The organism is Tahibacter aquaticus (assembly GCF_004363655.1).
GTDB lineage: Bacteria > Pseudomonadota > Gammaproteobacteria > Xanthomonadales > Rhodanobacteraceae > Tahibacter > Tahibacter aquaticus.
This window is the reverse complement of record NZ_SNZH01000021.1, coordinates 1-56658: the sequence shown is the minus strand read 5'-3', so window position 1 is coordinate 56658 and position 56658 is coordinate 1. Positions and strand designations below refer to the sequence as shown.

56 protein-coding genes and 1 pseudogene (1 of these 57 only partly in view) are annotated in these 56658 nt (G+C 62.8%); 31 read left to right on the top strand and 26 right to left on the bottom strand.

Features of this window, described 5'->3' with window-relative positions; translation table 11 throughout:
• Positions 1 to 589: the 3' end of a copper resistance system multicopper oxidase gene (locus tag DFR29_RS25570; protein WP_133821483.1), read on the top strand. Its footprint begins 1163 nt before the window's first position; only the last 589 of its 1752 coding nucleotides appear in the window; the start codon falls outside the window, past its left edge; it ends in the stop codon at positions 587 to 589.
• A gap of 201 nt (positions 590 to 790) precedes the next feature.
• Here the strand turns inward: DFR29_RS25570 and nadE are convergent, their stop codons facing one another.
• From nadE to DFR29_RS25555, 3 genes are all read right to left on the bottom strand, one after another.
• Positions 791 to 1645 (bottom strand): ammonia-dependent NAD(+) synthetase, encoded by an 855-nt coding sequence (gene nadE, locus DFR29_RS25565; protein ID WP_133821482.1) that lies wholly within the window; start codon positions 1643 to 1645, stop codon positions 791 to 793.
• A gap of 18 nt (positions 1646 to 1663) precedes the next feature.
• Entirely contained in the window at positions 1664 to 1885 is a 222-nt protein-coding gene (locus DFR29_RS25560; protein ID WP_208113728.1) for a hypothetical protein, read from the bottom strand.
• 90 nt (positions 1886 to 1975) lie between these two features.
• Positions 1976 to 3013 carry a DNA-binding protein gene (locus tag DFR29_RS25555; RefSeq protein WP_133821481.1) on the bottom strand — a complete coding sequence of 346 codons (1038 nt, stop codon included), beginning with the start codon at positions 3011 to 3013 and terminating at the stop codon, positions 1976 to 1978.
• 346 nt (positions 3014 to 3359) lie between these two features.
• Between DFR29_RS25555 and DFR29_RS25550 the strand changes: the two genes are divergently transcribed.
• The 3 genes from DFR29_RS25550 to DFR29_RS25540 are packed head-to-tail and all read left to right on the top strand — an operon-like array spanning position 3360 to position 5293.
• Positions 3360 to 3656, top strand: a complete 297-nt coding sequence (locus tag DFR29_RS25550) for a type II toxin-antitoxin system RelE/ParE family toxin (protein ID WP_133821480.1) — start codon at positions 3360 to 3362, stop codon at positions 3654 to 3656.
• A gap of 19 nt (positions 3657 to 3675) precedes the next feature.
• Complete coding sequence (locus DFR29_RS25545) at positions 3676 to 4788, top strand: HigA family addiction module antitoxin (protein ID WP_133821479.1); 1113 nt, start codon at positions 3676 to 3678, stop codon at positions 4786 to 4788.
• Positions 4789 to 4813: 25 nt separating this feature from the next.
• Positions 4814 to 5293 carry a hypothetical protein gene (locus tag DFR29_RS25540; RefSeq protein WP_133821478.1) on the top strand — a complete coding sequence of 160 codons (480 nt, stop codon included), beginning with the start codon at positions 4814 to 4816 and terminating at the stop codon, positions 5291 to 5293.
• 28 nt (positions 5294 to 5321) lie between these two features.
• Here the strand turns inward: DFR29_RS25540 and DFR29_RS29430 are convergent, their stop codons facing one another.
• A complete protein-coding gene (locus DFR29_RS29430) occupies positions 5322 to 5615 on the bottom strand; it encodes a hypothetical protein (RefSeq protein ID WP_166654334.1) in 294 nt (97 codons plus the stop codon).
• A 118-nt stretch (positions 5616 to 5733) separates the two neighbouring features.
• Here DFR29_RS29430 and DFR29_RS25530 point away from each other — a divergent pair.
• The 11 genes and pseudogenes from DFR29_RS25530 to DFR29_RS25480 all read left to right on the top strand — a co-directional run.
• Positions 5734 to 6666 (top strand): annotated as a pseudogene (locus tag DFR29_RS25530) (tyrosine-type recombinase/integrase); the annotation flags it as partial.
• A gap of 737 nt (positions 6667 to 7403) precedes the next feature.
• The gene (locus DFR29_RS25525; RefSeq protein WP_133821476.1) at positions 7404 to 7664 is read left to right on the top strand and encodes a DUF5676 family membrane protein; all 261 of its coding nucleotides are present in this window, start codon (positions 7404 to 7406) and stop codon (positions 7662 to 7664) included.
• 25 nt (positions 7665 to 7689) lie between these two features.
• A complete protein-coding gene (locus DFR29_RS25520) occupies positions 7690 to 7986 on the top strand; it encodes a DUF2933 domain-containing protein (protein WP_133821475.1) in 297 nt (98 codons plus the stop codon).
• Positions 7983 to 8633: a methyltransferase family protein gene (locus DFR29_RS25515; protein WP_133821474.1), complete on the top strand. Its 651-nt coding sequence runs from the start codon at positions 7983 to 7985 to the stop codon at positions 8631 to 8633. Before DFR29_RS25520 ends, DFR29_RS25515 begins: the two co-directional genes overlap by 4 nt.
• Positions 8634 to 8771: 138 nt before the next feature.
• Positions 8772 to 11246 carry a heavy metal translocating P-type ATPase gene (locus DFR29_RS25510; RefSeq protein WP_133821473.1) on the top strand — a complete coding sequence of 825 codons (2475 nt, stop codon included), beginning with the start codon at positions 8772 to 8774 and terminating at the stop codon, positions 11244 to 11246.
• Positions 11247 to 11272: 26 nt separating this feature from the next.
• Positions 11273 to 11725: a hypothetical protein gene (locus tag DFR29_RS25505; RefSeq protein WP_208113727.1), complete on the top strand. Its 453-nt coding sequence runs from the start codon at positions 11273 to 11275 to the stop codon at positions 11723 to 11725.
• Positions 11726 to 11815: 90 nt separating this feature from the next.
• Positions 11816 to 13201, top strand: coding sequence for an MBL fold metallo-hydrolase RNA specificity domain-containing protein (locus DFR29_RS25500; protein ID WP_133821472.1), 1386 nt, complete (start codon positions 11816 to 11818; stop codon positions 13199 to 13201).
• Positions 13198 to 14712, top strand: a complete 1515-nt coding sequence (locus DFR29_RS25495; RefSeq protein WP_133821471.1) for a thymidine phosphorylase family protein — start codon at positions 13198 to 13200, stop codon at positions 14710 to 14712. Before DFR29_RS25500 ends, DFR29_RS25495 begins: the two co-directional genes overlap by 4 nt.
• Positions 14709 to 15725, top strand: a complete 1017-nt coding sequence (locus DFR29_RS25490) for a ribose-phosphate pyrophosphokinase (protein ID WP_133821470.1) — start codon at positions 14709 to 14711, stop codon at positions 15723 to 15725. Before DFR29_RS25495 ends, DFR29_RS25490 begins: the two co-directional genes overlap by 4 nt.
• Positions 15722 to 16627, top strand: a complete 906-nt coding sequence (gnd, locus tag DFR29_RS25485; protein WP_133821469.1) for a phosphogluconate dehydrogenase (NAD(+)-dependent, decarboxylating) — start codon at positions 15722 to 15724, stop codon at positions 16625 to 16627. The genes DFR29_RS25490 and gnd overlap by 4 nt, the downstream gene beginning before the upstream one ends.
• A gap of 387 nt (positions 16628 to 17014) precedes the next feature.
• Positions 17015 to 17245, top strand: coding sequence for a hypothetical protein (locus DFR29_RS25480; RefSeq protein ID WP_133821468.1), 231 nt, complete (start codon positions 17015 to 17017; stop codon positions 17243 to 17245).
• Here the strand turns inward: DFR29_RS25480 and DFR29_RS25475 are convergent.
• Both DFR29_RS25475 and DFR29_RS25470 read right to left on the bottom strand, forming a co-directional pair.
• On the bottom strand, positions 17212 to 18330 hold the full coding sequence (locus DFR29_RS25475) for an IS3 family transposase (protein WP_133821467.1): 1119 nt from the start codon (positions 18328 to 18330) through the stop codon (positions 17212 to 17214). The genes DFR29_RS25480 and DFR29_RS25475 overlap by 34 nt on opposite strands.
• Positions 18318 to 18737 (bottom strand): transposase, encoded by a 420-nt coding sequence (locus tag DFR29_RS25470; protein WP_133821466.1) that lies wholly within the window; start codon positions 18735 to 18737, stop codon positions 18318 to 18320. Before DFR29_RS25470 ends, DFR29_RS25475 begins: the two co-directional genes overlap by 13 nt.
• 117 nt (positions 18738 to 18854) lie before the next feature.
• On the opposite strand from DFR29_RS25470, the gene DFR29_RS25465 reads away from it, so the two are divergent.
• A complete protein-coding gene (locus tag DFR29_RS25465; protein WP_208113726.1) occupies positions 18855 to 19838 on the top strand; it encodes a glucoamylase family protein in 984 nt (327 codons plus the stop codon).
• Here DFR29_RS25465 and tnpC read toward each other — a convergent pair.
• The 3 genes from tnpC to tnpA are packed head-to-tail and all read right to left on the bottom strand — an operon-like array spanning position 19787 to position 22050.
• The gene (gene tnpC, locus DFR29_RS25460; protein ID WP_133821464.1) at positions 19787 to 21394 is read right to left on the bottom strand and encodes an IS66 family transposase; all 1608 of its coding nucleotides are present in this window, start codon (positions 21392 to 21394) and stop codon (positions 19787 to 19789) included. The two genes, DFR29_RS25465 and tnpC, sit on opposite strands and share 52 nt — an antisense overlap.
• A 15-nt stretch (positions 21395 to 21409) precedes the next feature.
• Complete coding sequence (gene tnpB, locus DFR29_RS25455; protein WP_133821463.1) at positions 21410 to 21748, bottom strand: IS66 family insertion sequence element accessory protein TnpB; 339 nt, start codon at positions 21746 to 21748, stop codon at positions 21410 to 21412.
• Complete coding sequence (gene tnpA / locus DFR29_RS29795; RefSeq protein ID WP_208113725.1) at positions 21742 to 22050, bottom strand: IS66 family insertion sequence element accessory protein TnpA; 309 nt, start codon at positions 22048 to 22050, stop codon at positions 21742 to 21744. The genes tnpB and tnpA overlap by 7 nt, the downstream gene beginning before the upstream one ends.
• Before the next feature lie 81 nt (positions 22051 to 22131).
• Here tnpA and DFR29_RS29790 point away from each other — a divergent pair, with 81 nt between their 5' ends.
• Positions 22132 to 22365, top strand: coding sequence for a glucoamylase family protein (locus DFR29_RS29790; protein ID WP_208113724.1), 234 nt, complete (start codon positions 22132 to 22134; stop codon positions 22363 to 22365).
• Positions 22366 to 22448: 83 nt separating this feature from the next.
• Here DFR29_RS29790 and tal read toward each other — a convergent pair whose 3' ends face one another.
• From tal to DFR29_RS25400, 10 genes are all read right to left on the bottom strand, one after another.
• The gene (tal, locus tag DFR29_RS25445) at positions 22449 to 23594 is read right to left on the bottom strand and encodes a transaldolase (RefSeq protein WP_133821461.1); all 1146 of its coding nucleotides are present in this window, start codon (positions 23592 to 23594) and stop codon (positions 22449 to 22451) included.
• Positions 23591 to 24328 carry an HAD family hydrolase gene (locus tag DFR29_RS25440; RefSeq protein ID WP_243746179.1) on the bottom strand — a complete coding sequence of 246 codons (738 nt, stop codon included), beginning with the start codon at positions 24326 to 24328 and terminating at the stop codon, positions 23591 to 23593. Before DFR29_RS25440 ends, tal begins: the two co-directional genes overlap by 4 nt.
• 191 nt (positions 24329 to 24519) lie before the next feature.
• A complete protein-coding gene (locus DFR29_RS25435; protein ID WP_133821460.1) occupies positions 24520 to 25644 on the bottom strand; it encodes a copper resistance protein B in 1125 nt (374 codons plus the stop codon).
• Complete coding sequence (locus DFR29_RS25430) at positions 25641 to 27518, bottom strand: copper resistance system multicopper oxidase (RefSeq protein ID WP_133821459.1); 1878 nt, start codon at positions 27516 to 27518, stop codon at positions 25641 to 25643. Before DFR29_RS25430 ends, DFR29_RS25435 begins: the two co-directional genes overlap by 4 nt.
• A gap of 109 nt (positions 27519 to 27627) precedes the next feature.
• On the bottom strand, positions 27628 to 28557 hold the full coding sequence (locus DFR29_RS29785; protein ID WP_208113723.1) for a hypothetical protein: 930 nt from the start codon (positions 28555 to 28557) through the stop codon (positions 27628 to 27630).
• A gap of 303 nt (positions 28558 to 28860) precedes the next feature.
• Positions 28861 to 29679, bottom strand: a complete 819-nt coding sequence (locus tag DFR29_RS25420; RefSeq protein WP_133821458.1) for a cytochrome c3 family protein — start codon at positions 29677 to 29679, stop codon at positions 28861 to 28863.
• A gap of 10 nt (positions 29680 to 29689) precedes the next feature.
• A complete protein-coding gene (locus DFR29_RS25415) occupies positions 29690 to 30451 on the bottom strand; it encodes a hypothetical protein (RefSeq protein WP_133821457.1) in 762 nt (253 codons plus the stop codon).
• Between the two features lie 21 nt (positions 30452 to 30472).
• Positions 30473 to 32356, bottom strand: a complete 1884-nt coding sequence (locus DFR29_RS25410) for a 2Fe-2S iron-sulfur cluster-binding protein (protein ID WP_133821456.1) — start codon at positions 32354 to 32356, stop codon at positions 30473 to 30475.
• 319 nt (positions 32357 to 32675) lie between these two features.
• Positions 32676 to 33086, bottom strand: a complete 411-nt coding sequence (locus tag DFR29_RS25405; protein ID WP_133821455.1) for a hypothetical protein — start codon at positions 33084 to 33086, stop codon at positions 32676 to 32678.
• Positions 33087 to 33458: 372 nt separating this feature from the next.
• Complete coding sequence (locus DFR29_RS25400) at positions 33459 to 34694, bottom strand: catalase family protein (protein WP_133821454.1); 1236 nt, start codon at positions 34692 to 34694, stop codon at positions 33459 to 33461.
• Between the two features lie 1596 nt (positions 34695 to 36290).
• Here DFR29_RS25400 and DFR29_RS25395 point away from each other — a divergent pair.
• The 3 genes from DFR29_RS25395 (at position 36291) to DFR29_RS25385 (ending at position 39533) form a co-directional block, all read left to right on the top strand.
• Positions 36291 to 37697, top strand: coding sequence for a PepSY domain-containing protein (locus DFR29_RS25395; RefSeq protein WP_133821453.1), 1407 nt, complete (start codon positions 36291 to 36293; stop codon positions 37695 to 37697).
• Positions 37698 to 38136: 439 nt separating this feature from the next.
• Entirely contained in the window at positions 38137 to 38487 is a 351-nt protein-coding gene (locus DFR29_RS25390; RefSeq protein ID WP_133821452.1) for a hypothetical protein, read from the top strand.
• Positions 38488 to 38579: 92 nt separating this feature from the next.
• On the top strand, positions 38580 to 39533 hold the full coding sequence (locus tag DFR29_RS25385; protein WP_208113722.1) for a DUF2314 domain-containing protein: 954 nt from the start codon (positions 38580 to 38582) through the stop codon (positions 39531 to 39533).
• Between the two features lie 391 nt (positions 39534 to 39924).
• Here DFR29_RS25385 and DFR29_RS25380 read toward each other — a convergent pair whose 3' ends face one another.
• Entirely contained in the window at positions 39925 to 42171 is a 2247-nt protein-coding gene (locus tag DFR29_RS25380) for a heavy metal translocating P-type ATPase (protein ID WP_243746183.1), read from the bottom strand.
• Positions 42172 to 42350: 179 nt separating this feature from the next.
• Positions 42351 to 42755, bottom strand: a complete 405-nt coding sequence (locus DFR29_RS25375) for a heavy metal-responsive transcriptional regulator (RefSeq protein WP_133821449.1) — start codon at positions 42753 to 42755, stop codon at positions 42351 to 42353.
• A 238-nt stretch (positions 42756 to 42993) separates the two neighbouring features.
• On the opposite strand from DFR29_RS25375, the gene DFR29_RS25370 reads away from it, so the two are divergent.
• The 8 genes from DFR29_RS25370 to DFR29_RS25335 all read left to right on the top strand — a co-directional run bounded on the left by DFR29_RS25370 (position 42994) and on the right by DFR29_RS25335 (position 49693).
• Positions 42994 to 43392, top strand: a complete 399-nt coding sequence (locus tag DFR29_RS25370) for a CopL family metal-binding regulatory protein (RefSeq protein ID WP_133821448.1) — start codon at positions 42994 to 42996, stop codon at positions 43390 to 43392.
• A gap of 116 nt (positions 43393 to 43508) precedes the next feature.
• Positions 43509 to 45395, top strand: coding sequence for a TolC family protein (locus DFR29_RS25365; RefSeq protein ID WP_166654333.1), 1887 nt, complete (start codon positions 43509 to 43511; stop codon positions 45393 to 45395).
• On the top strand, positions 45392 to 45724 hold the full coding sequence (locus DFR29_RS25360) for a hypothetical protein (protein WP_133821446.1): 333 nt from the start codon (positions 45392 to 45394) through the stop codon (positions 45722 to 45724). The genes DFR29_RS25365 and DFR29_RS25360 overlap by 4 nt, the downstream gene beginning before the upstream one ends.
• On the top strand, positions 45724 to 47148 hold the full coding sequence (locus DFR29_RS25355) for a multicopper oxidase family protein (RefSeq protein WP_208113721.1): 1425 nt from the start codon (positions 45724 to 45726) through the stop codon (positions 47146 to 47148). The genes DFR29_RS25360 and DFR29_RS25355 overlap by 1 nt, the downstream gene beginning before the upstream one ends.
• Before the next feature lie 3 nt (positions 47149 to 47151).
• Positions 47152 to 48168 (top strand): c-type cytochrome, encoded by a 1017-nt coding sequence (locus tag DFR29_RS25350; protein ID WP_133821445.1) that lies wholly within the window; start codon positions 47152 to 47154, stop codon positions 48166 to 48168.
• 7 nt (positions 48169 to 48175) lie between these two features.
• Complete coding sequence (locus DFR29_RS25345; protein ID WP_243746182.1) at positions 48176 to 48658, top strand: DUF411 domain-containing protein; 483 nt, start codon at positions 48176 to 48178, stop codon at positions 48656 to 48658.
• Positions 48659 to 48740: 82 nt separating this feature from the next.
• Positions 48741 to 49358 carry a DUF411 domain-containing protein gene (locus DFR29_RS25340; RefSeq protein ID WP_243746178.1) on the top strand — a complete coding sequence of 206 codons (618 nt, stop codon included), beginning with the start codon at positions 48741 to 48743 and terminating at the stop codon, positions 49356 to 49358.
• On the top strand, positions 49343 to 49693 hold the full coding sequence (locus tag DFR29_RS25335) for a four-helix bundle copper-binding protein (protein ID WP_133821444.1): 351 nt from the start codon (positions 49343 to 49345) through the stop codon (positions 49691 to 49693). The genes DFR29_RS25340 and DFR29_RS25335 overlap by 16 nt, the downstream gene beginning before the upstream one ends.
• A gap of 114 nt (positions 49694 to 49807) precedes the next feature.
• Here DFR29_RS25335 and DFR29_RS30370 read toward each other — a convergent pair whose 3' ends face one another.
• From DFR29_RS30370 to DFR29_RS25320, 4 genes are all read right to left on the bottom strand, one after another.
• The gene (locus tag DFR29_RS30370; RefSeq protein WP_279571539.1) at positions 49808 to 49930 is read right to left on the bottom strand and encodes a hypothetical protein; all 123 of its coding nucleotides are present in this window, start codon (positions 49928 to 49930) and stop codon (positions 49808 to 49810) included.
• 211 nt (positions 49931 to 50141) lie between these two features.
• The gene (locus DFR29_RS25330) at positions 50142 to 50963 is read right to left on the bottom strand and encodes an NAD(P)/FAD-dependent oxidoreductase (protein ID WP_166654332.1); all 822 of its coding nucleotides are present in this window, start codon (positions 50961 to 50963) and stop codon (positions 50142 to 50144) included.
• A 22-nt stretch (positions 50964 to 50985) separates the two neighbouring features.
• On the bottom strand, positions 50986 to 52287 hold the full coding sequence (locus DFR29_RS25325; RefSeq protein WP_243746181.1) for a PQQ-dependent sugar dehydrogenase: 1302 nt from the start codon (positions 52285 to 52287) through the stop codon (positions 50986 to 50988).
• A gap of 77 nt (positions 52288 to 52364) precedes the next feature.
• Positions 52365 to 52892: a DUF305 domain-containing protein gene (locus tag DFR29_RS25320; protein ID WP_208113720.1), complete on the bottom strand. Its 528-nt coding sequence runs from the start codon at positions 52890 to 52892 to the stop codon at positions 52365 to 52367.
• A 526-nt stretch (positions 52893 to 53418) separates the two neighbouring features.
• Between DFR29_RS25320 and DFR29_RS25315 the strand changes: the two genes are divergently transcribed.
• The 3 genes from DFR29_RS25315 to DFR29_RS25305 all read left to right on the top strand — a co-directional run bounded on the left by DFR29_RS25315 (position 53419) and on the right by DFR29_RS25305 (position 56104).
• Positions 53419 to 53760: a DUF305 domain-containing protein gene (locus tag DFR29_RS25315; RefSeq protein WP_133821441.1), complete on the top strand. Its 342-nt coding sequence runs from the start codon at positions 53419 to 53421 to the stop codon at positions 53758 to 53760.
• A gap of 122 nt (positions 53761 to 53882) precedes the next feature.
• Positions 53883 to 55184, top strand: coding sequence for a type II restriction endonuclease (locus DFR29_RS25310; RefSeq protein WP_133821440.1), 1302 nt, complete (start codon positions 53883 to 53885; stop codon positions 55182 to 55184).
• A 26-nt stretch (positions 55185 to 55210) separates the two neighbouring features.
• Positions 55211 to 56104 (top strand): hypothetical protein, encoded by an 894-nt coding sequence (locus tag DFR29_RS25305; protein WP_133821439.1) that lies wholly within the window; start codon positions 55211 to 55213, stop codon positions 56102 to 56104.
• An 84-nt stretch (positions 56105 to 56188) separates the two neighbouring features.
• On the opposite strand, the gene DFR29_RS25300 is transcribed toward DFR29_RS25305, so the two are convergent.
• Entirely contained in the window at positions 56189 to 56542 is a 354-nt protein-coding gene (locus DFR29_RS25300) for a hypothetical protein (RefSeq protein ID WP_133821438.1), read from the bottom strand.
• Positions 56543 to 56658 lie beyond the last annotated feature (116 nt).

Below are 56658 nucleotides of genomic sequence, written 5' to 3'. Positions count from 1 at the left end.
GGGCAGCCTGCCCGACATGGCCGGCGGCGCCGGCCCGCATGCCGGGCATGGGATGGTCGAGCGGCCGGCACGGGCGCGCCATGCGCGCACAGAGTATGGCGCCACGACCGACATGCGGGTGGACTACCCCCGCGACAACCTCGATGACCCAGGCACGGGCCTGCGCGCCAACGGCCGCCGTGTGCTGACCTACGCCGACCTGCGCACGATCGGTGGTTCGCTCGACGCCCGCGAGCCACAGCGCGAGTTGGAGCTGCATTTGACCGGCAACATGGAACGCTTCATCTGGTCGCTCGACGGCGTCAAGCTCAACGACGCCAAACCAATCCACTTCCGCAAGGATGAGCGCCTGCGGGTCACCCTGGTCAACGATTCGACCATGGCGCATCCGATGCACCTGCACGGGATGTGGAGCGAGCTCGAATCGCCGCAGGGCGTGTTCCAGGTGCGCAAGCACACGGTCTCGGTACAACCCGCCCAGCGTGTGAGTTTCGCCGTGACGGCCGATGCGCCCGGACGCTGGGCCTTCCACTGCCACCTGCTCTACCACATGGCCGCGGGCATGTTCCGCGAGGTGGTGGTCGCATGACGCGCTCAATCACAGGTTGGCTATTTTTGCCCATCCCCCGATAGATTCCAATAAGGAATAAATTCCTTCTCTTACAGTAAGTTAGAAAATTGAAATGAGCCGATACTGGGGTTTTGGAGCAACGGAACAGAATGCGTACTTAAGGTGCGCAAGCAGGCTTTCCTCCTGAGCCGGATAGGTTCCGAACGGATGAAGCCGAGCTCAGTCCTCCCAGCTGACGCGACGGCTCGGCGGCGTTCGGGGGCCCGCCCGCTTATGTTCGGTGTTCCGGTATACCGACACGATGCGTTCGGCCACTTCTCGTCCCACCGGCCGTCCCTCAAGAAAGTCGTCGATGGCGTCGTAGCGGACACCCAGAGCCATTTCGTCCGGGTGCAACGGACGCAAGAGCTCGAGGTCCGCGGTCGGGATCTTCTGCACCAGGTTAAACGGCGCACCCAGGTGCTCGGCCAGCGCACGAACCCGACGTTTGGTAAGCCCGGTCAACGGCGCGAGATCACAGGCGCCATCACCGTGTTTAGTGAAGAACCCCATTACGGCTTCTGCCGCGTGATCGGTGCCGATGACCAAGCCGTGCAGCGCATTGGCGGCGGCATATTGGACGATCATGCGCTGACGGGCTCGCACGTTGCCGGCGATAAGGTCCGCGGCGTGCGCGTCGCCAAACGATGCGCCGGCGTCGATCATCGACTGCAGCGTCGCGTCGACGGCGGGTTGTATGTCGACGCGCAGGATCTGGTCGGGCTCGATGAAGGCGATCGCGGCTTCCGCGTCATGCGCGTCGCGCTGCTCGCCATAGGGCAAGCGCATGGCGACGAAGCGCGCGTCATACCCCTGGGTCCGAAGCCCGGCGACCACCAACTGGCACAGCCGTCCGGCGGTCAACGAATCCACGCCGCCGCTGATGCCCAGTACCAGGGATTTTCGACCGGCGCGTTGAAGTTCTTCGGCTAGGAACGCCACCCGACAGCGCCACTCGGTCTCGATATCAAAATGCTCAGCGACGTCGAGCGCCGCAGCAATTTCGCGCTGTGCAGCGAACGGGTCCGTGTCCACGGCGCTGGGCCTCGGCGTCTAGGATTTCTTTCCGGTGTTGCTCTGAATCAGGTCGTTCAGCGATTCATGACCGGTGCGCTCCAGTAGCGTCTTTAGGTGCATGTCACCACGCACGCCGAAGTCGCGCCCGTACTGTGCTTCGATTGTGCTGACGTTGGTGTCACCGCGTTTCTGGCGCAGAGGACCGCTGTCGTTTCGCGACCGCTGGCCGCGCATGCCGGGGGCATCTTTCTTTGCCATCGCGTTGCTCCAAGGATCTGAGGTGGGACCAGTGTAGACGGGCGAATTTCAGGCTGCAAAGAAACTCGGACTGGAGCGGTTGCGTCGAGTTTAGGAGCCGAGGGTCGACGTCGATGGCGTCTCATCGGTTGAGATCGGCGCGCGCCGGGCGAGCATGTCTTCGAAGGCCTGGGCGCGTGCGGTCGCGAGCGCTGCGGCCGTTTCAGCCGCTTGGCGCGATGCCTGTTCGTGCGCCAACGCTTCGCGGACGGCGGTCAGGTCGGCGCGTAGTGCTTCGCCGGCCAGTTGTTCGTTTGCCCAGCGGATCTGTAGTCCGTCGAGTTCCCGAGGGAGGGGGCGTAGTGCTTGGACTTCCTCGTCCAGCCGGCGTACTTGCGCGCGAAGCTCCCGCACGTCGCGGTCTTGCTGGCCGGCCTGCTCGGTGAGACGGACGTTATCGCGGTTGAGCTGCAGCAGTTCCTGGTTCTTGCTGGTGACGCTATCGCGAGCCTCGCGCAGATCGATCTGCAGCTGCTGCACCTGATGTTCATGCCGGCGCTGGTCCTGGTCGCGCTGTTCCCTCACCGAAGCTCGATAGTGCTCCAGCGCCTCGCGGGCATGCGTGTGCTTTTGTTCCAGCGACTGCGCGTGCGCTTCGTGCTCGCTCAAGCGCGCCGAGAGCCCAGCAATTCGTTCCTCGAGCTGACCAATGGTGTTCGTGGCGGCCGCCAGGCTGGCCTGGGCGGCTTTGTGCTCGGCCTGCTCGGCCTGCAGCATGTCCTCAGTGCGGCGCAACTGCGCCGTCAGCGTAGCGCTTTCCTGTCGGGCCTGTTCTACCGCGGCCGTGCAATCGCGCAGCTGGGCGTCGCATCGAGCTTGGGCGTCGGCGATGCGTTCGTCGGCTTCCGCATTCAACTGACCAGCCAGCCGACTGACCAGGTCCGCGAGCGCATCGCTCAGCGGGAATTTCCCGCCGACGCCTTGTGCATCTTCCGCTTCCAGCTCCTTCAGGTAGCGGTGGATCGTCGTCTTGGAACCGGTGTTGCCGAGTGCAACGCGTAGCGCGTCCACGGAAGGGTGCTTGCCCTGCGCCAGGAGCGCATTGCGCGCCTTCTCGACCTCGCTCTTGTAGACACCGCCGCGTGCCATCTGTTTGTCCTCGATGTATTTCGTACGGCATTACATACTATGTAATTACGTAATGTTCAATGTGCTGAATTGATCGAATTGAGGCAGATTTCCAACGCAGGATAATGGTGAATTATCCCGCCTTAGAACCGCTCCGTGACCGGAATCGTCGGAATTCGGTACGAAATGGCGATTGGCCAGCGACGCGACCAGATCGGGTCCTTTACCCCGCATTGCACTGCTTCAGCGGAAAAACCCGGCGCCTTAGAGCCACACCGATCGGCGCCCTTAATCATGATTGACTGCTATTACACTTAGTGTAATAGGGTCATTGACAAGTATCAGCGACGGATTTACGCTCGGTGACATGGACGTGGACTTCGAAGACGCCTCGCTCAAGAGGCTTGAGGCAGACCCGAGGTTCACGGCGGGTTACGAGGCTGCGATCGTGAAAGCCTTCCGAAAACGACTGCAGCTGATTCGTGCGGCACCTGATGAACGTGTTTTTTACGCCATGAAGTCCCTTCACTACGAAAAACTCAGAGGCGACCGGGACGGTCAATGTTCGATGCGGTTGAACGATCAGTGGCGGTTGCTCTTGCGTCTGCAGCAAACCGAGGACGGGAAGACAGTCGTGATCATTTCCATCATCGATTATCACTAACCTTTCCCAGGATGACCCCATGAACACTGTTGCTGAAATTTTCCCACCGGGCGAATTCTTGCGGGACGAGTTGGAAGCTCGCGGGTGGTCGCAGACCGAGCTGGCGGAGATTATTGGTCGCCCCGTCCGACTGATCAACGAGCTGATTGCCGGGAAGAAGGCGATTACGCCGGAGACGGCGGTTCAACTCGGTGACTCGCTCGGTACCGGGCCGGAGGTGTGGATGAACCTGGAGAGCCAATACCAGCTCTCCAAGGTTCGTTCGACCGATGGGCTGATTGCTCGTCGGGCAAAACTCTACGAACGGTTTCCCGTGCGCGAAATGATCCGCCGCGGCTGGATCGAAGCGACCAAAAGTATCGACGTGCTCGAACAGCAGTTCATGGCCTTCTTTGGCGTGGAGAGCGTGGATGCGGAAATCCCGTTCTGTCACGCGGCCAAGAAAACGAACACGCACGAGCAACCCAGCGTTCTGCAACTGGCCTGGCTGTGCCGGGCTCGCCGGATTGCGTCGGAACTCGTGCTAGGTCCGTACACGGAGGCGGCCCTGCGCCACGCATTGCCTCGCTTGTCGGCGCTGTTGACGGCACCGGAAGAAACCCGCCACGTGGCTCGCGTGCTCGGCGAGTGTGGGGTGCGCTTTGTCGTTGTCGAACCGATTCCCGGCGCGAAAATCGATGGTGCCTGTTTTTGGCTCACGGACGTGCAGCCCGTCATCGCGTTGACCCTGCGCTTGGATCGTATCGATAATTTTTGGTTCGTACTCCGGCATGAGCTGGAACACGTACTTCGTCGTCATGGTCAAGGCAGTTACATCCTGGATCAAGACATCGAAGGCACGGCAGCGGACCAGGTCAATGAGGAAGAAGTCATCGCGAATACCGAGGCGGCTGAATTTTGCGTCTCGCAGGCAGAAATACGAAATTTTGTTGCCCGAGTCGCTCCGTTTTTTGCGGAGGACCGTGTTCTGCTGTTTGCCCAGCGGCTTGGCATTCATCCAGGCTTGGTGGTTGGACAGCTGCAGCGTCGACTCGGGCGCTACGACCTGTTCCGAAAGCATCAAGTCAAAGTGCGCCAGGCAGTCACGTCATCGACGCTGACGGATGGCTGGGGTGTGGTTCACGCTGTGTAGAGGTAGAGAAGTAGAGGAGAAGGCGATGTCTGGCTATACGAACGCGGTCAAGGAATACGTCGAGCGCTACCAGGCCGAAATGGGTGGGGACGGCTTGCTCGATCCTCACGCGGTTGCGGAATGGGCATACCGTAACGGACTGCATAAGCCCAATATCAAGACCGTCATTGATGCGATCGCCAGTGACATTGCACAGGTATTTCGCGAGGAATATCGGGTCGATCGACACGGGCGACGGTATCGCGCCAAGCACGCGGCACCCCAGAAGCGCGGGAACCAAACATTGTCGCTTTGGGCGGATCTCGACGATCCGAACGCGCCCCACGCGCACTTCGTCAAATCATTCGGTCAGCGGCGCCTGCAAATTGTTGGCGACTGCGTGCAGCTAACGACGGACGTCAATGTCTACAATGAGAAACGGTGTCCCGCCGACCCCATTCAGATCCCGCTGGATTTCACGTTGGACGTAATGGAACTGCAGCAGGTTGTAAAGAAAGTCGCCTAGGCGAATAAATAATGCTTTTGTGCACGTGTTAGCGATGTTGCGTGTCGGTTTTTCGCGCATTCCCCCCATCTGATTGGAGAACGATCATGGCAAAGAATGAGAAGACCAGCTCACCGGTGACCAAGATCGCATCCTCGGTCCTGCGCGATTCGAGCGCCAGCAAGGCGGCGAAATCGTTGGCCGGTAGCGCGCTGTCGCAATTCCGCACCACCAAGCAATCATCAGCCACGACCGCACATACGGCGGCCAACGCGTTGAACGATGGGCGCACCAGTCCGGCACCGAAAACCTTGGCGGGCAGCGTGCTGACGCAGAAAAGCAAGAAGTCGCGTTAGACGCTTCGGCGAGAGATCTCTCATGGCGCAGGTCACGGGCAAGATGCTGACACTCTGCCACCGGATTCTTCCGGTAGCAGGACGACCGCGTCTGTGAACAGCTCCGTGTCCAAACTCGATCAGTACTTGGACGCGGCTACGCGGCCGAACACGCGCCGTAGCTATGAACAGGCCACACGCCATTTCGAAATCGAATGGGGTGGCCATCTGCCGGCGACGCCCGATAGCGTCGCTCGGTACCTCGCCCACTACGCGGGGGACCTCGCCATCAATACGCTCAAGCACCGTCTGGCGGCGTTGGCAAAATGGCATGCCGATCATGGCTTCGCGGATCCGACTCGCACTCCGATCGTTCGCAAGGTGCTAAAGGGAATCCAGGCTGTCCATGTCAACGTCGAGAAGCAGGCTCCACCGCTGCAGCTAACTCAGCTAGGCCTTGTTGCCGACTGGCTGGAGAACGCAGGCAATTCCGCCCAGACTCGTGGCGATCGCGCCAGCGAACTACGGTATCTGCGTGACCGTGCGCTGATGTTGCTCGGGTTCTGGCGCGGCTTTCGCGGTGACGAATTGTTGGCGCTGCGCGTTGAACATTTGCACGTGGTGCCGGGTCAAGGCATGACGTGCTTTCTCGCTCGAACCAAAGGCGATCGAGAAAACGCGGGCAGAACCTACAAGGTGCCCGCGCTATCGCGCTGGTGCCCAGTAGCGGCAGTCGCTGCGTGGGTGACGACAGCTTCCCTCACGCAGGGCCCCGTATTTGGCGGCATCGATCGTTGGGGTGGTCTGTCCGAGCATCCATTGCACGCCAACAGCCTCATTCCACTGTTTCGACGCATGCTTTCGCGCGCAGGCCTCGCCTCACCCGAAACCTATAGCAGCCATTCCTTGCGCCGTGGATTCGCGGGTTGGGCCGACGCCAACGGCTGGGATGTGAAAACGCTGATGCAGTACGTGGGTTGGAAAGACGTGCACTCGGCCATGCGCTACATCGACGGGAAAGATGCTTTTGCACAACAACTCATCGAATCACAGCTTCCAGTAATGCCGAAAGACGTAATCCTGTAGCGAAGCCTCGCGAGCTGCCGCAATCTGCCGCATCGAAAAAGCCCCGGCCACAAAACGCGAAGGCATCCTGCGTACCCGCCACCCGATGAGTGACGCGCGACCAGCGGAGCGCACAACGGATTCGCGATCCGAGTCAGAGTAGATACGCCACATTCAGTCCCACATCCGTGACTGCGCGGACGTCCGGCGCGTGATGCCTGCGGTGCACCTCGCCCCTTCCGAATGCGTATTTCGGACATTCAGAACGATGCGATCGGCTAAGCGAACACCCTGACTTTTGGTGGCACGATCCAGACAAACGTTGGGCGTATACGTATGGATTTCTCCGTGGAGCACAAGGGTCAAAATTTACGAGTGGCGGCTGTCGACTATCCATCGATGGGCGTGGGATTTTTCATCTCCCGAGATGGCGAAGGAGTTCGAATTGAAGCCACTGAACCTTGGATCCAAGTCTAGACTCGACTCCACTCTTTGCAGTTGATTTGGATCAATTGAAGCACCCTCGAAACGAGTAGTCTGGATTTGCTCGGCTGACTATCGCGTCGCACCCATCTTCCGGATTCGCGCGCTGGCTCATTTGCTTCAGGTTAATATGTGGATTATTGGTTGCGATCGCCGCATGAAAAGCCCGTTTGATGGCACACCCAGTTCGATAGAAACGTGGATCAGTGAAGAGCAAGACCATAGAGTGAAATAGCCGAGGAATCCCCATGTCACCCATTCGCACAGGCGTCACGCTAGCCATCACCGTCGGGCTGTTCTATGGCCTTTGCACCGTGGCCTGGGCTCTGGCGCCCGGCCCATTTCTGAGTTTCATGAACAACCTGTTCCACGGCATGGATTTCAGCAGCATGGTCCGAGCGCGGCCATTTGCTTGGCCGGGTTTCGTCGTGGCGCTGCTCGTGCTGAGCACCTGGGCACTGTTTGTCGGCATGTTCTATGCCTGGCTCGCCAACCGACTGACACGTTGATCATTTCTGTTTCTGGGAAACGCCAATGACTCACAACCATTCCCAACACGGCTCGGAACCCCGGTCCTTCTGGCGCTCGCGCTACTCGATAGGTCTGCTGGTTTTTGGAGCCATCGCCACGTATTTCCTATTGAGCGAGCACCGTGCTCACTTCCTTGGCGCCTTGCCGTACCTGCTGTTGCTCGCGTGTCCACTGATGCACGTATTTATGCATCACGGTCACACGGGTCATGGCGGCGAGCATGGTCACCCATCGGGTCGCGAATCAGGCTCGGATACGTTGGTAGCCCCGAAGCCCAGCAAGACGGGAGAACGGTCATGACCCATGATGGCCCCGCCTACGGATTGTGGATGCTGGTCATTTTCAACTCGGCGATCTTCATCCTGTTTGCGTTCAGCTTCTTCAAGCCGCAGACGGCGCGCGACTGGAGGAGCTTTGGCGCATTCTCGGCGTTCATCATCGCGCTCTTCGTCGAGATGTACGGCTTTCCGCTGACGATTTACCTGATGTCGGGCTGGCTGCAGAGCCACTACCCGGGCACTGATCTGTTGTCCCACGACGCCGGTCATCTGTGGTCCACGTTGCTGGGCGAAAAGGGCAATCCCCACTTCGGCCCGCTGCATATCGCGAGTTATGTATTCCTGGGTTTCGGGTTCTACCTGTTATCCCACGCCTGGAGCGTCCTGTTTCAGGCGCAACACCACAACGCACTAGCCAAGGCAGGCCCCTACGCGCGCATTCGTCACCCGCAGTACGCGGCTTTCGTCCTGATCCTGTTCGGCTTCCTGCTGCAGTGGCCGACATTGCTTACGTTGCTGATGTTCCCGATCCTGGTCGTCATGTACGTGCGACTCGCGATCACGGAAGAGGAAGAAATGCGCAAACGATTCGGCGCCGAATACGAGGTCTACGCGAAACACACTCCGCGCTTCTTGCCCTCGTTGCGAACGAAGGCAGAGGCTGCCTGAAAGCGCGCGATTCGTGGCAATGCAGACGCCATAGCCATCCGCGCGTACTGCGCACAGGTACCACGCGGAGACGTTTTCGCCGGGTAGCGTCGACGCCAAGCGCCGGGTGAATGGAATTGCATCCGCAGAGGTGACATTGTGAAAACAAGCACGATCGAAGTCGGCGAACTGGTCTCCAGCCTGAGCGCGGAAGGCGTCAGGTCGCAACTGTCGACGCTCGCCGGCGTCCATCATGTCGATGTGAACTACGTTGCCGGCAGCGCGACGGTTCACTATGACGAATCGCGAATCGCCCTTGTCGCTATCCAGCAGCGGGTGATCGACTGCGGCTATCACTGCCGCGGTGAGCTCGTTCCTATCCACGTCTGCCGGCAGCCAGAGCAAATCCCGTCCGGACCTGCCCACAAGGGGCATGCAACGCATGACATCGCAGGAAGCCAAGGCGAAGCGATCACTGCGAACGCAAAGGGGACCGCAACACGTGTGAACGACGTTCATACGGGTCATGGCGATCACGGCACGCGTGCTACGACACATGACTCAGGCGACCAAAAAGCCGACATGATGCATGACATGGGTCATGCACCAGGCATGTCGATGCAGGATATGGCGCGCGACATGCGCAACCGCTTCTTGGTGGCACTGGTGTTCGCCGTTCCCGTTTTCCTTTATTCGCCAATGGGAAAAATGTTCGGCGATTTCCCGAGCCCCTTTGGGCTGGACCGCAAGCTCTTCCTGTTCATCGTCGCCACCGGCGCCATCGCCTATCCCGTCTGGCCGTTCCTGGTTGCTGCATGGCGCGCCGCCCGCAACAAGGTCGCCAATATGGCGACACTGATCGTGCTATCGGTGGGTACCGGCTATCTCTTCAGTGTGGGCGCAACCTTCTTCTACGACGGCGATGTGTTTTACGAAGCCTCAGCCGTGCTCCTGGTGTTCATTCTGCTGGGACATTGGCTGGAAATGCGGGCGCGCGCCGGTGCTTCGGATGCGATACGCGCGCTGATGGATCTGGCCCCGCCGATGGCCACGATTGTCCGTGGCGGCAGTGAGACTAAGGTTCCGACCGCGGACGTTCTCGTCGGCGAAATCGTCGTCGTCAAGCCGGGTGACAAAATTCCGGTCGATGGCGAGATTACCGAAGGCAGCTCGCAAGTCGACGAATCCATGTTGACCGGCGAGTCGATGCCGGTGAAGAAGATCGTGGGTGATTCCGTTATTGGTGCCACGATCAACAAAAGCGGCAGCTTCCGCTACAAGGCAACAAAAGTCGGCACCGACACCGCGCTCGCACAAATCGTCAAGCTCGTGCAGGAAGCGCAGAACTCCAAGGCACCGGGCCAATTGCTCGCGGACCGAGCGTCGCAGTGGTTGGTTCTGGCGGCCATAGCCGTCGGCCTCCTCACGTTTGGTGTGTGGTTCTGGGTCGTCGGCCAGCCGCTGCTCTTCGCGTTGACCCTGACGATCACGGTGTTCGTGATCGCCTGCCCCGACGCGCTCGGGCTAGCCACTCCGATGGCCATCATGGTGGGGACCGGGCTGGGGGCGATGAACGGTATTCTGTTCAAGAATGCCGCTGCGCTGGAGAACGCCACCAAGCTGACAGTCATCGTTTTCGACAAGACCGGCACGCTGACCCTCGGGCAACCCGATGTGGTCGAGCTAGTGACTGCCTCCGGCGTCACCGAGACGCAGTTGCTCTCTATCGCGGCAGCGGTCGAGAAGTTCTCGGAACATCCCCTCGCGCTGGCGGTTCTTAAGCGTGCCGGCTCAGCCCCCACCGAAATTGCATCCGAGTTCACCAATATCGATGGGCAAGGCGCTCGCGCCAAGCTCGGTGCAGACGCCGTGTTGCTCGGGAACCGCCGGTTGATGCAGTCCGAAAATGTGAACCTCGATGCACTGGCGGCTGAGGCCGACCGGCTCGAAGGCGGTGGTCGTACGGTGGTGCATGTCGCGCGCGCCGGCACGCTCATCGGGCTGATCGCGATTGCCGACGCGGTGCGTCCCACGTCGAAGGCGACGATCGCCAAATTGCAAGAACGCGGTGTGAAAGTCGCGATGCTGACGGGCGACAATCAGGCGACCGCCGAACGCATCGGCAAGGAGCTGGGCATCGACATCGTACTGGCCGATGTCCTGCCTGGGCAGAAGGCGGCCGAGATCAAGGCGCTGCAGGACCAGGGCAACAAAGTGGGTATGGTTGGCGACGGGATCAACGACGCACCGGCCTTGACGCAGGCCGATGTGGGTTTCGCGATCGGCGCTGGCACCGACGTGGCGATGGAAAGCGCCCAGGTCGTTCTGATGAAGAGCGATCCATACGACATCGTCGGCGCCATTGAGTTGTCGCGCGCCACGCTGCGCAAGATGCACCAGAATTTGTGGTGGGCCGTCGGCTACAACGTGATCGCTTTCCCACTGGCCGCAGGCGTGTTCTATCCCTTCACGCTGTCCCCAGAAATCGCAGCGTTGTCGATGTCCGGCAGCTCGGCGGTCGTGGCCATCAATGCGCTCCTGCTGAAGCGCATCAAGCTCGCTGGCATCAAAAGCGTGCGATCGCCCAGTACCTACTTAACCGAAGCGCCTCCGTCCGCGCGTGTATCGGCGTGAACGGCCCATCCACCCGGTCCTCGAACATGAAGACCCGACGCGTCGTCAGCAGAAATCGCCACGTCTCGACGTGGATGCTCGTTGCCTGTGGAGTCTGGCTGGTGGTTCTCGGTTTCTATTTCATCGTCATTCGGCCGCCACTACTGCCAGAAGACCTGCGCTTCATGGGCGCAAGCCTCGCACAGATTCGGCTTGGCGTGCCTGGTCTTGAGAGTTGGTTGGCACACGTGTTTACCGTCCTCGGCGGATTTATGGCCGGTGCCGGGGTGCTCACGGTGTTTGTTGCGGCCACCATGCCGGCACGATTGAAGGGTTCGGCATGGGCGATCGCGCTGTCGGGCGCGCTCACGGTTGGACTGATGAGCACCCTGAATTTCGTGCTCCATTCCGATTTTCGATGGTTGCTGTTGGGCCCGGCGTTGGTCTGGCTGGCAGGTCTGGTCTTCTACGTCGCACAACTCGACGGTCAAGGCAGCTAGGCCTCTATTGCACCCGGTGAACACGGCCGCTGGCGACTCACATGCGCGGTAATCCAGTTGTCCACACGTTGCACATTGCAGGAGACACTCATGGAACGACCCTCAAGACCGACCCTCCAGTTCCTCGGCGCCACCGGCACTGTCACGGGCTCTCGTTACTTGCTCGAATCCGCCGGACAACGTGTGCTTGTGGACTGCGGTCTCTTTCAAGGCTACAAACAGCTGCGCGAACGCAATCGGGCCGAGTTTCCGGTGCCGCCGGACACCATCGATACGGTGCTGCTGACGCACGCGCACCTGGACCATTCCGGCTACATTCCCGCGCTCGTGCGCAACGGATTTCGCGGCAAGGTGATTTGCACGCCGGCCACGCGCGACCTGTGCGCGTTGTTGCTGCCGGACAGCGGCCATCTGCAGGAAGAAGAAGTAAAACACGCCAGGAAGCACGGCTATTCCAAACACACCAATCCCACGCCGCTCTATACGCTCGCCGATGCCGAGGCGGCGCTCGATCGGTTCGTCGTCCAAGACTTCGATTCGGAACTTGAACTGGGTTCTGGAATTCGCGCCCGCTTCCACCACGCGGGTCACCTGCTAGGGGCAGCGCAGATCAGCCTCGACGTGGAGGGGACGATCGTTCACTTCAGCGGTGACCTGGGCCGCGCACAGGACCCGCTGTTGCGACCGCCGCAGCCCCTGCAACAAGCCGATGTGCTCATTTGTGAGTCGACGTACGGCAACCGCCAGCACACCCGCGTCGACGCGGAGGCCGAGCTCGCACCGATCATCCGCCGGGTTGCCGCCCGCGGTGGGGTGATCGTGATCCCCGCATTCGCCGTCGGCCGTGCCCAGGGACTCATGTTGCACATTTCCCGTTTGCGCCAACGCGGCGAGATTCCGGCCGTTCCGGTCTTTCTCAACAGTCCCATGGCAATTGACGCAACGGACATCTACCACCGCTATCACAACGAACACCACGTGACCGATGCCGAGTGCCTGGCGATGTACGAATTGGCGACCATGGTCCGGACCGTGGAGGAGTCGAAGGCATTGAACCTGCGCAGAGGCCCGATGATCATCATCTCCGCGAGCGGCATGCTTACCGGCGGACGCGTCCTGCACCATCTGGTGGCTTTCGGATCCGATTCGCGCAATGCGATTCTGCTCTCGGGTTACCAAGCGGGCGGCACGCGTGGCGCGACGCTGGTCGGTGGCGCCGATCGACTGCGAATCTTCGGGCAGGATGTTCCAATTCGCGCCGAAGTGGTCGCGATGCAAAGTTTTTCCGGGCATGCCGATGGCGACGAAGTCCTCGCCTGGATGCAGGGGGCAACGCGGAAGCCGAGTATCGTATACGTCACTCACGGCGAACCCGATGCCGCCGACGCGATGCGTGCACGCATCGCGCGCGAGCTGGGTTGGCGGGCGCGCGTGCCAGAGCAGTTGGAACGCGTCGCACTGGATGCGCGCCAATGAGCGGCACCCCTAACCGGCTGCGCTTGGTGCGCGCAGGCATCGACACGTACCAGCAACCGGTGGTGTACATGCACCGCAATTGCAGTGTCTGCCGTTCCGAAGGATTCAACGTTCTGGCGCGCGTGCACATTCAGTGTGGTGGCCGCGAAGTGGTCGCGACGCTCAATGTGATCACCGATGATCGCTTGGGGGCGGATGTGGCGGGCTTGTCGGAGGCTGCCTGGAATGCGCTGCAGCCCGAGGCCGATGCGTGGGCTGTCTTTAGCCATCCAGAGCCGCCCCAATCGGCGCCTGCGCTGCGAGCCAAGGTGTTCGGACGTCGTCTCAACGAACAGAACTTCCTCGACTTGATGCGTGACACGGCCGACAACCGACTTTCCGACATCGAGCTGGCCGCGTTCGTGACCGCGTGCGCCGGGGAACGGCTCGATCTCCAAGAAACCATTGGCCTCACTCGAGCGATGTTGGCCATCGGCCAACGCATCAACTGGGGCGGAGGACCGGTGCTCGACAAGCACTGCGTCGGTGGACTGCCAGGCAACCGCACGACCCCCATCGTCGTCGCGATCGTTGCCGCCGCCGGACATCGGATTCCCAAGACATCGTCGCGAGCGATCACTTCACCGGCTGGCACGGCGGACACCATGGAAGTCATGGCACCCGTGGGGCTGGATCTGGCCTCGATGCGGCGCGTCGTCGAGCAGGAAGGGGGTTGTATCGTGTGGGGCGGCAACGTGAGATTGAGCCCGGCCGACGACGTGCTGATCCGGATCGAGCGCCCCCTCGATTTCGACAGCGACGGGCAACTGGTCGCCAGCGTGCTGTCCAAGAAGGCCGCAGCCGGCTCCTCGCATGTGCTCATCGATATCCCGGTGGGTCCCACTGCGAAGGTGCGTTCGGCGAAATCCGCCGACTCGCTGGAGGCGCGATTGCTGGCGACCGCGCGCGACCTGGGACTAACCTTGTCGGTGCTGCGAACCGACGGTCGCCAACCCGTCGGCTATGGCATCGGTCCGGCGCTGGAGGCGCGAGATGTTCTCAGCGTCCTGCGAGTGAATCCGGATGCGCCACGCGATCTTCGCGAACGCGCACTCGATCTGGCCGCAGCCCTGCTCGACATCGCACCGGACGCAGAACCGGGGAGTGGTCGAAACCTCGCACGGACCCTGCTCGACAGCGGCGCGGCCCTGAAAAAATTCCTTGCGATCTGTGAGGCACAAGGCGGGTTTACCGAACCCACCGTGGCGCCTCATCGGGCTCCGGTCCTCGCGATCCATGGTGGCCACGTTCGAGACGTCGACAATCGTCGGCTGGCAAAGGTCGCAAAGCTGGCTGGTGCTCCGATCAGCGCCACTGCGGGCGTCGACTGTCGATTGCGCATCGGTCACACCATCCGCGCTGGCGAGCCGCTGTTCCAAGTCTGTGCGCAGACACCCGGAGAACTGGAATACGCATTGGACTACGCGGCCAAGAATGCAGACATCTTCGGCATCGCGGAGGACGCTCCATGAATCGTGTGTTGCTTGCGTTTCCGACTCAGCAAGCGCAGGCCAAAATCTTGGCGCCGTCGCTAGGTGCGCGCATCGGCCGGTTGGATTGGCGCCGCTTTCCCGACGGTGAATCACTGGTCGCCATCGACGAAGACCTGGGCGACGCGAACGTGGCGATACTCGCCAGTTTGCACCACCCCGATGAAATGGCGCTGGCGCTTCGATTCACGGCAGCCACCGCCCGGGAGTTCGGCGCGCGTTCCGTGGGGCTGATCGCCCCGTACCTGGCCTATATGCGACAGGACCGGCGATTTCAGCCGGGCGAATCGGTCAGCGCTCCACTTTTTGCCAAATTTGTCGAAGAGACCTTCGACTGGCTGGTGACCGCGGATCCGCACTTGCACCGCATTCCGGAGCTCGCCAGTCTCTATCGGATTCCGACTCGACGCGTTGCGACGGCTCCGCTGTTGGCAGACTGGATTCGCGTCCATGTTCCTGACGCTGTTGTGATCGGCCCGGACAGCGAAAGCGGCCAATGGGTATCCGATATCGCCCAGCGTGCCGGTGTTCCGTACCAAGTACTGAACAAGATCCGCCGGGGTGATCGCGATGTTGAGGTGAGCCTGCCCGCGTTTGAGATCGCTCGGGGACGGACGCCGGTCATTGTTGACGACATCGTTTCGTCGGGGCGAACCGTCATCGAAACCCTGGGGCACCTGGAGCGACTCGGGCTTCCAGCGGCGATTTGCGTCGTGATTCACGCCGTGTTCGCCGACGCCGCTTACGAGCGAATCCTTGCGGCCGGTGCTGCACGAATTGTGAGCACCGACTCGATCACTCATTCCTCCAACGGCATTTCCATCGCCGATCTGCTTGCACAGGCTAGCGGCGAACTGTTCGGTGGCCTTCGTGCGACGAACATAGACGACGCCCCAGCAACGATCCACTACGGCAGCGGCGCTGTCGAGAATGCATCTCCTAACCTTACTGTCGCTGCTGCTGCGGCCGTGATCGCAACCGGGGAAAACACATGAAACTTGGCATGATTGGCCTGGGTCGCATGGGCGCCAACATGGCGCAGCGACTGGTGAGCGGCGGACATGAAGTGGTGGGTTTCGATCCGAGGCCGGAAGCGCGCAAAGACCTGGAGGGACGAGGCGCAGAATCCGCAGATTCGCTGGCCAGGCTCGTCGCGAAACTACCGGCGCCGCGCACGCTGTGGCTGATGGTGCCCTCGGGAGAAATCACCGATGCCACCCTCGCAAGTCTGCGGCCGCTGCTGGCTCCCGGGGACACCGTCATCGACGGCGGCAATTCCAATTACAGGGACACGCAGCGTCGAGCCCAAACGTTTGACGCCGAAAAAATCCACTATATCGATTGTGGTACCAGCGGCGGGGTGTGGGGGCTGACCGGAGGCTACAGCCTGATGATTGGCGGCGGCGAAGCGCCGGTCGAGCGGTTGCGGTCGATCTTCGAAACGTTGGCTCCCGCCAAGGATCAGGGCTGGGGCCGCGTCGGTCCCGTCGGCTCCGGCCACTTCACCAAGATGATCCACAATGGCATCGAATACGGATTGATGCAGGCCTACGCGGAAGGCTTCTCGATCCTGCAGCACAAGAGTGAATTTGGTCTAGACCTTCACCAGGTTGCGGAGATCTGGCGCTACGGCAGCGTGGTTCGTTCATGGCTGCTGGACCTAACTGCTGCCGCGCTCGAAAAGAACCCCGCGATGACGGGGATTGCTCCGTTCGTTTCGGATTCCGGCGAAGGCCGTTGGACCGTGGCTGAGGCCATCGAACTCAATGTGTCAGCCCCGGTCATCACACTATCGCTATTGGAGCGCCTGCGTTCACGGGATGCAGACTCCTTTGCCGACAAGCTGCTGGCGGCCATGCGCAACCAGTTCGGCGGGCACGCCATCAAGTCAACGTAAGCGCTCAATGTTTCATTGTGCACCTGGCGACAATGGCTCAAACATTGGCCAGATTCGGCGTCGTTCACAACGCTGCCCCCGGTTGCATCAGAGTTCGCTGGTCAGCCTTGCATGCAGTTCGGCACTGCGCTGCAGTGGTTACCAGGATCTGGCAACAAAACTGCGCACTCGCGTGGCAGACGTGCGTCGCCAGCGCGTGGAAGTGGGTACCGGCCCGAATAAAGCGCGTCAGGGATACGCCAGGTGTTCCGGCTACGGCGGCATGAGGGCCACGAAGTCATCGGTCTTGGCCGCAGTAGGCTGCCTCGCATCCGACATCGCGCGCCCTTCGCAACTGTCGGCACTGGGTCGCGTATATTCGCCCGCAAGCGGTGACTGGAAGGAATCATGCGCTGCAAGCCATTGACCCGGGATGCCCTGATGGAGCAACTGCAGCGCGAGACGTTCGGTTATTTCTTGCACGAGACAAATCCTGTCAATGGCCTGGTGATCGACAAAACCGCCGAGAATTGGCCTGCGAGCATTGCCGCCACGGGCCTTGCATCGGAACGCGTCAATAGCTTTGAGACAGTTGGTTCAAGAGTTCAATGTAGTTTTGCCACCTCGTTGGGCGCGTGACTCCAACGCGTTTGAGGTGCGATGCGAACAAGCGTCTGCGAGCGATTCGGCGGCTCGGCGTCGCTCTGAATTTCTGCGTTTCGCATCGGCGTAGGCAAGCTGATGATCGATGCGGGGAGCGGGTTGATCGACACGACTTCGGGTGGTGCTTTGGCTTTGGGCGCACCGTTGACGAAGCGTTCGGGATGACGGCAATAGGCGTCATCAAGCGCCGTCTGTTTGATGGCTGTGATCGCTTGAGCACGACCGTAGAAGACATCAGCCGGGATATGCCCGTTCAATCCGCTGTGCTGATGCTCGTCGTTGTGCCAGTCAAAGAAGTCGCCGCACCAGCTGCGTGCGTGAGTGCTGTCGTTGAATCGCGCCGGGTAGTCAGGCTGGGTCTTGAGCGTCTTGAAGTGCGCTTCGGAGAACGCGTTGTCGTTGCTCACGCGCGGCCTTGAGTGACTGCAGTCAATCTTCAGCTCAGCGAGCAGATTGATGAAATTGTTGGCGGTCATCGGCGCGCCGCGGTCCTGGTGCACGGTGAGCGTGTTGGGTGGAATCTGATGATTGGCGGCGCAGGTGCCGACAAATCGGCAGGCGAGCGCGCTGTTCTCGGTGCCGGCAATCATCCAGCCGATGACGTAGCGGCTGTAGAGGTCGATGAGCACGTACAGATAGAGCCAAGCACCGCGTTCTCGCAGGGCCAGCTTGGTGATGTCCCAGGTCCACACCTGATTGGCTGCGGTGGCCTGCAGGCGCGGCACGGCGTGCGTCTGCGCGGGACGGATAGGGCGTCGTTCGCGCGCCTCGCCAGCACCCTTGAGCAGCCGATGCATGGTGCGGACCGACGCCAGGAAGATCCCTTCGCCAAGCAGCGTGTGATACGTGTGTGCGGGTGTCTGATCGCGGAAGCGTGGACTGTGCAGCGCGCTCAGAATCGCGGCCCGCTGCGCTTCGCTCAGGCGTCGATGTGACGCGTTGCGCACGCCATGGCGCGCCGGCTTGGGCCGCTGTTGTCGATACGCGGTTGCCGGTGCCAGACCCAACGCCAAATAGGCCCGAGTGCGCGGCACGCTGCCGTCACGAATCAGCGCGTGCATGAGGCATCTTCCTCGCGCATCGCGGCGATCAAGGCCTGTGCTTTTTTTTGGAGCTCGACCAGGCCATTGACGATGCCAAGCTCTTTCTCCAATTTCCTGACCTTGCTGTTCAACGCCAGAATCTCCCGATCCTTCGCATCGTACTTCGGCACCGGGCCTGTCTTCTTGGGGCCAAGGCCAGCACTGCCCGACGTGGCCAGCTGCCTGCGCCAATCCGCCAACTGCGAATGGTAGATGCCTTCCTTGCGCAACAACGCGCCAAGCGCGCCATGCGCACAAGCATCCGCGGCACGCAGCAGACGTTGCTTCTCGGCAGCACTAAACTTCCGCCTGCTCTTGGTCCGTGGTGCTTGCACTTCAAGCGATGACGCTGAATCAGGCGGACTAACCCGCAACGGCTTTGGCATGTCGATCTCCAATCAAAGCCGCCCTAGAATGAGGGATAACTTACGGCGTCACTGTCGCAGAGATCATAGGCGCGTAGGGCATTGGCTTGTTACCCGGTTGCTGTCGAACGCGCGCTTATGACGCGCACGGCGGCAGTCGAGAGGACGCTGGCGACGTTGCGGTTTTTCTGGAACAGCCCGCAAGGACCCGAGCCCGATGCCACGGGATACCGAGGGGTTTACTATCATTTTCTCGACATACAGACGGGCCGCCGCGTCTGGCAATGTGAACTGTCTACCGTCGACAGGGCGTTCCTTCTCGCCGGCGCGTTGACGGCGGGAATTTACTTTGACGCAAGCTCCGGCGACGAGACCGAAATCCGCACCTTGGCCGACGCGCTCTATCGTCGCGCGGATTGGCAATGGGCGCAAAACGGCGGAGCAACCCTCACGCATGGTTGGAAACCGGAAAGCGGTTTTCTTCCTTACCGATGGGAAGGCTACGACGAGGCTTTGCTGCTGTATGTCCTGGGGTTGGGCTCTCCGACATATCCGCTGCCCGAGTACAGCTACGCCGCGTGGACGTCTACCTACCGATGGGAGCATGTTTGCGGACAGGAATACTTGCACGCGGGCCCTCTTTTCATCCATCAGCTCTCGCACATCTGGATCGACTTCCGCGGAATCCAGGACGCCTTCATGCGCGACAAGGGCATCGACTACTTCGAGAACAGCCGCCGCGCAACCTATGCGCAACAACAGTACGCAATCGACAATCCACTCGGTTTCAAGGGTTACGCGAAGAATTGTTGGGGCATCACCGCCAGCGAAGGGCCGGGTCCTGAGAACCTCAATGTTGACGGCATCGATCGCGAATTCTTCGACTACGTGGGACGCGGTGTCCCCTTCGGGCCAGATGATGGGACTTTGGCGCCATGGGGCGTCGTCGCATCGCTGCCATTCGCCCCGGAAATCGTGTTCGCTACGCTGCACTATTGCGTGCATGAAGCCAAGTTGACCGTAACCGTCCGCCCAGCCCACCTTCCAGCGCGAACAGATCGAAGCGATCCTTACCCCGCCAGCTGCCAGCGGTGTGGCAGCAACTCGGCGATGCGGCGGTAGGGATGTGTCGGCAGTCGGGTCAGCACATCTTTGAGATAGGCATACGGTTCGTGCCCATTTTGCTTGGCGGTGGCGATCAGGCTCATGATCGCGGCGGCGCGCTCGCCGGCGGCTTTGGATCCGGCGAAGAGCCAGTTCTTGCGGCCCACGGCGACAGGGCGGATGGCGCGCTCGACCGGGTTGTTGTCGATCGGCAGCAAGCCGTCGTCGATGTAGCGAACGAGCGCCGGCCAGCGCTTGCGCGTATGCGCAAGGGCTTTGGCCAGGCCGCTGTTGGGCAGTACGCGTGAGGAGACGTCGACGATCCAGCGCTGGAACTCGTCGAGGACGGGGCGTGCCTTGTGGTGTCGCAGCGCCTGGCGTGCGGGCGGGTCCAGGCCTTTGGCTTCGGTCTCGATGCGATACAGCTCAGCAATGAAGCGCAGCGCGTGTTCGGCTTGCGTACTGGCTTGGGCAGCGTGGAGTTCGAAGTACAGCCGTCGGACGTGTGCCCAGCAGCCGACCTCGGTGATGCCGCCGGCGAACAGCGCCTTGTAGCCACTGTAATCGTCGACCACGAGACTGCCGCGGAACGCGGCCGCGCCGGCACCAGTGGCATCGGCGTGCGCGGCAACGCCGAGGAAGCGCTGCGCGTGTTCGCCGCTGCGGCTCGTGCAGAAGTCAAAGATCGTGATGGGCGGTCCGTTAGCCGCGGTATACGCAAACAGATACGCGCGCGCCGTCTTACCGGCGCCCGGATCGAGCAGCGCGACCGGCGTTTCATCCGCGTGAATCACGGGCTGCTGCAGCAGGGCGGCCTTCATCGCGGCCACCAGCGGCATCAGCGCCACGCCGGCGGCACCGGTCCAGTCGGCCAGCGTCGAGCGAGCCAGATCGATGCCGCTGCGCTGATAGATCTGCTGCTGGCGATACAGCGGCAGATGATCGGCGTATTTGCTGATCAGCACGTGTGCCAGCAAACCCGGCGCCGCACGTCCGCGCTCGATGACACTCGGCACGCTGGGTTCTACGGTGATCGTCTCGCACGCACGACACGCGTACTTCGGATAGATGTGTCGTTCCACCCAGAACTCGGCGGGTTTGCAGTCCAGCCGTTCCGTCACGTCTTCGCCCATCGCCACGAGCGCGCCGCCGCAGCTCTCACACGTGCACGCTTCCGGCTCGTGACGTACCTCCACGCGCGGCAGGTGCTCCGGCAGCGGCAGCCGCTTGGGCGGACGACGCGGCGAGGGTGTTGAACGCAGCGAGGCCAGTTCGTTCTCGATCGCGGCAATGTCTTCGTCGAGTGTCTCCTCGAACAACAGCCGCTGCGCCGGATCCATCTGCTCGGAACGACGACCGAAGCGCTGGCGGTTCATGGCCGCCAGCTGCGACTCCAGCGCCTTGATCCGTGCTTCGCGATACGCCCCGATCGTGGTCATCTCGGCGATCTGTGCATCACGCAGCGCCAGCAGCGCATCACGCCGAGCAATCACCGCATCGCGTTCAGCAACTGCCGCCAATGCTGCGCGCAATTGCGCAGGCAGATCGTCGGTGGCAGGGGCATCGATGCTCATGTGTCGATAGTAAAGTCACACCAGTTCGCCGGCCAGAGGCTTCGCGCACAAGCGATGCCAATCGACACCGGTGCATAGCCAGGCAAACGCCTGCGCGTCAATCTCACACACCTGATCGCTGCGACGCGGCCACACGAATCGACCTTCGCGCAAGCGTCGAACGCACATCCACACGCCGTGCGCATCCGCGCAGATCACCTTGATGCGCGTACCACTGCGATTGCGGAATACGTACGCGCCACCGGCCAACCCATCGTGTCCAAACTGCGCCGCGATCGTCGTCAGCAATCCATCCATGCCGCGACGCAGGTCGATCGGTTCGACCGCAATCCACCATGACGTCGGACTCAACATGCGGGCATTTCGCGCAGCAGCGCAGCCACCCAGTGCGGGTCCGTTCCCACCGGCACCAAAAGACGCAGCGCGCCCCGCCGCACTTCGATCGCCGACGCTGGGACCTGTTCGCCCACGACACGAACAGGCACCAGCGCCTGACCCGGCGTCGCGCGCAAGCGACGCTGCAGCACGCTGCTCCACTTCGCCAGTGTCATCGCATTGAGCCCGTGCCGCTTGATGTACTGCTTCTGCGTCAGGCCACTCTCACGCCACGTATCAACGTGCTGTTGCCAGAATCGCTCTGGCTTCGGAATTGCCATGCTCGGCGCCTCTGCGGATGGAGAGGCGAGCATTGGCGCTTTGCTGTAGTTGGGAAAGGTGGCGAGGGCGTACGCTTACAGTTGACCGAGTTCACCGACTACGGCTTCAAAGCGTCCTTCAATCCATCGCATCCGGGGAAGCCCGGCAATCCGCATGGCTGGTGGGTCTCGCCGTGGCATTTCGGGATTAACGAAGGCCCTGTTGTGCTGATGATCGAGAACTATCGCAGCGGCTTGGCGTGGCAATGGATGCGCAGCTGCCCGTACATCGTCACTGGCTTGCGGAAAGCCGGTTTCACGGGCGGCTGGCTGTGATGGCTTGAGAGTGGACCGCGGCGGCAAGCAGTTTCAGCACATCAATCAAAAGCGACTGCCGTGGCGGTTTCTCCGCACTCGGGCTAACCATTGCGACCAGGCCTCCGGCTTCTTTGCCGGCGCTGAATTTCGCCAGCGGTCTTCTCGCCAGCGCTGCCCAGCGCGGCACCCTTGTCGGCAATGCGCTGAAGCAGATGCTGCCAGGATTTGACGAACGATTGCGCACCCTCGTGCTGCAATTGGATCGCCAACGCATCGATGTCGACGTTGGCCTGTGCGAAGCGCGCCAGTATGGCCTCGGCGTCGCCACCGTCCGCTGCCATTGCGCCCCTGAGCACCCCACGTTGCGCAAAAGCATGCAAGGTTTTCTCGGGCATGGTGTTGATCGTGTCTGGCGCGGCGAGCGCTTCGATATAGAGGGTGTCAGAAGCCGCGGGGTCTTTAGTTCTTGTACTCGCCCAGAGCAGGCGCTGAGGAAGTGCCCCCACCTCGGCGAGCTTTCGCCACCGCGCCGAAGCCAGCAGCTCGCGATAGGTTCGATAGGTGCGCTGGCCGATCGAAATTCCGAGTTTGTTGCGCAGTTCCGCAGGCACCTTGTTCTGGACTGCTGCGTCCCAGCGACTGATGAACAGCGACGCGACCGAGCCCACGCGCGGGTCAAGCCCCGCATCGACTCGCCGCTCGATGCCGCGCAGATAGGCCTCGGCGGCGGCGAGATACTGCTCGCGGGAGAAGAGCAGAGTGATATTGATGGGCACGCCCGCAAAAATCGAGGCCTCAATCGCTGGAATTCCTTCCGGCGTGCCAGGAATTTTCACCAGCAAGTTCGGGCGATCGGCCTGCTGGTGGATCAGCCGCGCGGCGTCGATGCTGCCATCGGTGTCGTGGGCAAGCAGCGGCGAGACTTCCATGGAGACCCATCCATCGACATGGCGGCTCGCCTCGAACACGGGGCGGAACAAATCCGCCGCACGGCGCAGATCCTCCAGCGCCAACTCCGTGAAAACAGCTTCCCGAGATTTTTCATTGTGAACTTTGGCGCGAATGCCGTCGTCATAGGCGCTACCGCCGCCGATCGCGCCGTCGAAGATGGTGGGGTTCGACGTCAGGCCCGTGATCGAGAAATCGTCGATATAACGGCGCAAACTGCCGTCATCCAGCATCTCGCGGGTAATGTTGTCCAGCCACAGTCTCTGACCGAGATTGTGTAATTGTAGAGTCGGTTTCATGCCTGCTCCGCCGATGTCGAACCGGGAAATTGCTGGGTACGTGCACCTACAATGGACGCCTCTGTGGCATGAAAATCGGACATCGCAAAGCGGCGCAGATCGGCGATGTGTTCGATGGTCACGTCGGGGGTGGGGTCGATGGCGACGCTCTTTGCTTCGGCGGCGTAATGACCTTGCTGGACAAACACGGTCGTTAGCCGGTCGCCCATTATCGGCTTCATGGCAGCGAGCAATCGGGGCTTATCGTCGATCATGACGAAATGCCGAGCAGGAAAGAGCCGTTGAACGACGTCGAGCATTTGCTCCTTGTGTCGGTAGACCAAGACCCGACCACCCGTGGCATCCCACAGACCGGATCGCATGATTTTTCGAGGCTGGAACACGATGTCGCCATCTGAAAGGATTACGGTCGTCCCCCATCGACTCAGCTGTTCGACAGCGGCAAGAGCGCCGGAATACAGTCGCTCGCTGAAGCAATAGTCGAGCAGGAACTTCGACATTTGCAGCAGTGCTGGGTCCGTTTCTATGCCGATGCGGAACGTCTGCAGTGCGCCCAAATAGTCGGCGTAGCCCAGTTTGCCGCGCAGATCAGCATAGATCGCCCAATATCGCTCACGCTCCTGCATTCCGAAGGCACGATCCAGCTGTGACGTAAGGTCGGCGACAAAACGATCCTTATCGAGCAGCGTGTTGTCGACATCGAGCAGAAACACAACTTCGGCTGGAATGAGCAATGCGCTCTCCTCGAGCTTCGGATCAGCCCCTAGCCACAGACCGAATGGTCAAGGCAAGGCAAGATCTCGTTGATCATTGACGAGTCGGCGCACCATTGCCGTCGCGACTCGTTTCACAGGCCCAATCCGCCAAGTCCACAGCGGGCATGGCGTCGAATTTTCTCGGTTTCACTGGAAGGCCAATGCGCTTTTCAGAACCACATGCGGAGCCCGGCAACGATGCGGGTTTCGTCAATGCGTTCGCCATCGGCGCGCCGGAAATCGGCGGTTCGACCGAAGGCGCGCCCGCGGACCACGCCGACATAGGGAGCGAACTTGCGAGTGAACTCGTAGCGCAAACGCAGTCCGGCCTCGACGGTACTAAGGCCCGAGCCGATGCTGCGGCGCGCATCATCCTGGCCGTACGCGTTGACCTCGATCAGCGGCTGCAGGATCAAACGGTTGGTCAGCAGGGTTTCGTACGCGGCCTCGAAACGCACCGCCGTCTGGCCGGACTGGCCGACATAGGCCGTAGCCTCAACCTCGAATTTGTACGGCGCGAGCCCGACGATGCCAAAGGCCGCAAAGTCCTGAGAAGCGCCTGGCTTGAAATCATGGCGGATACCGGCGACCACGTCCCACCAGCGGGCCACACTGCGACCGTACAGCACCTGCAGATCGGCACGCTCGATACGGCCGTCGATCCGTTCGCCTTCGCTGCGCAGCCACAAGCGATTGAGGTCGGTGCCAACCCACGCTTGACCTTCCCATTCGACGCCCGTACCGGGATCCGCGTCCCACGTGTCCAGACGGTCCAGCAACACGAAGTACTGGATCGTATTGTCGTGGAGCGTGTGTCCGTCGACTGGTGGAAATGCCGCCGTGCGATCGGCATCCGTCAACTCAGGGATCGGCGTGAGCGGCTCGGTCGGCATCGTCGCTGGGTCGTGCTCCATGGCCGCGTGATTCGTGATCAGAGTGTCCTGCGATTGCGGAGTTTCGGTGGACGTCGTGCCCGTTGCATGGCCCATCGCCGAATGATCGATCGCCTTGGCCTGCGGTACGGACGTCGGTTCAGCGCTCCTCGAACCGTGTTGCATCGCTGGAGCGATTGCCGACGCGGGAATGTTTGTCCCGCTCGAATTCGGTTCGGCGGGCGGGTCAGCGGACCTTCTGCGCTCGGGATCTTGTGCGGACGCTGGCTTTTCCGCGGGCATCTGCATTTGAGAGTGGTCTATCGTTTGCGAAGCGCCAACGCGTGGTTGCACGACCAGTGCGAAGATTACGCTCAGCAAGCCCACGCGAAGCGCGTTGGTCTTAGCGATCAGGGCGTTCATTCCTCGACCCTCACTTCCCGCATCATGCCTGCCTCCATGTGGTAAAGCAGATGGCAGTGGTAGGCCCAGCGTCCCAATGCGTCGGCTCGAACACGATAGGTGCGCTTGCTGCCCGGCGGCATGTCGATGGTGTGCTTGCGCAAATGGAAATTGCCTTGTTCGTCCTCCAAGTCGCTCCACATGCCGTGCAAATGGATCGGGTGGGCCATCATCGTGTCGTTGACCAGCACGATGCGCATGCGCTCGCCGTAAGTCAGTCGCAGCGGTTCGACACTGGAGAACTTGAGGCCATCGAACGACCAGGCGAACCTCTCCATGTGTCCCGTCAGATGCAGTTCGACGTCGCGGCCGGGGTCGCGGCCATCGGGATCGTCGAATGCGCTTTTGAGCGCCGCGTAGGTCAACACCTGACGTCCATTGTTCATCAGACCCATGCCCGGATCGTCCAGCTTCGGGCGCGGAGACATCGTCTGCATGTCGACCAGAGGATTGCCGTTCTCACTAGCCGGGTGGCCCTGCATGATGCTGGCGCTGCCGCCCATGCCGGACGTCGATCCTGCGCTCATCGATGCCATGTCATGACCAGCTGGCATTCCGGACATCGTGGTAGCGGCTGGTTGCCTGGCCGTGGCCGGCACATCCTGAGTCATCGTGGCGCTATCGCCAGGATTCATGCGGCTCATGTCGTGGCCGCCACCCATCCCGCCGTGTCCCATGTCAGCCATGGTCATGATCGGGCGGGGATCAACGGCAGGCACGGGCGCGCGCAAGCCTTCGCGTACGGCCAGCGTGCCGCTGACATGACCGGTGCGGCCCATGTCTTGCGCAAAGATGGTAAAAGCGTCTTGCCCGGACGGTTCCACAATGACATCGAACGTCTCGGCCACGGCTATTCGGAACTCGTCGATGGTGACCGGGTGCACGTATTGCCCGTCAGCGGCGACCACGGTCATTTTCAGACCGGGAATTCGCACATCGAAATAGGTCATCGCAGACCCATTGATAAAACGCAGCCGCACTTTCTCGCCGGAGCGGAACAGGCCGGTCCAGTTGCCGAGCGCGGTCGTTCCGTTCATCAAATAGGTGTAGGTGTTGGCGTTGACGTCTGACATATCGGTCGGCGTCATCCGCATTTTTCCCCACGCCTTGCGGTCTTCGATCGTGGCACCCAGTCCCTTGGACTGCATGTCATGGAAAAAATCACTAACGGTGCGTTTGTAGTAATTGTCGTACCCGGGCATTTTCTTGAGGCGCGAGAACAATGCGGTGGGATCGAGGTCGGTCCAGTCGGACAACAGGACGACGTAGTCGCGATCGTAGGTGAACGGTTCGGCTTCGAGCGGGTCGATGATGATCGCGCCGTAGAGACCGCCCTGTTCCTGCGATGCCGAATGACTGTGATACCAGTACGTGCCGCCTTGGCGGACCTGGAACCGGTAGAGGTAAGCCTCACCAAGAGCAATTGCGTTAAAGCTCAGACCCGGCACGCCATCCATGTTCGCGGGCAACAAAATCCCGTGCCAGTGGATGGAGGTGTCTTGACCGTGGATCGAGCCCGGTGGCAATCGGTTGGAGACCCGCAGGGTCACGTTGTCGCCTTCGCGCCAGCGCAGAACCGGCGCTGGCAGCGAGCCGTTCACGGTGATTGCGGTGCGGGTCCGACCGGTGAAATTCATCGGCGTCTCGCCGATCGAGAGATCGAACTCGGTGCCAGAAAGCACATTCGGTTGGCCCGGCGATTTAAGCGCCCAGGCCTGCCTCGGCCAGAGCCCCAAGCTGGCAATGGCGCCGCCCGCGGCAAGTCCTTGTACGAAGTGTCGGCGGGACAGCTTAAACGGCCCGTCGGCTTCAATGCCGAAAATTTCGGGTGGCATGGAAATCTCCTTTCCAGGTGCCGGCGAAAAGGTCGCCGTGCCAATCGGAAATGGGTTCTCGGCCGGCGGGCACTGACCGCTCGGCCGGGGCCATCACCGTACTACTGATTCACATGTCGCCCATGCTGTCGGGCTTGGGCATGTTGTCATCTTGCATGGGCATCGAAGCTGGATCGGCCATCGAGGCGGCGGGCGCAAGGCCCGTGAGCTGTTTGCGCTGTTCGTCGGTGAGCACCTTTCCGGCATCACCCACCGCGCGAATGAAGGCGACGCGCTGATCGCCACGCAGACGCTCGATCTGGCGAGCTTTCTTCTCGATGTCCGCGATCTGCGGCTGATCCGCACCGGTGAGCTGCCACAATTCCTGCTCGGCGGCATCGATCTGCTTTTGCAATTCGCTTTGTTTGAGGAGCGACTGTTGTTTTTGCTGCGCGAGTGTCTGTTGTTGTTGCGTCGTCAAGGCGATGTGCTGGGGATGATCAAGAAAGAAGTCCGTGGCGCCGATGTGATACACGTGGGACTGCCCAGGAAATCCGGGTAGCGCTGACGGCGTCGCCATCGCGGCGGGGCTGTTCATGCCGCCCATCGCCCCCATTCCCATCATGCCGCCGTCGCCCATTTTTGGATGCATGCTCTCCATCATCTGCATCATGCCCATCCCTGTGCTGGCAGCGGGCTTGGGCATGCTGGATGCGGAATTCATGCCGGGTTTTGGCATGGCCATCTCGTTTTCCATTTTCGCCATGCCGCCCATCGCCGCCCCGGCCTTTGCGGGTGGCGCCATTGCGCCGCTCGCTGGCATTTTAGCCGGCGAAGACGCCTGCATCCGCTGATCGAGTTGCCGCATTTGATCACGAAGCTTCGCCAACTCTTGTTGCATCTGTGCCGTTTCCGTCGACGCGGCGGGTGAATTGCTCGCCGCATGCTGGGCGTGAGTTGATGCGGGGTCCGGCGTTTGCGCACCCGCTGATGCGATGACCAGGCACAGCATCGCGCCACTTGTCAGCGCCGCTATTCGATTGCTTGAATGGAGTTTCATGGGTAGTCCTCGTAAAAGAAGGGTGCTGCTAAAGTATCTCTAACTCAGCTTTGGGTACTTATCCACGCGTTTATCAGCGCGTTCATCAACTTGCGACACGATCGACGAAAACGCTCGAGCGACTCGCCAGATCGAGGTTGCCGGTCCGTTTCACGAGTGACTCCAAAGCACGTCAGCGGATGCGCGCAAAGAATGTGCAGGAACCTGTTTCCGATGTCCGTTTCTTAGCACACGGCGAATGAACACCAGCGCCCTGGACACAGACATTGCTCGAATAGTTGGTGCCGCGTTCTATATGTGGCGTTAGTGGTGCTTGTACCATCCCACCCCCTTGATGTCGTTCCAGGATGTCGTTTGATGGCAGCGATAACACTGGTTGACTTGGGCCGGCCCACAGCACTGGGAGACCTGCACATCCTCCTGACCCGCAATTTTCTTGGAGATCATCTGGAAGTGCATCATGTAATGGCTGGGCGGAGCTTGGTGACATTGCGCACAATCGAAGGATCCCGGTGACGGGTGTCTAAACTGTGCGAGCGTCCACTCGGTCGTGGCGTGGCAGCTTGCGCATTCTTGGCCAAATAGCCCGGAGTGAGGATCTTTCGTCGCATGACACGCCCGGCAATTCAAGGTCATCTCCAAGGGACTGACCTGCGGATGACTCGGCGTGTGTGATGTCGCTGAGGGGTGCTGTTGCAACCAGTGCCGCAGGTCGGCTCGACCTTGCACGTCGCCTTGCGTCCCCATCGCTTCAAGTCGCTGCAAGCCCACGCGCGCCAATGTCGTGTGGTCCATCTGCCTCAAGTTCGCGGACTTGCCCTGATGCTCAATGTGACAACGCGCGCAGTTGCCGATGCTCACGTGGAACGCCGTCGGTTGTCGCTGCAAGATACGCGTGTTGTTCGCGTGACAACCGATGCATTTGGTATCGTCGGGCCCTTCGACCGACGTGTGACAGGCCTCGCAATGGTTCTGCAAAGCGGCATGCGCCGATGACAGGTCGCCTGGGCTTGCCTGCCGCTGAAGGGCAGTTAGCCGATCGGGCGTCGCGACCGCTTGCCACAGCGCAAACGCCACGATCGCACTCGCCAGAAGAGCGACCAGCAGGCGCGCGCTTTTCATGTGCGCGGCCTCACTGAAACCACCTCAATCCAAAATGAATCGATGCCCAGACGTGCAATGCGAGCAGAACGTAGAACACGAGCGAGGTCCCGATGTGCAGCACTAGCCAGCGACTAGAAAGGCGCTTGACGCGTTCATGAGAGCGGATCGAGTATTCAAGCTCGGCTATCGAGCTGGCTATTCCGGCTGCGTCACCCGGAGCGCGCTCTGAGCCCGAGGTGGAAATCTTCGGAGCGATTGCGGAACGCATTCGTGCGAATGAAAAGGGACTATCAGGTATGACCGGCGCGATTGGCGATTCTGGTTTGCGCGCGAGTTCATCCACGGCCGCGTTGTAAGCCGTTTCAAGCTGCACCAGAAGACTCTGTTTTTCACGAAGCTCAACTGATACGCGTCCGAGCAAATGCCCACCTACGTAACCACTCAGCACCGAGAACAACATGCTGCTCGTCAAGGCGATGCCGAGGTTGCTTTCAAACCGATGCCCCGTATGCAGCAAAACCAGGATCGCCCCGAGCGCTCCGGTATACACATGCACGCTGAGAAGTTGTTGCATGGACAGATATTTACTGAACGCTTGCCTTAACGCGGGGAACCGCTTGACCGCCGAATAGAAAACCGAAAACACAACGATGAGGCTGGCACCGGAAACGGCGAGTACGCCGCCCGTCAAACTGCCCGGAAAACGCGGCGAGCGATGAACGATGAAGCCCGCCCACAAGACAAGCAGAAGCACGATCAGCGTGCTCAGCGCGGTCCGTTGGCGTGTCATGACTGCGGCTCTCCCATGCCTCTATGCGTCGACACTGACGTCGCCGCGGGTCTTCGCCTGGCAGGCGAGAATGATGTTGTTCTCCTTGTCAGCCGCATCGAGCGAGTCCTGAACCTCCATCGTGACGCTCCCGCTCAGCAGCTTGACCTTGCACACGCCGCACGTGCCGACGCGGCAGGAGTAGTCGATATTGACGCCGACGTCTTCGGATACTTCCAATAGGGTCTTGCTGGGCGGGAACAGCGCCGTTCGCTTGGAACGAGCAAATGTCGCGACCGCGACGCCGGCGGTCTCTGCGCCTTCGACGGGAGTGGTAGTCGGCTGGGATTGCTCCGACCCCGTGACACCTTCGGCAAGGGTTGGGGGCGTCGCCGGACGTTCCTTTCCGATGAAGATTTCCGTCTTGATCTGCTCGAGGGGCACGCCCAATTCGATCAGCACTGGCTTCAGTGCGTCCATCATCGGTTTCGGACCGCACAAGTGCACTCGGCGAATCTCAATGTGTGGAACGGCCTGGCTGAGCAGTTCCTTCGTGATGTTTCCCCGGGCGTAAGGCCAATCGGCAGAAGCCACGTCGATCGCGGTGATGGCGAGATGCAGGTTGGGATGTCGGCGCTGCAGGTACTCCAGCTCCTCGCGATAGATCACATCTTTTTCTCCACGACAACCAAAGATGAAAAAAATGTCGCTCGGCCAGGAACGATCCGTCAGGTAGCGCACAACACTCATCATCGGCGTGATGCCAACGCCGCCGGAGATGAGCACAATGCTGTTGGCGCCATCGCCGACAAAGGTAAAGTTTCCAGACGGCCCGGTCGTTTGCAGCGTGTCACCGACACGCACGCTGTGCAGGAATCCGGAGACCGTCCCGTGCTCCTCGCGTTTGACGGTTACCTCGACATAGTCGCGGCGCGTGGGTGAAGAGGCGATCGTGTAGGAGCGCTTCACCATCTGGTCGTTGGGCTTGACGGTGAAGGTGACAAACTGCCCCGGCAGGTGGCGAAATGGCAGGCTGCCTCCCGAGGGATCGGTGAGGCGCAACGTCACGACATTCGGGCTTTCCTCGAAGATCTGGACTACTCGCAGCAGCCCCGTCCACGCGTTGGATTTCGACGGCGCATCTTCCGGTAGGAGCGACGGGGGTATGCTCTGCGCGGCCGGCGTGAGCGTCCTCTCCGGCAACACCGCGCCCGGTTGTGGTGTGAGGCGGGCTGCGAGTGCCTGAGCCCGTTGCATCTTCTTCAGGTTGATCCAGATCATGGTGGCGGCAAATGCCAACAGAAGGAACATTGTGAAGTAGTGAAAGCCGGACAGTCCGAAAATTCCGTGCGGCCGCTGCATATCGGCACTCGGCAACAGACTCATATTTTGCTTGAACCAATCCAGGGCCACTGCCCGTGGCGGTTTGCCTTCGGAGATTGCCTGGAGCGAGGAGATTCCCGTGTCGAATTGCACGACGCCTTGGCGCATAAGCGCGGTGGCCTCCCGCATGGCCGGAAGATCTTGCTCTGACGAGGGCGCGCTGAGCTTCTCCAGGCCCGATGACATCAGCGCGGTGCCCGATTTCATGCGCTCGCGAGCCAGCCGTTCAAATTGCTGTCGCTTGTCGGGTGTGAATGCTTCGACCTCCATGAGTGAGGGGTAGAGTTCCTTGCGCGGTGGCGCCCCCATCTGACGCATCATGTCGTCCATCATTCCGGCGCCCCCCGTGGCAGCGGGACCAGGCATAGTTCCGCCAGTCGCTGGAGTGGCGGCCGGAATGCCGGCAGCGGGAGCGGGAGCGGGATGATGGCTCGCGTGCTCGTCGGGTGTTTGGCCCGCGACCGACACCGAGAACAACACCCCCGCCAACAGGACGGCGGTGAACTGGCAGTGCGTTGCGGCTGTCGGAACATCAAATTTCATCGTGCAACCACCTAGTCGATGTTCAGGTCCTAAGCGGCTGAAGGACAGTCGGAGCCGAGCTCTGTGAATCGCCGCACCATGGAGTGTCGGTCCGCGCCATTGAACAGGTGAATCACCGATACGACTCGGATTGTCTGCGCGGAACCTGGGTACTACGCAAACCTAACCGCCACTGCTTAGCAGCCCGCAGAATTGCGTGCGCGTTAGAGGTGATCTGCGAGCTGCGACGATGACGACCGCCGCGGCGTTTGAGAGCTGATACGCCGGTTGAATACAGCCGTTCCACGAAATCGATCGCCCCTGCCTCGCTCCAGCCGCGCTACTGACGTTCCAGCTCCACCACGTCATTGGTTCGTGGACTACCCGTGAGGACTTCGGCACTCGCATAGTGTTCATCAAGCACTGTCGTTACTCGAACTTTTCCGATCGACTCACGCCGGAAATTGATGGCGCCGGACTTCGGCTGTGGCGCCTGGGCAACATTTCTGATAACGGCGAGCTCTTGGCCAACCTGGGCGCCGTCACGCGAGCCGACGCACACAACCAGGGAATTGCCATCCACCGACAATACTTGGCCCTGCATGAAGTACCGATGGTACGTAGGGCTGGAGGCGCAGCCGGCTACCAGCTGCACGGTGAGTGCGGCGCCCAGTACCAGGCACAATCTCGCACGACGCGTCGATGTCAGAATACCTTGCTGCGTGGTTTCAACTTCCAAATGCGTGTTCATGGCAAGACCTTCCTTCGACAGCAAATTGGGTATCTGTGTACCCGGGACCTACATGGCTTGACTGCACCGCGCGCGAGCGGCACAGAATCGTCCCACGGTTTGCGCGTACTGACACCGCGAGGAGAGCGCGAACGATGAATCACACATCCAACGTGGAGGCGACTGGGACCTGTCAATGAGATGGGCATACGCTCAACCCCTACAAGGTTCAAGTACTGCGAGTCGAATCTGCATCAGGTTCGACGGTGTGCATTTGATCTGCATCAACCAAACCCAATTATGATTCCCTTCTCCGCTTGCGCTGCGATCCGACGCTGCCCCCACAGCTCCCTCGGGATGGCGCGCATTCCGGTTGCCCGCACTTCGTGCTCTCTACGGCGAACGGATTCTCCCGTGTCGCGGAGGAACCGCTATTGCCTGCGGCGGGGACGCCGTAGATAGAGCCGTCGCTGATTCTAGCGGAATGGCCGACCGCATTCCGACCGCATTCATCGCATGCCGGACTTGGCTTATCCGTTCGTAGATCACTTTGCGTAATCGGTTCATCACGCCGAGCGGTTTGTGCGCCGGCAGCGCGTGCCAGGGGTTGAATGACAACGCCTCGCAAAAGGCGTTCTGTTCGGGGGTATCAAACGTCTGTCGAGGAATGCGAATCGACGCAACGGGATAAGACGGAGCATCGGATTCATCCCACTCCGTCATGACGTCTTCCACGCCCATGCGCGGTGAGGTTCGCGGTTGCACCAAAAACTCCATGCACGCATCGCCCGTTTCGAGGCTTGCGCGCAACGCACCACGCAAATAGTCGTTGCCCGGCTTCTTCGGGATCGGGTCCAAGGTCGCTGCACAGGAACGGACGGAGTACTTGACGGCTTGCCGGTCGTCGCCCACACCGAGCTGATAGGGCACGGTGGACCAGTAACGTGTTTGCAGCGGATTGGAAATGGTCTTGCTGGCGGTCTTGCGGGCGATCATGAGACCGCGAAAACCCAAGTCGAAAGGAATGCGCAGTGTCGCGAATACTCCGCCACTGCTGCCGTCCCGGATCAGTGAAAGATACCGGTTCGGATCGTTGGCAAAAAACACCGGGTGGCTGATCAGAATGAAGTCCTGCGTTGTCGCTTGATCAACGGCATCGAGCAGTTTCTTTCCCGGCACGTCGAGCAGCTTGATCGCCATGCCACGCGCATCGCCTTTGATGTCAGCGCGTGTCGCGTCCTTGTTGCCGTTCGAAAACCGGATCCATGCCGAGTACGTGGTTCCGGGAATGAAAACGCCGTGGACCAACGACTTCGGTAATGAGGCCGCGACGGCAAATTCCGCTTTGACGCAACCATGGGCTTTGGGGTGCGCGTCGCGTCGCGCACTACCGGGCGCGTAGTCGCGACGTATCGTATCTTCGATCGCGAGGCTGATCTGCTCGGCCATGCTCGACTCGTTAGGAAACAGCACCTCGCCCAGCGTCGCGTCCGCGGTTGGGTATGCCGACGCATCTGGCGTCTGTGCAGATGTTTCTGGAATCGCCACGGCGGCGCAGTGGCCGATGGTCATGATCCCTGCGATCCCACCGGATAATCGAGCGCATAGCAATGAGGCGATGGTAAGCATGCATAAAATCCTTTTTCGTCACGTTCCTGGGCTTCACTCACCGATCCGCGTCGTGCGGACCACCGAGCGTTGCGTGGTCCTCGCGACGAGTCGCGAGGAGCCATCAAATGCGGCACTGCGTGTTACATTTCCGTTCAAGGATCGGCGCCTTGCGATGACACGATGCCCGCGCACAACTGACGGATTTCCGGATCGACAGTTGCCGTTTGCTCTCACATTAAAATGCCCCTTGCGTGGTCGGGAATCTGCGACCGCAAGAATTGTCGACCGTCGCCTGGTCGACAATGCCAAACCAGAAGCCCTTCACCACGGCAGCCGACACGCCGAGAATGATTCGATGGCTTCCGGCTGTTACGAGTGCCGAAGTCTTTACGGCTGGTGTTATACGCAACGAAAGAACTCTTCATGGACACGTCGGCCATTCCGGTCACGCCCAGCGTCGCGGCGTGATCGGTCATGTCATTTTTGGCGCCCTGCTTCTGCCTTGTCCACACCGCAGGTGCTGGTGTGACAGTAGGCGGTCGCTGAAAGCCTCTGGGCCTCTACCATGGCCCCGATATTTCATTGTGGATAAACATGGTATGCGGCATCGTTGCGGTGTGAGGGCGATAGACGTCGCTGCATGCGATATGCCACGATGTCATCGCGTTCGTGTTCGTCGCGCGATTTCGTCGACTAGCAGACCGGCGGGCCGGAAAAATGGCGTCATTCTTGACCTGACTCGGCGCACACCCGGCGAGCAGAATCTTGACTCTGGAACCAGCTCCAACGTTTGCTTTGGGCGCGCCCCATGCAGTCTGTCGATGCAGGTGGGCGCTAGCGGGCGCAATGCACGAACGCCGAGGGTCGGCTACACCGCTCGACGGGACGCTAATGCCCGGGAACGAACTCACCTTGGAATCCAGTCGATGGGGATCGCGTTGCCCGCAATCGCTGCACGCGCCGTACCGACTGACATCTGATTCAAGACACTGACCAAGCCGTCAGCTCCATGCACTCCTGGAACTGTCGCGCCCTGTTTTTCATCGACCAGCAGCTCGCATCCACGTGCCATTGATTCCCGCAGGAGGCTCATTTGAAACGCTAATCTTATGTTTTACCGTTGTTGCTTTTGGTAATTCCGTTGCATCCGCGCAGGCAGCCCTACCGGACCGCAGTCGTGATGGCCTCGTCAAAAATGTCGACAGCAGCGCGCTGGAATTGTGCCTTCACTACGCGCCCCCACCCGCGGTTGGTGACGTGCTCGCGATCGTGCGGGACTGAACGCACTTCTCCAGGGGAATGCCGGCGTCATCACGCTATGCCACGGTCGCGCACGCCCAGCTTATGGGGCAACGAAACTGCCGTGCGTCAATGCTGACATGCTGGACTGCAAGGCAAATTGTTATGACCGCGCTCGGCCCGCCAGCGACCCATCCGAATCGCACCGTTCGTGAGACGGGCATCTCCCCCGACGCACCGAGGGGGGTGACGCGTCGCGGGCGCCGGCGGCCCGGGCACGCCCAGCATTTGGCATCAACGTCGGTCGCCGCATTCGCTACCATTGGCGATCGTGCCTCCGAAACCATCGCGCGGTGTCGCGCCTAAAGGAATGTTGTGCTCTCTCATCGCCTGATTCGACTATGGCATTCCCGGCTGGCCTGGCTGATTGGCGTTCAATTCGTGCTGTGGATGCTATCCGGCCTCTACATGAGCACGGCACCCATCGACTGGATTCATGGCGACCACTGGGTTTGGCCCGATGCGCGGGTAGTGCTGCCCACGGCCGTGGTCTCCTCCGCTCACCTCCAACAGCAATTTCCCGACAGTATGCGATTTACGCTGAAGACCTTGTTCGGGCAAACGGTCTACGAGGTGCATCGCCCCAACGCGATCGTGTTGGTTGACGGGGTTTCCGGCGTTACGCGCCCGCCGCTGGATGCGACCGCGGTGCGCACCCTGGCACAGGCGCGCTTTGCCCACCCGCGCGCCATCCGATCGATCGATTGGCTCGACAAAGCACCGGGTGAGGTCAGCGGCCGTCCCGCTCCGTTGTGGCGCGTCAGGTTTGACGGCGCCTCCGCGCCGACGCTGTACTACTCGCCGTTCACGGGCGAACTGCTGGCAAAACGCTTCGCTGGCTGGCGCGTCTTCGACGCGTTGTGGATGTTGCATATTATGGATTATGCAACACGTAGCAACGTTAACAATTGGCTACTGCGAATTGCTGCCGGCATCGCCCTGGCCTTTGTTCTGAGCGGTGCCGCACTTCTCGCGGTGTCGCGGCGCCGGCCGCGCACGGTCCCCTCGGTTCGGTTGCCCCGACGTCCTTTGCGCACGCGCATTCATCGGGTGGCGGGATGGGCGATCGGGGCGCAGCTGCTCGTCTGGGTGGGTAGCGGATTGACGATGAGCCTGTTGGATCATTCGGTGGTTGAAGGGCATACGTACGCTCGGCCGCCGGCCCCCGCCGCTGCCATCGACTATTCGTCGCTGCTGGCGCCCAGCGTGATCGCTGCGCATCATGCCGGCCAAGCCCGCAGCGTTGCTTTTCAAACGGCGGTGGATGGCCCGGTCTATGTGGTCACGACACCATCCGGTGCGTACCGCTACAACGCGCACACCGGCGTGCCGCAACCCGTCACGGCCGCCGTCGCACACTCAGCCGTGGCAGCCGACTACGCAGGTCCTGGTCGCCTCCAAACGCCGGAGTGGCTCGCCGCCGCGGATTTGGAAACGCGCGGTCATGAAGGTGGGTTCTGGCGCGTTCGAATCGACGACGATTTACGGACGACGATTTACGTATCGGCGCAAACCGGTAGCATCGTCGAGCGACGCAATCGCGTGTGGAGGCTCTTTGACATCGCCTGGATGCTGCATATCATGGACTATCGTGCGCGCGAGAACTTCAACCATCCGCTGCTCATCGCCGTCGCGTTTGGGGGCACGTGCCTGTCGGTATCCGGGTTACTTCTGCTGTGGCGGCGATGGCGCGCACCCCGGCAGCGACGAGTGACGGCCTAGGCCACGGACAAGCGTACAAACTGCAAAAGTCCCGTTATCCGCTCATGAGCGGATTGGACGGTATCGCGGGGACTGTGCGGATCCGCACGGGAGCCACCCGTTTTCCAGCGTGTACACGCGTGCAAAGGATGCGTTGTTCTAAGCCCTCGCAACACTTCGATTCCTGCTTGCAGGCGGTGTTTCTTACCTGATCCGTAACAAAGGTACACCTACCTTTGTTCCCTATGAGACGGACTTCGGCGTCCCCGCGGGAGCCACGGGGCTGACCGAAATCGCACCACATTCTGGAGCTGGATCAAGAGTTTTGATTGCGGATCATCTGACGGGAATTCATTGAACGTTCGGGAATCGCAGCGTAGAAGCGAGGTGAAAAGATGTGGTCTGGTTAGATTCGTCACACCGCCTCCCCGTAATCTCCGCTGGTGCAGGAATTTTCGCCATGAAACTATCCATCGTCTTGCTGCTCGCGTCCTTGATGATCGTGTTCGGTTCGATGGCGCGCGGACAGCACCGCACCGATCACGGCTACTCCCCACAGCACTACTCCCCGCAAAGTTATCGCGACCAGGGATATTACGGCTCGACGCATTCGTCCGGCCACGGCGCTCGCGTCGGCAACCGCCATGGGTCAGGCCGAGCCGACAATCACGGACGACGCAGTGGTTACGGGTACACCGCGGCGTACGGACACGGCTATCGAGGTGCGTCCATTGACCTGCACCTCGATACGTCTCGGTCGCGTGGGCACCGCAATCGTCGTGATGCCTATCTAAACCGGTTCGATCATTGAAGGAGGCGCTCGACATGACCGCACGGTGCCGCAACTTCTCGCGTGTTATTGGCCGATCCTTGGTTGGTTGGCTCTTCAGTGGAATTGGCGCCATGGGTGTCATGGCGCACGACGTCGAACCGCCGCGCGCGAAACCCTCTGACTCGATGGCCGCACGTTCCTCGGCCGCCTCGCGACCCAGCGAGGAGGGTCGGTTGATCTCGATCGTGGTGCTGCTGAAGGTTCCGCGGGAATTGGGCGAGCGAGATGTGGCGGAAGCGGCCGCGCAGATTGGTGGACACGGCGGTCTCAACAACGACCCAGCGCCGGTGGTATCCATGCCGCCGTACTTCCGGGTTCGCTTGCCCTCGGGGTCGTACGTCGTCAATGACATCGACGAACCCTACTTACCGGCGAACGACCCGAGCATTGCCTCCATCTCCGATGGGCGATTGCGCGACGCGGTGGCGGGTCACCGGGCATGGATGTCGGTCGATTGGGCCGCCAACAAAGAGCCGAACGATCTGCGACAGGCTTATGGGGACATCGGCAAATTGATCGTCGCCTTGGCCGGGCCCAACGCGGTGGCTCTCTACAGTCCGGACCTTGGCCAATTTGGTGCGTACAACGAACGCGTCCTGTCGTCGCTCGCGAGTGACGACCCGCTCGTCGTGTTCGACACGTCGGTCAACGATGTTGGCGTGGTGTCGATCCGAGATGACGATCAAAAATTGGTTGTGGCGAGCACGCAGGCGCGCGATCAATGGACGCGCTTCGTCGATGCGTTTGAGCATCGCCGTGGCACGCAGTTTGCGGTGAAGGGGCGCCTCGTTGAAGGGCAGCTTGTTGAACATATGTGGTTGTCCGTGACGGCGTTGGATCGCGATCAAGTCCACGGCACGCTCGACAACGTCCCGACGGCACTCCCATCGTTCAAACGCGGTCAAGACCTGCACATCCGTCGGGAGGATGTCGATGATTGGCTGTACCTCGATGCAGAGCGCCAGCCCGTCGGTGGATTTACTCTGCCAGTGCTTGAAGAGGCGGTGGATCGCGGCGCGCAATGAATGGTTCGGTTCGGACGCCATGCGAGAAAATGCGCACGGGTGCCGGGCTCAATGGTGGTCGCCACCGGCGCTGGCGGACGGCGATTTCGGCCTGGGAACTTCCGGTGGCCCTCGCCTTGCGCGAGCCACCACACCCGCCTTGCATTGCGGCCTGCCGACCCCGCCGCGCAATCGTCGAGCTGACACCGACTCGCGATTCGACGAAAACCGGTCATGCCCATCGCGCCTGACAGCACCGCTCTAAAACCGGACACGCCTTCGCCGCACCGTGGTACGGTGAGTTCAAGGCGGGCGCGGGTTGAGCGAGATTTTTCGGCCGGGCCGGGCAGCTGCCGCCCACCACCTGCCAGTCGATTCACGTCATTGCCGCCGATCCGCGCCGCCGTGAATCTCAACGCGTTTTGCCCAAGCGCAACGCGTTGGTGACCACGGAGACGGAACTCAAACTCATCGCCAGGGCCGCGATCATCGGACTCAAGAGCCAGCCGAAGACGGGATAGAACAGGCCGGCCGCTATCGGCACGCCGAGGGCATTGTACAAAAACGCAAAACCGAGGTTTTGTTTCATGTTGCGCACCGCCTCGTTGGAAATCGCCCGCGCTTCCAAAATGCGGCCCAGGTCGCCCTTGACCAGCGTGACGGCGGCGCTCGACATGGCCACGTCGGTACCCGTTCCCATCGCGATGCCGACGTCGGCGGCGGCGAGTGCGGGAGCGTCGTTTACGCCATCGCCCGCCATCGCCACCCGCCGGCCTTGTGCCTTCAACCGTTCGACCAGCGCGACTTTTTCGGCCGGTTTGATCTCTCCGTACACCTCATCGATCGCCAACGTTTTGGCCACCGCCTGAGCCGTCGCCACGGCGTCACCGGACGCCATGACGATGCGCAGTCCTGCTTCGCGCAATGCGGAAAGGGCGGCGGGTGTCGATGCCTTGATCGGATCGGCGACGGCGACGGCGCCGGCGAGCTGGCGGTCGACCGCAAGGAACATCACCGTCGCGCCCTGCGCTCGCAGCGCATCCGCGCGGTCACCCAAGGCAGACATGTCAGCGCCGACGTGCGCCATGAGGGCGCCATTGCCCAAGGCCAGCGCGCGATCATTTACACGTCCCACGACGCCCTGGCCCGTAACGGAGGAAAAATCCAATGCCGAGGCGAGGGTGAGGGAACGTTGTTTGGCTTCCGCCAGGATCGCCGATGCGAGCGGGTGCTCACTGCCCTGCTCCAGGCTCGCCGCAAACTGCACGACCTGGTTTGCAGTGAAGCCTGGCACGACCAGCACGTCGCGGAACGTGGGGCGCCCTTCGGTCAGGGTCCCGGTCTTGTCGACGATGAGCGTATCAATGGTGCGTAGCCGTTCGATTGCTTCCGCGTCACGAAACAGCACGCCCGCCTGCGCGGCGCGCCCGGTGGCGACCATGATCGACATCGGCGTCGCCAAACCCAGCGCGCACGGACACGCGATGATCAGCACCGAGACGGCGTTCAACACGGCATAAGTCCAGGAGGGCTCGGGACCGAAAAATCCCCAGCCGAAAAAGGTCGCTAGCGCAGCGGCCAACACCGCCAAGACAAACCAATACGCGACCTTGTCGGCCATGCGCTGCATCGGGGCTCGCGAGCGCTGCGCTTGCGCAACGAGCTGGACGATCTGCGCAAGCACGGTCGCCGATCCGACTTGGTCGGCGCGAATAACCAAGCTTCCGGTCCCGTTTAGCGTGGCGCCGATGACCCGCGCGTCGACCGTTTTTTCGATTGGCAGGGACTCCCCGGTCAGCATCGACTCATCGACGCTTGAGCGGCCATCGAGCACGGTCCCATCCGCGGGGATTTTTTCGCCGGGCCGCACGCGCAGGCGATCGCCCGGATGGACCTGCTCGAGCGCGACATCGTCCTCGCTGCCATCGGAATTTATGCGACGGGCAGTCTTCGGCGCCAAGCGCAGGAGTGCCTTGATCGCGGCCGATGTGGCCGAGCGCGCTCGCAGTTCCAACAATTGCCCCAGCAAGGTGAGCGATACGATGACGGCCGCGGCTTCGAAATACACCCCGACCCGCCCGTGCTCCCGGAAGGAATGGGGAAAAAGTCCCGGCGCCACCGTCGCGACCACGCTGTAGCCGTACGCGGCGCCTACGCCGATACCGATCAACGTCCACATGTTGGGGCTGCGACGGCGGATGGACGCGATGCAGCGCTCAAAGAACGGCCAGCCCGCCCACACCACCACGGGCGTGGCCAAGACGAGTTCCAGGCCCGTGCGCAGCTCGGTCGACAACCCCGTCAGGCGATGACCGAGCATTGCCAGGCCCAGCACGACGAGCGTCAGCGGCAGCGTCCAGGTGAAGCGCCGACGGAAGTCGGTGAGCTCCGGCAATTCGCTGTCGTCCTCGCTGGGCATGACCGGTTCGAGCGCCATACCACAAATGGGGCAGGCGCCTGGGCTCTCCTGGACGATCTGCGGGTGCATCGGACAGGTGTAGGTCGTGCCCGGCGGTGCCCGAGACGCGTCAGGGATGCCCTGGGTGGACAGATAGCGCGCCGGATCGGCCACGAATTTGGTACGGCAGCCGGCTGAGCAGAAGTGATAGTCGTGCCCCGCGTGGTGCGCGTGGTGGGGCGAGTCCGCGGAGACCGCCATGCCGCAGACCGGATCGCGGTCGGCCGCCGCCGTGGCGCCCGCGGCGGGGTCATTGGCATGGCCGGGATGATGCCCGCCGTGGGGGCCGGCCGCCGACGCTGCGGCGGTGCCCGGCGCGGAGGCCGGGGGCGATGGCGTGGATGGCGCGTGACAGCATGCGGGTTTCTCAGATGGAGCGGTCATGGCAGGTCCTCCTGCGATAAGGCATTGAGTATCGGACAGGCGTCTGCCCGGCCGTGGCCGGGGCACGCGGTGATGAGGGTTTGCAATCCGGTGCGCATGCGGGTCAGCTCGGCGATGCGCTGATCGACGTCGGCAAGTTTGTCGATGGCAGCGCGTTTGACCTGGGCGACGTCGGCGTTGTCGCTCAAGGCCAGCAGCGTTCGAATGTCCTCGAGCGAAAAGCCCAGGGATTTGGCGCGCCGGATGAAATGCAGGCGCTTGAGTTCGGTCTGCGTGTAGTGCCGGTAGCCCGAGGCTGAGCGCTGCGCGGGCGCCAGCAGGTGGCCGCGTTCGTAGTAGCGAACGGTATCAATGGCCACGCCAGCCCGCCGGGCCAATTCGCCAATAGTGAAGCTCGTCATGGTCTGCTCCGATGACGCATCGATCGCGTGAGCCGACAGTGTGCAGTCTGGACCCTAGTCCAGAGTCAAGCCCCTATCCGCGGACGCCGGAGCTCATGTTAATTGGCGCGTCCAGGGCACGCTCTAGACCGGCGGCCAAGCACCGCCGTGGTGCGCTTTGCTCGGCGCGGAGCGCTACTTGAAACTTGTGGCACCGGCGCGCAGTCTATGCGCCGTCCTCATCCTCCGCGGAGAGCGCGTGCTTCGCACCGCCACCCACTTTCTTCTTGCGATCGTGTTGTGCCTGAACGGGTTTCTCATGCCCGTGGCGATGGCACAGCACCACGTCGCGGCGGAGAAGGCGCGTGCGGCGGTCGCCGATGCGCCGTGCCATGGCGATGCCGCGGCACGTGACGGGGCGAGGGACGGTGCGTCCGGGCATACCCAGCACGGGGAAAAAGCCCCCGCATCGAAGCACAGCACCCCGTCGTGCTGCACTCACGGCCAATGCGCCTGCGGGTGCCTGATGTCGGCCGGCGCCGCGCCGCTGGCTGGTGTGACCGTGCCGCCGCACCGTGACGTGAAGGGCCGGGATTTCTCCTGCGCACACCTGACCGCCGCGCGGTACACGGTGCCCTTGCGACCTCCGATCGCCTAAGCGTTGGCTAGCAGCCCGACCGGGCTGCCGATGTGGTGCGCGCGTCGCACCGTCACTTTTTTCGCATGCGCGCGATGCCGTCCGGCGCCGTGGCGCGTGCCTGCCAACGAGTCGAAATGATGGAACGAATGGTGTTGCGGCTGCCGCTGGCGGCCGCGTTGACGATCCTTGCCGGTTGCGTGGGGGTGTCGCGGCGCGAGGGCGCCGATCGCGTCCAGATGCTGTTGAACGAACGCGTACCCGCCGCCGTGCAGTGGCGCGTCGACCCCGAGGGGACGGTGGCCATCGATGCGCGCGTGGCCGAACTCACGGCCGCCCCGATCACGCCGGTCACGGCCTTTCAGGTGGCACAGCTGCGCCACCCGCGCATGGCGGCGCAGTACGCGCGATTGGGGTTGGCGCAAGCCGACGTGGTCGAGGCCAGCCGTATTGGCAATCCGACCTTCAGCGGTTCGGCGCTCAAGGACGGCGGCCCGTCAAAGATCACGACGGGACTGACTGCACCGCTGGCGGATTTGCTGCTGCTGCCCGCCCGGCGTCGCTTGGCCGCCGGCGAGTACGAGCGCGCTCAGCAGGCGATTGCGGCGGATCTGGTGAACCTGGCTTCCGAGGTGGAAGTGCAGTGGTATGAGGCCGCCGGCGCCGAGCAGGTGGCGCAGATGCGCGAAGCCGTCGCCACGGCCGCCGCGACCTCCGCCGAACTCGCCCAGCGCTTCTTCGATGCGGGCAACGTCAGTGCGCTGGAGCTCAAGCTCGAGCAGGCGGCGGCGAGCCAGGCGCGGATCGCCGCGCTGTCGGCACGGGCGAACGCCACGCGCGAGCGGCTCGCGCTCAATACGCAGATGGGCTTGTCCGGTGCGCAGGCCGCCCACTGGCAGATGGACGTGCCGCTGGCGGTTCCGGTGCCAGCCGAGGACGGTCTGGAAACGCTGCAGTCCCTGGCCCGCGAACAGCGGCTGGATCTCGCCGCGGCGCGGCGTGAGGTGGAGTTGCTCGGCGACGCACTGGGCCTGGCGCGGCGCTGGCGTCTGCTGGGATCAGTCGATGTCGGCGTGGAGCGCGAGAAGGAAACGGACGGTTCGAAACTGACGGGCCCGACCTTGTCCTTGGCGATACCGCTATTCAACCAGGGTCAGGCGGCGATTGCGCGTGCGCAGGCGCAGTGGGAGCTGGCCAAGAGCGCGCTGGCCCAGCTCGAACTGGAGATCGACAACGACGTGCGGCTGGGGGTGGAGCGGGTCAGTGCCCAGCGCACCATCGTCGAGCAGTACCGGTCCGCGCTTGTTCCCCAGCGCGAAGCCGTCGTCGTGCGCCAGGTCGAGCGACTCAACTACATGCTGATCGGCGCGTTCGAGCTACTGCTGGCTAAGCAACAGGAATACGACGCCTACCAGGGCTATCTCGAAGCGGTGCGCGACTACTGGGTGGCACGGGTGGAATTGGCGCGCGCGATCGGGACGCGTCTGCCCAGCGCAGCGAGCGTGAGCGAACGCACGATCGGGGTCGAGACGATCCTGTCGCCGCCCGCCCCCGCTGGGGCTGGCCACGGCGGCCACAGCGGCCATGGCGCGGCGATGCCCGGGATGAATCATGGTGGCCACGACATGTCGTCGATGAAACCCGGTTCGACGCCCCCACCCGAAAGCCCTGCGCACGATGCCGGCATGCCCGGCATGGATCACAGCGGTCATGACATGTCGTCGATGAAACCCGCAGCGCCCCCCGCCAAAGCCGACAAACCCACGAAAGCGCCACGCGGTGCGAACGACGCTCGGAAAAAGCCGGCGTCACCGCCAGCGACGGGCCGTTCAACCGACGAGGACAGCATGCCGGGCATGGACCACAGCAAGGACGCCACCCCGCCGGCGCCGGCGCGTGAGGACGGACAGCGTCTGTTGTCGATGCCCAGCATCCCTGCCCGCGCCCAGTCCGCGGTACCCGCCGCACCGCGGCGTGCCCTCACCGTTTCACCCCTGGTTCTTTCCTTCGGAGATCACTCATGAATACGACTTCCCTGCGTCTGGCCATGGCCCTGGCTGGCCTGACGATCGCCCTGAACGTGTCGGCGCACGACCCCAAAGAGCACGAAAAAGAAGCGGCCGCGGCCAACGCCAAGCCCGACTGCGCGAAGATGAAAACGATGGACATGTCCAAAATGGACCCGAACGATGCGGTCATGAAGGCCATGATGGCCAAGTGTGCCAAGGCCGACACCGCCGGCGGCGCGCACGATCATGGCGACGGGCACGCGCCGGCCAAGGACGCCGCGAAGGATCCGAAGAAGGACGACAAGAACGTGCCGGCCGCGACCGACGATCACGGGGGGCACTGATGACCTCACGACGCGAACTGCTGCAATGGATGGGCGTCGGCGTCGCGGGCTTGGTGGCCGGCGCCGTGACGCCGGCCCGGGCGCAGCACCCCGCCGGCCACGGGCCAGCGGCGGTGCCCAGCCCGAGCGATCCCGCCCCGCCGCGGACAGGGGAAGGCTATCGGCCTATACGCACGCTCAACGGCTGGACGCTGCCCTTTCGCATGAACGGCGGCGCCAAGGAATTCCACCTGGTGGCCGAAGAGATCGAGCACGAATTCGCGCCGGGCTCGCGGGCGATTTGCTGGGGTTACAACGGCACGACGCCGGGACCGACGATCGAAGCGGTCGAAGGCGATCGCGTGCGGCTGTTCGTGACGAACCGGCTGAAGGAGCCGACCTCGGTGCACTGGCACGGCATCGACCTGCCCAACGGGTTCGACGGCGTGGCCGGCCTCAACCAGCCGCACATCCTCCCCGGCGAGACCTTCGTCTACGAATACACGCTCAAGCAGCACGGCACGCACATGTACCACCCGCATGCCGATGAAATGACGCAGATGGCGTTCGGCATGATGGGCTTGTTCATCATCCATCCGCGCGCCGGCGAAGAAACGCCGATCGACCGCGACTACGCCTTCCTGCTGCACAACTGGGCGTTGCACCCGGGCACGTATCGGCCCGACCCGAGCATCATGCAGGACTTCGATCTGTGGACCTTCAATTCGAAGGTGTTTCCCGCAATCGAGCCGCTGGTGATGCGCACGGGTGAGCGTCTACGCATCCGCATTGGCAATTTATCCATGTGGAATCATCCCATCCATATGCACAGCAACCCGTTCTGGGTCACCGGTTCGGACGCGGGACGCTGGCCGCGATCGCAGTGGCGGCGTGAGGTCACCGAGATCATCGGCGTCGGGCAGATGCGCGATGTTGAATTCGTGGCGACCGAACCGGGCGACTGGGCCCTGCACTGCCACATGGCCCATCACACGATGGGACCGATGGGTCACGGCATCCCGAACCCGACCGGCGTCGATCAGCGTGGCGTGGAAGCACAAATTCGTCAGCTGCTGCCCGGCTACATGGCAATGGGTGAAAACGGCATGTCCGAGCATTCCGAGCACGTGGCGATGGGCCTGACGGGCCCGGAGAACACCTTGCCGATGATGGCCGGGCAAGGCCAGTTTGGCCCGATCGAAATGGGCGGCATGTTCACCGTGGTCAAGGTGCGCGACGACCTGGCGGCTGGGGATTTTCGCGATCCCGGTCCGTACCGCTATCCGAAGAACGGAGTCGCGCGCCGCGTCAGCACCGATGCCGACTTCGGCCAGCCCCATCGGCGCATGCCGTACGGGCCCGCGAAAGGGAGGCGACCGGCCCCGGCGTCCGAGCCGATGCCGGCGATGGATCACTCGCAACACGGCAAGTCCACAGGAGGCTAGCGCATGAAAACGCTCAAGGTGATTCTCGTGCTCGGGCTCATTGGCGGGTTGGGCGCACTGGGATTTTTGTACTCGGGGCTGTACCCGATCGGCGCGGACACGCCGCACAACGCCCTGACCTACTGGGGCCTGGAAACGCTGCGCGAACGTTCGATTGCCCGCGCCAGCGCCGACCTGAAAGTACCGCCGTTGGACGACCCGGCGATGCTGTTGGCCGGCGGTGCCGATTACAACGACATGTGCGCGACCTGCCATCTGAAGCCCGGCAAGGCGACGTCCGATCTGGCGCAGGGTCTGTACCCGGCACCGCCCAATCTGTCCAAGCCCGCGTCCCAGCAAGCGCCGTTGACCAAGAACCTCGCCGAGGGCGCGGCCGCACGGCAATTCTGGATCATCAAGCACGGCATCAAGGCCTCCGCGATGCCCGCCTGGGGGCCCACCCATGATGATGCGCGCATCTGGGCGATGGTGGGATTCCTGCAGAAGCTGCCGACCTTGACCCCGGATCAGTACCAGATCCTGACCGCCCGCGAGGGTGGCGAGGCAATGGATCACGAGGGCATGGATCACGCCGGCATGGACAGCAGGGCGTCGGCCGGCATGGCGAGCGCGCAAGTGGCGAGTCACACGATGCCCGACGCCAGCGATCCGACGGCCGTGGTGGAGCAGTTCCAGAAAGCCGTGTCGTCGGGCGATACCGCTGCCGCGGCGGATCTGCTGGACCCCGAAGTCAAGATCTTCGAGAGCGGCGGTATCGAGCGGTCCAAGGCGGAATACGCCTCGCACCACCTGGCGAGCGATGCAGCGTTCCTGAAGACGGCGACCGTGGCCCTGCAATCGCGCACGGGCGACGCCGTGGGCGATCTGGCCTGGGTCGGCAGCGAATCGCGCATCACCGCTCAGGCGAAGAGCAAGCCCGTGGATCTCATCAGCACCGAAACCATGGTGCTCAAGAAGACGCCGCTGGGCTGGCGCATTGTGCACATCCATTGGTCGTCCCGACCCAACAAGACCTCGTGAGGTGGAAATGAACATGCTCTTGCGATGGGCAGGCGCGCTCAGCCTGCTCATGCTGTTCTTCGCCGGCCCCGCGTCGGCGCAATCGCCGGCATCGGCATTGTCCGCCGGCAGCGATCACGTGCTCGTGCACAAGAGCCCGACCTGCGGCTGCTGCGTGCAATGGGTGGAACACCTGCGCGCGAGCGGGTTCACAGTCGAGGTGCGCGACGAGGCCAATGTCACACCGACCAAGCGCCGGCTGGGCGTGCCTCCCGCGATGGCGTCGTGCCATACCGCCGAAGTCGGCGGGTATTTCGTGGAAGGCCATGTGCCGGCCGCGGATATCCGGCGACTGCTGACGCAGCGGCCCGCGGTCCGCGGACTCGCCGTCCCCGGCATGCCGGCAGGATCGCCTGGCATGGAATTGCCGGACGGCCGCGTGACGCCCTACACCGTGCACCAGATCGACGGCGAGGGCACCGTCAGCGACTTCGTACAACACGGTCAATGAGACGGCCGATGGCCCTGGCGAGGGCGTTCCGACTGTCGACGATGCCGGCGGATCGATCCCCACGGCCCGGAGGTGCGCGTCGATGACGCGCCGCACCGACCCTCGCTCGAGCGCGATGACGCAGCGATCTCCCGTGAGGCGTCGTCCCCTCGCTCTCCCGGTGCTCGCGGGGGTCGGTGCGGCGGGGCTGGTGGTGCTGGCCGCGCTCCTGGTGCTCGCACGCGGGATGCCGGTGCGCAGCGAGATCACCGTGTTCCGGCGTCCCGGCTGCGTGTGTTGTCTGGCCTGGGTCGCGCGCCTGCGCGAGGCGGGATTTCGCGTCGCCGTGCAGGACGAGCCGCACCTGGATGCGGTGCGGTTGCGCCTGGGTGTTCCGGAAAACAAAGCCAGTTGCCATACCGCGTTGACGCGCGAGGGCTACGTGATCGAGGGCCACGTGCCCCCGCAGGACGTGCGGCGCTGGCTGCAGGAACGCCCGCCCCTGCGGCCTGGCCGTCGCGGGCATGCCGGCCGGTTCGCCCGGCATGGAAAGTCCCCATCCTCAAGCGTACGACGTATGGGCCCTGCCGCGGGACGGCGAGGCCACGGTGTATGCCCACCACCCCGCCACGGCGTCGGTCCGATGAAGCACGGTCATGGCACACCGGACGTGGTCGACGTGGCGCGGATCCCGCGGGAGGCGTTGTGCTGCGTTTTTTGAATCCCTCCCCGGATACCGCCTCGGCCCGCGCGGTGGAGGCGTGCCTGCGGTGTTACAGCACCTGTATGAGCGCGGGGCTTTTGCCCTACCGCGGCGTGAGCGAAGCATGGCTCGACGATGAGGTGCGCCAGCTCCTCATCGTCACGGCCGAGCTGTGCAAGGTGACCGCCAAATACCTGCGAACCGGCAATTCCCAGGCGGGTGCCCTGTGCGCCGTCTGCGCCGACTTGTGCAGCGAGTGCGCCGACGCGTGCGACGCGCGCGGCGGGTTGACCGAGTGCGCCCGGGATTGTCGCCTCTGCACGAGCCGTTCGCGCGACGTCGCGCGAATGTAGTGCAACGCGCCCGCCGTTGCGCGCTCGGCTTGACGGGTACGCGTCATGCCACTACGGCGATGGCTCGTCCAACGATGCGCAGGCGATGACCGCGCTGGGCGAGGCCGGAACTCGCTAGTTTCGCTGCTGCTGGCGCTGGGCGAACCCGATCACGATGCCGATGACGACAATGGATCCGGCCAGCGGCAGCCGAATCAGCATTAATGCGATGAAGTGAACAAAGGAAAAGTTTTCCATAGCCGCGCAGTGAGCACTGCTCGGGGCCGAACGTCAAAATGTGCCCTCGCGAACCGCGGAATGCTAGCGAATCCCCTCGGCCAACCGCGGCTGCGGGGCCTTTGCAAAAACGGTGTATCGCGTCGTACCGGTCAGCGCGGGTTGGTCTCCAACCGGTGATGGATCGCGGTTGCGGCGATGGCCGCATGGGCCATGCCGACGGTCATCTGGTTCAAGGCCTTGACCAGATCCCCGCCGCGTAGAGCCCGGCCACGGACGTGGACTGATGGGCGTCCACGAAAAGTTCACCCTGCGCATCACACAGGGCGCCGAGCGCCGTGGCGAGGTGCGACCGGCCGGTGCACCCGACGAGCGGATAGAGCGTGTCGAAATCCACCACCGCGCCGTCGGGGAACTGCACCAGGATCGCATACGGTGTGTTGCGGACGGCGGCGATCGGCTGTTCGATGACCAGCACGTCGAGGGCTTGCAAGCGATGTCGGTCGGTGGCGGTGAGCGCCCCGTCGCCCGGTGCGAGAATCAGCGTCAGATCGCGCGTATACGTGCGCAGAAAGGCCGCATGACCGAGCGCGCTCCCGGCCGGTGCGATGAGACCCACGCGCCGATCGCGGACCTCGTAGGCATCGCAGATCGGGCACCAGCGCACGAGACCGTCGAGCGTCATCGCATGCCATCGCGATGGCGCCGCGCCCGACGGCAGCCGGTCGGCCACGCCGGTGGCGAGCAGCACCGACGTGGCTCGCCGGTGTTCCTCGTCGATCGTGGCGATGAAACCGCCGCGATCGATCGCGAGCGCGTCGACCGTGGCCTGCTCGATCGGCACGCCGACGTGGGCGGCTTGCCGGCGAAGCCGCAGCAGGAGCGCTTCGCCGGAGATGCCTTCGGGGAACCCGGGCAGGTTGTGCGAGACCGGGATGCGGGCGGCGCGGCTGTCTCCCGCATCGATGACCGTACACGAGCGCCCGAACCGCGCCAGGTAGAGGGCCGCTGTTAGCCCCGCAGGCCCACCGCCAACGATCAGGCAATCGAGCACGACACGACTCCGGGCAAGCGATTCATCGGCTCGCCGGATCGGCATCGACCCGCCAGATTGCATCGCCCACGTCGTCGGCGACCAGCAGCGCGCCGTCGTGGGTCAGTTCTACGCCGACAGGCCGGCCGCGTGCGTTGCCGTGGGCATCGACAAACCCATCCAGCACGACCTGCGGTGGTGCGCCGCTTGGGCGGCCCTGGGTAAAGGGCACGAAGATAACCTGGTAGCCGACGGGCGGCTTGCGGTTCCAGGAACCATGCTGGCCGATAAACGCTCCAGCGCCGTAGCGGCCGGCGAGCGCGCCCGGCGTCGAGAACGCTAGCCCGAGCGAGGCGGTGTGTGCGCCCAGCGCATAGTCGGGCACACGCGCGGTGACCACCTCGCCGGCGGCAGGCGCAGGGACGCGGTCGTCCACGTGATCGCCGAAGTAGCGATACGGCCAGCCGTAGAACGCGTGCTCGACCACTTGCGTCAGGTAGTCGGGAACGAGATCGTTGCCGCGTTCATCGCGTTCGTTGACGACGACCCACAGGGCGCCGGTTGCAGGCTCCCAATCCAGTCCGACGGGATTGCGCAGACCACTGGCAAACACGCGGCTCGTGCGCTGGTGTGGATCAATCTCGAGCACGGCGGCGCGGTTGATTTCCTTGTCCATGCCGCCTTCGGCGACGTTGCTGTTGGAGCCCACGCCCACATAGAGGCGGGAGCCGTCGGCGCTGGCGAGGAGGCTCTTGGTCCAGTGGTGATTCAACGGCCCCGGCCCGTGCGGCAGCGGCACGACGAGCTGCGGTGCGCTCGCGGCGGTGAGATCGCCGTCATGGTAGGGCACGCGCACCAGCGCGTTCGCGTTGGCGATGTACAGCGTATCGCCGACGAGCGCCATGCCGAACGGCGAAAACAACCCCTCGGCGAAGACATGACGAGTCTCGGCCACGCCGTCGCCGTCCGCATCGCGCAGCAGCGTGAGGCGGTTGGGGCTCGGAAGGCCCGCGCCAGCGCGCTTCATCACGGCTTTCATGACCGCGCCCTTGATGCCTTTGGTGGCGCGTGAGTCCGGCGGTGCATCGCTCTGCGCCACGAGCACGTCGCCGTTGGGCAGCACCAGCAGCCAGCGCGGGTGGTCCAGGCCCCGCGCGAAGGCGCGCACGCGCAGTCCGTCGGTCGCGACCGGCGTTTGGTCCGGTCCCCAGCCGGTAGCCGGCGCGATATCGATGACGGGGATGAGCGAGCGAAACGGCGGCGGCAAGGTCGGGTCAGGCCCGGTGGATTCTGAGAGCGGACGTGCCGTGTGGCCGCAGGCCACGAGGCTCGCTACCGCGAGCATCGCTACGCCCGCCCGCCACCACGCCGCCGAGCGGGAGCATCCGTGGCGCACATCGCGCTGGCCCTCGCCTACCGGCGTCATTGCCGTTGCCGCTCGGCAGCCAGCAGGGCCTCCATCTGCAGGATTTCCGCGCGCTGGGAGCGCTGGATTTCTCCGCACAGCGCGCGGATTTCTGACGAAGCGATCGTCGCCTCTTCGCACATGAGGATCGCGCCGGCATGGTGCGGAATCATCGAGCGCAGGAATTGCGTATCGCCGATGCCCCACTGGTAACGCACCCCAAACCAGCTGACGCCCACGATGATCAGCGCGACGGCCAGGAAGAGGCCGTTGAGTTTGGCATTCGGATACATCGCGCCCATGAAGGCCAGCTCGATGAGCACCATGGCGCCGGCCATCAGCGCGGCCATGTAGACCTGGTTGAGGTTACTCAGGACGTGGGCAAAACGGTCGACCATGACGTACATCAGGCCAAACATCACGACGAAGGACACGACGATCATCGCGGCAAAGCGCGGATAGTGATTCATCGCGCTCCCCTGACCGTCGCCGGCGTGCGTTGCCGTGTTGGAGGAAGCCGCGTGCGCGGCGTGCGGAGGTTTCATCGGGGCGCTCCTTGCGAGGGATAAGGAAAAACCCGCGCAGCGGGCCACGGGTAGTGATGAATTGCAGAGCGCGTACCAGAAGCCCTGGTCCGTCGCCGGCGAACCGCGTCTATGTCCGTCGCACGCAGCCGGCAGCGGCAAGCGCTTCAAGCGCCACGTAATTCATGGCGCTAAAAACCCGCGAAAAATCTGGAGTTGGAGTCAGCTCTAGGGCGGGTGAATACGCGCGATGGCGAGCAACGTCCCGCAGTTTGCACGGTGGCGCAGCGAACACGCCGCAGAGTGCGCGGCCGCCGGCGGCGTACCGATCTGGAACGTCGTGGGGCGCTAGGAACTCAGCGGGATGCCAGAGACTGTCTGATGCGAGGAGAGGGACCAGTGTGGTCCGGTCAACGCAGGCGCGCATTGCCGTGACATTCACACCGAGCGTCGATACTCGGCCACACGCCGCCGGTTCGGATCGTGTGATGCAGGCTCATTGGACCCACCGGTACTGGCGTCCCCTGTCACCAAAGGAGATACCCCGATGTCGATGTTACGGAAAACCCTCGCGCTCGGAACCGCCGTCGCGCTGCTGGCGGTCACCGCCACGGCCACTTCGCACGAGGACGCGGCCAAGGCCGGCAAAGGCGGCTCGGCGCAACTGCACGAAATTATGATGAACGGCATGCCGTCGATGACGATGAGCGGCGATGTGGACAAGGACTTCGCGACGATGATGATCGCTCACCACCGTCAGGCCATCGCGATGGCCGAGGTGGAAATCCGCGATGGCCATAACCCCGAACTGCAGGCGATGGCGAAGAAAATGAACGAGCAGCAGAAGCGCGAAATCGCGGATCTGGAGCGCTTGGCCAAGGAGCACTGAGTCACCCCAGCGGCCGCCGGCGCGCTCGTGCCGGCCGCCGCCCGGCGAGGACGCCGTCCCGCGTGCGTGGGCATGCGGTCGGTGGGTAAACTGGCGCCCGCCCCGGCCGAGACTGCCCGCCGATGACCGAGACCCTGCCGGCCGATGTCACCGACGCCGAGGCCCTGAGCGCCTTGATTGGCCGCTGGCGGGAGGATCCGGGCGGCACCTACCGCACCTGGTTTTTGTGGGAAGAGCGGCTCAAGAATTTTCGGGCGATCCGGCGCGGCCTGCAGGCCGTGGTCAGCGAAATCGCCGAGGGTTCGTTTGGCTGCGCCTACCGCGGCTCGTCGCTGGAAACCGTGGTCGGTTCGATCGCCGAACAGCGGCAGATCTTCAAGGGCGCCGATCACGCGTTCCTGTGGAAGCCGAAGCTGCGCATTCCGGACATCTACGAGGATGCCGAGCACCAGCGCGCGTTCGGGCGGTTCCTGGACACGTGCCTGTGCTGCACGGGCGAGGCCGCGATCCTCGAAGCGATCCATGCCTTGGACCGCCGGCGCATCAAGGGGTTGGGGCCGGCGGCGGCGAACCTGCTGTACTTCCTGCACCCGACCCACGTGCCGCCGTTCAATACGGCGATCGTCAACGGCTACAACGCCGTGACCGGGGCTCGGGTCAAGCTGGGCCGGTGGGAGGAGTACTTGGCCATGCGCCGCGGCATGCTCGCGCTCATAGCGCGGCATCGGACGCAGTTTTCCAACGATTTCGGGGCAGTCGCGGGCTTGCTGTTTGACGTCGGCAGCGGCCGCTATCCGGCCCCGCCGCGTGCAGGCGACACCGCGGCGCTGGCGCGCTGGTCGCACGACCTTGCGGTCGTGCGCGAGGAGAGTACGGCCAGCCGCAAGGCGCTGGCGCTCGCCCGCGATGGCGATCACACCCACACGCAGATCCAGGCCTGGCTGCGCGATCTGGGCAAGGCGCTGGGCTACGCCGTGTGGATCGCGAGCAACGATCGCGGCCGTCTCTTTGCCGACGCCCCGCTGGGCGAGGGCTGCCTGACGCAGTTGCCTCCGCCGCTGGCCGCGCATGCCGCGGCCGACACGTTTGGCCTGATCGATGTGCTGTGGCTGGAGGCCGCCAGCGGACGCGTGGCGGCGGCCTTCGAAGTGGAACATTCCACGAGTATCTATTCGGGCATCGTGCGTATGCTCGATCTCGCGCTCGGCGTGCCCGAGCACGCGGACGGTGCGTACTTTCTGGTTGCGCCCGACGCGCGCGAGGCCGATGTGCGTGCGCAGTTCGCGCGACCGGCCTTCAGCCGGGCGACCGATCTTAACCTGCACTACTTGCCTTACAGTGAACTCACCGCGCACCGCGATGCCATCGGCCGGTTCGGCACGGGCGTGAAGGGCGTGCTGGCCATCGCGCGCGCGCTGCGCTAACTGACCCCGGCAGGGAGAAGCACGGCATGAATGCCCTGGATGCGTTCGAGGCACGCGTCATCAAAGCCCTGCCCCGGCTGTTCCGGGAATTTGGCATGGCGCGCATCTATAGCGAAACCGTCGATCTGGCGCTGGAGGTCGCCGACCGGCTGCGCTTGAATTCGATGCCGCACGATCACGTCGTCTCGGCGCGGGTGGATTTGTCCCGGCGCTACGCGTTCGTGCAGGCGGTTAAAATCGAGGAGGCCGGCTTCACCGTCGAGCCGGACGGTGTGTCGGGCGCAGCGCTGGTGACAGAGACCGACACCTTCACGCTGGAATTGGAGACGGCCGAGCCCCGGCGGCACGACGCGCAGGTGGTGCTCTCGGGCGTGCTGCGCGGCGGCACGGATCTGGAAGCCGAGCTGCTGCGCTGCATCGCCCGGCTGCGTATTCTCGGATTGCAAAAGAAGCACCTGCCGGCAGAGTTTTACAAGGAAACCGCGGTCGAAGCGCGCGCCTTCGCCACCGACGGCCGCACGAAGCAGGCCTTGTTCGCCTACGTGACCGCGATCGACAGCCTGATCAATCACGCCCTGCGCGACCTGACGATGTACGAGGAACTGCGCGAGCCGGTCAGCCGGCTGAAATTGATGGACAAATTCCACTTGATGCTCAAGCGTGCCGTGCAGCGCGACGTCCTGCGCGACGAGCCGCTGGTCAGTCGCCTGGCGAGCACGCTCGAGGCGTTGCTTGAGCAGCGCAATCGCATCGCTCACAGCATCGCCCGCACCCAGGCCACCCGCCAACAGGTGCGCCAGGCCGTGTTCGTGTTACTCACGCTCATGATGATCGGCGCGCAGGGCAGTGTCGCTGTGCCTACGCTCACCGCCGCGTACACACTCATGCCCGCACGCACACCGCGCACGCCGTCGCGCTAAGACGCTTCGCGTTGCGGTATCGGCGGAGCGTGGCCTGCAGGGATCGGCGACGATGGCTACGGGACCGCCGCCGCTCCGGCGCCGTCAGCGTTGCTCGTCGCGCCCGTGATCGTCGTCGTGATCGCCCTGTCCGATTGGCCAGTCCGCGCGGTTGTCGTGGTGATCCAGCGCAAACGCCTGCCGCTGCAGTGGCTGATCATGGTGGTCGAACGCAACGCAACGAACGCGTAAGGATTCACCGCCATGCACGTTGATCGACCGCATTTCGCTGGGCCGCACCCGCACCACGGGCTTGCCGTTGCAGCTCACCCCGACGGTCTCACCCAACCCGTTTTGCACGTCCACGTAATATTCGTAATGGTGATGATCCTGTGCGATGGCGGCGTTCGTCGTCAGCAGCCACAGCACCCACCCCAGACCTGCAACCCGTATTCCCATGACAGTCCCCTTTTGAACAATTGAACCGCCCCGGGAACCCCGGAGACTCGTTGGTGTGAGTCACGCCGCCATGGCGAGCTCACGGATTTGCTGGTAGTAGGCCGCCTCAGCTTCTG

Bases quoted from the DNA above. Each gene is read 5' to 3' on its own strand.
- DFR29_RS25560 (WP_208113728.1), bottom strand. From the start codon at position 1,885: ATGGCAAAGAAAGATGCCCCCGGCATGCGCGGCCAGCGGTCGCGAAAC.
- DFR29_RS25555 (WP_133821481.1), bottom strand. From the start codon at position 3,013: ATGGCACGCGGCGGTGTCTACAAGAGCGAGGTCGAGAAGGCGCGCAAT.
- DFR29_RS25550 (WP_133821480.1), top strand. From the start codon at position 3,360: ATGGACGTGGACTTCGAAGACGCCTCGCTCAAGAGGCTTGAGGCAGAC.
- DFR29_RS25545 (WP_133821479.1), top strand. From the start codon at position 3,676: ATGAACACTGTTGCTGAAATTTTCCCACCGGGCGAATTCTTGCGGGAC.
- DFR29_RS25540 (WP_133821478.1), top strand. From the start codon at position 4,814: ATGTCTGGCTATACGAACGCGGTCAAGGAATACGTCGAGCGCTACCAG.
- DFR29_RS25525 (WP_133821476.1), top strand. From the start codon at position 7,404: ATGTCACCCATTCGCACAGGCGTCACGCTAGCCATCACCGTCGGGCTG.
- DFR29_RS25520 (WP_133821475.1), top strand. From the start codon at position 7,690: ATGACTCACAACCATTCCCAACACGGCTCGGAACCCCGGTCCTTCTGG.
- DFR29_RS25515 (WP_133821474.1), top strand. From the start codon at position 7,983: ATGACCCATGATGGCCCCGCCTACGGATTGTGGATGCTGGTCATTTTC.
- DFR29_RS25505 (WP_208113727.1), top strand. From the start codon at position 11,273: ATGAAGACCCGACGCGTCGTCAGCAGAAATCGCCACGTCTCGACGTGG.
- DFR29_RS25500 (WP_133821472.1), top strand. From the start codon at position 11,816: ATGGAACGACCCTCAAGACCGACCCTCCAGTTCCTCGGCGCCACCGGC.
- DFR29_RS25495 (WP_133821471.1), top strand. From the start codon at position 13,198: ATGAGCGGCACCCCTAACCGGCTGCGCTTGGTGCGCGCAGGCATCGAC.
- DFR29_RS25490 (WP_133821470.1), top strand. From the start codon at position 14,709: ATGAATCGTGTGTTGCTTGCGTTTCCGACTCAGCAAGCGCAGGCCAAA.
- gnd (WP_133821469.1), top strand. From the start codon at position 15,722: ATGAAACTTGGCATGATTGGCCTGGGTCGCATGGGCGCCAACATGGCG.
- DFR29_RS25480 (WP_133821468.1), top strand. From the start codon at position 17,015: ATGCGCTGCAAGCCATTGACCCGGGATGCCCTGATGGAGCAACTGCAG.
- DFR29_RS25475 (WP_133821467.1), bottom strand. From the start codon at position 18,330: ATGCACGCGCTGATTCGTGACGGCAGCGTGCCGCGCACTCGGGCCTAT.
- DFR29_RS25470 (WP_133821466.1), bottom strand. From the start codon at position 18,737: ATGCCAAAGCCGTTGCGGGTTAGTCCGCCTGATTCAGCGTCATCGCTT.
- DFR29_RS25465 (WP_208113726.1), top strand. From the start codon at position 18,855: ATGACGCGCACGGCGGCAGTCGAGAGGACGCTGGCGACGTTGCGGTTT.
- tnpC (WP_133821464.1), bottom strand. From the start codon at position 21,394: ATGAGCATCGATGCCCCTGCCACCGACGATCTGCCTGCGCAATTGCGC.
- tnpB (WP_133821463.1), bottom strand. From the start codon at position 21,748: ATGTTGAGTCCGACGTCATGGTGGATTGCGGTCGAACCGATCGACCTG.
- tnpA (WP_208113725.1), bottom strand. From the start codon at position 22,050: ATGGCAATTCCGAAGCCAGAGCGATTCTGGCAACAGCACGTTGATACG.
- tal (WP_133821461.1), bottom strand. From the start codon at position 23,594: ATGAAACCGACTCTACAATTACACAATCTCGGTCAGAGACTGTGGCTG.
- DFR29_RS25435 (WP_133821460.1), bottom strand. From the start codon at position 25,644: ATGAACGCCCTGATCGCTAAGACCAACGCGCTTCGCGTGGGCTTGCTG.
- DFR29_RS25430 (WP_133821459.1), bottom strand. From the start codon at position 27,518: ATGCCACCCGAAATTTTCGGCATTGAAGCCGACGGGCCGTTTAAGCTG.
- DFR29_RS29785 (WP_208113723.1), bottom strand. From the start codon at position 28,557: ATGAAACTCCATTCAAGCAATCGAATAGCGGCGCTGACAAGTGGCGCG.
- DFR29_RS25420 (WP_133821458.1), bottom strand. From the start codon at position 29,679: ATGAAAAGCGCGCGCCTGCTGGTCGCTCTTCTGGCGAGTGCGATCGTG.
- DFR29_RS25415 (WP_133821457.1), bottom strand. From the start codon at position 30,451: ATGACACGCCAACGGACCGCGCTGAGCACGCTGATCGTGCTTCTGCTT.
- DFR29_RS25410 (WP_133821456.1), bottom strand. From the start codon at position 32,356: ATGAAATTTGATGTTCCGACAGCCGCAACGCACTGCCAGTTCACCGCC.
- DFR29_RS25405 (WP_133821455.1), bottom strand. From the start codon at position 33,086: ATGAACACGCATTTGGAAGTTGAAACCACGCAGCAAGGTATTCTGACA.
- DFR29_RS25400 (WP_133821454.1), bottom strand. From the start codon at position 34,694: ATGCTTACCATCGCCTCATTGCTATGCGCTCGATTATCCGGTGGGATC.
- DFR29_RS25390 (WP_133821452.1), top strand. From the start codon at position 38,137: ATGAAACTATCCATCGTCTTGCTGCTCGCGTCCTTGATGATCGTGTTC.
- DFR29_RS25385 (WP_208113722.1), top strand. From the start codon at position 38,580: ATGGGTGTCATGGCGCACGACGTCGAACCGCCGCGCGCGAAACCCTCT.
- DFR29_RS25380 (WP_243746183.1), bottom strand. From the start codon at position 42,171: ATGGCGGTCTCCGCGGACTCGCCCCACCACGCGCACCACGCGGGGCAC.
- DFR29_RS25375 (WP_133821449.1), bottom strand. From the start codon at position 42,755: ATGACGAGCTTCACTATTGGCGAATTGGCCCGGCGGGCTGGCGTGGCC.
- DFR29_RS25365 (WP_166654333.1), top strand. From the start codon at position 43,509: ATGATGGAACGAATGGTGTTGCGGCTGCCGCTGGCGGCCGCGTTGACG.
- DFR29_RS25360 (WP_133821446.1), top strand. From the start codon at position 45,392: ATGAATACGACTTCCCTGCGTCTGGCCATGGCCCTGGCTGGCCTGACG.
- DFR29_RS25355 (WP_208113721.1), top strand. From the start codon at position 45,724: ATGACCTCACGACGCGAACTGCTGCAATGGATGGGCGTCGGCGTCGCG.
- DFR29_RS25350 (WP_133821445.1), top strand. From the start codon at position 47,152: ATGAAAACGCTCAAGGTGATTCTCGTGCTCGGGCTCATTGGCGGGTTG.
- DFR29_RS25345 (WP_243746182.1), top strand. From the start codon at position 48,176: ATGAACATGCTCTTGCGATGGGCAGGCGCGCTCAGCCTGCTCATGCTG.
- DFR29_RS25340 (WP_243746178.1), top strand. From the start codon at position 48,741: ATGACGCGCCGCACCGACCCTCGCTCGAGCGCGATGACGCAGCGATCT.
- DFR29_RS30370 (WP_279571539.1), bottom strand. From the start codon at position 49,930: ATGGAAAACTTTTCCTTTGTTCACTTCATCGCATTAATGCTGATTCGG.
- DFR29_RS25325 (WP_243746181.1), bottom strand. From the start codon at position 52,287: ATGCTCGCGGTAGCGAGCCTCGTGGCCTGCGGCCACACGGCACGTCCG.
- DFR29_RS25320 (WP_208113720.1), bottom strand. From the start codon at position 52,892: ATGAAACCTCCGCACGCCGCGCACGCGGCTTCCTCCAACACGGCAACG.
- DFR29_RS25315 (WP_133821441.1), top strand. From the start codon at position 53,419: ATGTCGATGTTACGGAAAACCCTCGCGCTCGGAACCGCCGTCGCGCTG.
- DFR29_RS25310 (WP_133821440.1), top strand. From the start codon at position 53,883: ATGACCGAGACCCTGCCGGCCGATGTCACCGACGCCGAGGCCCTGAGC.
- DFR29_RS25305 (WP_133821439.1), top strand. From the start codon at position 55,211: ATGAATGCCCTGGATGCGTTCGAGGCACGCGTCATCAAAGCCCTGCCC.
- DFR29_RS25300 (WP_133821438.1), bottom strand. From the start codon at position 56,542: ATGGGAATACGGGTTGCAGGTCTGGGGTGGGTGCTGTGGCTGCTGACG.